Raw genomic sequence first — 57,671 nt, forward strand, 5'->3', positions numbered from 1 at the left:
GCGTGACAGTGGAGTCAGAAGTGTCAGAAAATAATATTAAACAACCTCAAGTTACAGATGGGATTAAACCCCAGCTACGCACGGTGGATCTTAATCTACTGACGGTGTTTGATGCTGTCATGCAGGAGCAGAATATCACCCGGGCGGCGCAAGCGTTGGGGATGTCACAACCTGCCGTGAGTAATGCCGTTGCCAGGCTTAAGGTGATGTTCAACGACGAATTATTCGTTCGCTACGGACGAGGGATTCAGCCTACTGCGCGGGCATTCCAGCTGTTCGGCTCTATTCGCCAGGCTCTGCAACTGGTGCAAAATGAGCTGCCGGGCTCGGGTTTTGAACCGCTAAGCAGTGAACGCGTATTCCATCTCTGCGTCTGCAGCCCGTTAGATAATTATCTGACATCTATTATTTATAATAAGGTTGAAGAGATTGCGCCAAATATTAATCTGGTGTTCAAATCATCCTTAAATCAAAATACAGAACACCAGTTACGTTACCAGGAAACCGAATTTGTCCTTGGATACGAAGAGTTCCGTCGCCCTGAATTTTCGTGCGTGCCGTTGTTTAAAGATGAAATGGTATTGGTTGCCAGTAAAAAACATCCACGATTGAATGCTCCGCTACGTGAAAGTGATGTTTATAGCGAACAACATGCCGTGGTTGCGCTCGACAGATATGCCTCATTTAGTCTGCCGTGGTACGACACAGCAGATAAACAGGCGAGCGTGGCATATCAAGGAATGGCTATGGTCAGCGTATTAAACGTCGTTTCCCAGACGCAGCTGGTGGCTATTGCACCGCGCTGGCTGGCGGAAGAGTTCTCTGACGCGTTAAATCTGCAAATTTTGCCTCTGCCGCTTAAGCTTAATAGCCGTACCTGTTATCTCTCCTGGCATGAAGCTGCGGGACGGGATAAAGGGCATCAGTGGATGGAAGAATTACTTATCAGCATCTGCCGCCGTTAATCAGGTCAGGATAAATTGCATCTTTGCATGTGGTTTATCCTGGTTTTGTTTTGTTAACTGCTATTTTATTCTGTTCTGAATCTTTTCTGGCGGTTGCCAGACCTGTAAAAATAGATGATTTCCTGAATCATCGCGCTTTTCAACGATGATTTATCATCTCCTCCTCTAATTTCAGATGAATTAACCATATCCTCTGGCAATGTCTGTTTTTTCTGCTTTCACTGCCTCTTCGCTCTCCGGGTTTGCTAATTGCCTGCCTCATAACGAGCGGTTAAGGTAAGTATCACTCAGCTAATAGAAGACGGGTTCATCCCGATCGCAAGACGGTGCAGAAATGAATTCGGCGGTCCGTCTAAAACAAAATGCCTGGAGGCAAAGCATGGAGATGTTGTCTGGCGCGGAAATGGTCGTCCGATCGCTTATCGATCAGGGCGTGAAACAAGTGTTCGGCTATCCTGGCGGCGCGGTCCTTGATATTTATGATGCACTGCATACGGTAGGCGGCATTGACCATATCCTTGTACGTCATGAACAGGCGGCGGTGCATATGGCTGATGGCCTGGCGCGTGCGACGGGGGAAGTGGGCGTGGTGTTAGTCACGTCGGGACCCGGTGCGACAAACGCTATTACCGGCATTGCGACCGCGTACATGGACTCTATTCCGCTGGTGGTCCTCTCCGGGCAGGTGGCAACCTCACTGATTGGCTACGACGCATTTCAGGAGTGCGACATGGTCGGGATATCGCGTCCCGTTGTGAAGCACAGCTTCCTGGTTAAGCAAACCGAAGACATTCCTGGCGTGCTGAAAAAAGCATTCTGGCTGGCGGCAAGCGGACGTCCGGGACCGGTGGTGGTCGATCTGCCTAAAGATATCCTGAATCCGGCAAACAAGCTGCCTTATGTCTGGCCGGAATCGGTAAGCATGCGTTCTTACAACCCCACCACGCAGGGCCACAAAGGCCAAATCAAACGTGCGCTGCAGACGCTGCTGGCCGCTAAAAAACCGGTGGTCTATGTCGGCGGTGGGGCAATCAATTCTGCGTGTGAGCCACAGCTTCGTGAACTGATCGAAAAGCTCAATCTTCCTGTTGCGTCGTCGCTGATGGGACTCGGGGCGTTTCCCGCCACCCACCGTCAGGCGCTGGGCATGCTGGGTATGCACGGTACCTATGAAGCCAACATGACGATGCATCATTCCGATGTGATCTTTGCCGTCGGCGTGCGCTTTGACGATCGTACGACCAACAATCTGGCGAAGTATTGCCCGAACGCCACGGTGCTGCACATTGATATCGACCCCACGTCGATTTCAAAAACGGTGTCAGCTGATGTGCCTATCGTCGGCGATGCCCGGCAGGTACTGGAGCAAATGCTGGATCTGCTGACCCAGGAGAGCACGACTCAACCGCTGGATGAGATCCGCGACTGGTGGCTGCAAATTGAGCAGTGGCGCGCGCGCCAGTGTCTGAAATATGACACTCAAAGTGAGCATATTAAGCCTCAGGCCGTGATTGAAGCGGTCTGGCGACTGACGAAAGGCGACGCTTATGTCACTTCAGACGTGGGTCAGCATCAAATGTTCGCCGCCCTCTATTATCCCTTTGATAAACCGCGTCACTGGATCAATTCGGGGGGGTTAGGAACGATGGGCTTTGGTTTGCCTGCCGCGCTGGGCGTGAAGCTGGCACTGCCAAATGAAACCGTCGTCTGCGTGACCGGGGACGGCAGTATCCAGATGAACATTCAGGAACTTTCCACCGCGCTGCAATATGAGTTGCCGGTACTGGTGCTTAACCTCAACAACGGCTATCTCGGTATGGTGAAGCAGTGGCAGGATATGATCTACTCTGGCCGTCACTCTCAGTCATACATGCAGTCGCTGCCGGATTTTGTTCGTCTTGCTGAAGCTTATGGCCACGTGGGGATGCGGGTGACCGATCCCGCTTTGCTGGAATCGTCGCTCGCACAAGCGCTTGAGCAGGTTAAAAACAACCGCCTCGTCTTTATGGATGTCATCGTTGATGGGACCGAGCACGTTTATCCGATGCATATTCGCGGCGGTGGGATGGATGAAATGTGGTTAAGCAAAACGGAGAGAACCTGATATGCGCCGGATATTATCTGTATTGCTGGAAAACGAGTCTGGCGCACTGTCGCGCGTCATTGGGCTTTTCGCGCAGCGCGGCTATAACATAGAAAGCCTGACCGTTGCCCCCACGGACGACCCGACGCTGTCGCGTATGACGATTCAGACCGTTGGTGATGCCAAAGTGCTTGAGCAGATTGAGAAGCAACTGCATAAACTGGTTGATGTCCTGCGCGTGAGCGAGCTGGGGCAGGGGGCTTACGTTGAGCGTGAGGTCATGCTGGTAAAAATTCAGGCCAGCGGCTACGGGCGTGAAGAGGTCAAACGCAATGCGGATATTTTCCGCGGGCAGATCATTGACGTCACGCCTTCTCTTTATACGGTTCAACTGGTCGGGACCAGTGACAAGCTGGACGCTTTTCTGGCGTCCGTGCGGGATGTAGCAAAAATTGTTGAAGTGGCCAGATCGGGCGTTGTGGGTCTGTCACGCGGCGAGAAAATCATGCGTTAGTTGTCAAAAAGGTTCGCCTCTTTCTGCCCGGTCACCAAAGCCGGGCTTTTTTTTGCGTAATCAGCCAATAACGCAGATAAAAGCGGTTGCCGCGAAGGCTTTTCTGCGTTTAGATGTTAAAAGATTTAACCATAACCTTGACAGGGCCATGGACTCTTTTCTTTTTTTAAGGGGCAATTGTGAAACTGGATGAAATCGCCCGGCTAGCCGGCGTGTCACGAACAACGGCCAGCTATGTGATTAACGGTAAAGCAAAGCAGTACCGTGTCAGCGATAAAACCGTTGAAAAAGTTATGGCGGTGGTTCGTGAGCATAACTACCATCCGAATGCTGTCGCTGCCGGCCTGCGCGCCGGGCGCACCCGATCGATTGGTCTGGTGATCCCCGATCTGGAAAATACCAGCTATACCCGTATCGCCAACTATCTTGAGCGTCAGGCTCGCCAGCGCGGCTACCAGTTGCTGATTGCCTGTTCTGAAGATCAGCCGGACAACGAGATGCGCTGCATTGAACATCTGCTCCAGCGCCAGGTGGATGCCATCATTGTATCGACCTCCTTACCGCCAGAGCATCCATTCTACCAGCGCTGGGCGAACGATCCTTTCCCTATCGTTGCGCTGGATCGTGCGCTCGATCGCGAGCATTTCACCAGCGTAGTGGGTGCCGACCAGGATGATGCGGAAATGCTTGCCGCGGAGCTGAGAACCTTCCCTGCTAAAACGGTACTCTATCTTGGCGCATTGCCTGAACTTTCAGTGAGCTTCCTGCGTGAACAGGGGTTCCGAACCGCCTGGAAAGACGATCCGCGTGAAGTTCACTATCTCTACGCCAATAGCTATGAACGTGAAGCCGCTGCGCAGCTCTTTGAGAAATGGCTGGAAACGCACCCGATGCCCCAGGCGCTGTTCACGACATCCTTTGCACTCTTGCAGGGGGTGATGGATGTGACCCTGCGCCGTGAAGGTAAGCTTCCCTCCGACCTGGCTATTGCCACTTTCGGGGATAACGAGCTGCTCGACTTCCTGCAGTGTCCTGTGCTGGCCGTGGCACAGCGTCACCGTGATGTGGCTGAACGCGTACTGGAGATTGTTCTGGCGAGCCTGGATGAGCCGAGAAAACCGAAGCCGGGTCTGACACGTATCAAACGTAATCTCTATCATCGCGGAATTCTTAGCCGCCATAAATGAAATGACGGGGCGGTGAAAACGGCCCCTTATTGCGGGAATAATTCGCTGAGTTAATTCCCGCAATGAAATTAGGATAATTCCTGCAGGATCATAATCTCCTCATTTTCTTAATTCATTTTGGCTTTTAAACTGCCCTTTAAGGAGCCTGAAAGCGATTTTAAACCGCTATCTTTGTATTATTTTGTTACAAACCGGCTTCGGTCGATGAATATTCAGACGTTTTTCCTGGACCCTGACCAGCCAGCGTGGCAACGGCCGCCTTAACCACGCGTCTGAATGAATCTGGCGCTGTTATCCCCTGAGAATCTGTCATAAAATGCTGCCCGCGTCGCAAACTGACACTTTATATTTATCTGCGATGATATTGAGTGAGCTTTAACGCTAGTGTGCATATTCGGTTTTTTTCTTACAAATATTCATAACGTTAATTTTGCCTCGCCAGTTGTTCAGTTATTAGTCAGGTCTGTTTATCTCTGTAAATAGAGGGCTTTCGGGTCCTTATAGGGAGAGTCCTGGCTTGACAAGCTTTTCCCTCGCTCCGTAAACTCCTTTAGGTGGGAATTTGTGGGTTAAAGTGGTGAGGAGGGGTGAGACTGGCATGTTCCGTGGAGCTACGTTAGTCAATCTCGACAGCAAAGGGCGTTTATCGGTGCCAACCCGATACCGCGACCAGCTGATTGAGAACGCTTCGGGTCAAATGGTTTGCACCATTGACATCAACTCCCCCTGCCTGCTGCTTTACCCCTTACCCGAATGGGAAATTATTGAGCAAAAGCTGTCGCGACTGTCGAGCATGAACCCGCAAGAGCGCCGCGTACAGCGGCTGTTATTGGGACATGCCAGTGAGTGTCAGATGGATAGCGCCGGGCGATTACTGATTGCGCCTGTGCTGCGGCAACATGCCGGTCTGACTAAAGAAGTGATGCTGGTCGGGCAGTTCAACAAGTTTGAACTGTGGGATGAAACGACCTGGTATCAACAGGTCAAGGAAGATATCGACGCTGAGCAGTCCGATTCCGCAACTTTATCGGAACGGCTGCAGGACTTGTCTCTATAAATATGATGGAAAATTATAAACACAAAACGGTGTTACTGGATGAGGCCGTGAACGGCCTGAATATTCGTCCGGATGGCATCTACATTGATGGTACGTTTGGTCGCGGTGGTCACTCGCGTTTGATTCTCTCCCAGCTTGGAGAGGAAGGACGTCTGCTGGCAATTGATCGCGATCCGCAGGCGATTGCCGTTGCACAGACCATCAATGACCCTCGCTTTTCCATCGTGCATGGACCTTTCTCTGCGCTCGCCGATTACGTTGCCGAGCGCGGCCTGACGGGCAAGATCGACGGGATTCTTCTCGATCTTGGCGTCTCTTCACCACAGCTTGATGATGCTGAACGCGGTTTCTCCTTTATGCGTGATGGTCCGCTGGATATGCGTATGGACCCGACGCGCGGCCAGTCTGCTGCCGAATGGCTGCAGACCGCTGACGAAGCGGATATTGCATGGGTGATCAAAACCTTTGGCGAAGAACGTTTTGGCAAGCGCATTGCGCGCGCCATCGTTGAGCGCAACCGCGTTGAGCCCATGACCCGTACCAAAGAGCTGGCCGAAGTGATCGCGGCGGCGACGCCGGTGAAGGATAAGCACAAACATCCCGCGACCCGTACCTTCCAGGCGGTGCGCATCTGGGTAAACAGTGAACTGGAGGAAATAGAGCTGGCGCTAAAAAGCTCGCTCGACGTACTGGCCCCGGGTGGGCGGTTATCCATCATCAGCTTCCATTCGCTGGAAGACCGCATTGTGAAGCGCTTTATGCGTGAGCAAAGCCGCGGTCCTCAGGTTCCTGCGGGGTTGCCGATGACGGAAGAACAACTCAGGAAGCTGGGTGGTCGTCAGTTGCGAGCATTAGGCAAGTTGATGCCGGGCGAAGAAGAGGTGGCAGAGAATCCACGCGCCCGTAGTTCAGTGCTGCGAGTTGCAGAGAGGACGAACGCATGATCAGCAGAGTGACAGAAACCCTAAGCAAAGTTAAGGGATCGTTAGGAAGCAACGAGCGCCATGCCTTGCCTGGCGTGATCGGCGACGATCTTTTGCGGTTCGGGAAACTGCCACTCTGCCTGTTCATTTGCATCATTGTTACGGCAGTCACGGTGGTCACCACAGCCCACCATACACGTTTATTGACTGCGCAACGCGAGCAGATGCTACTGGAACGCGATGCGCTGGATATTGAATGGCGAAATCTGATCCTTGAAGAAAACGCGCTCGGCGATCACAGCCGGGTTGAACGGATCGCAACGGAAAAGCTGCAACTGCAGCATGTTGATCCTTCCCAGGAAAATATCGTAGTACAAAAATAAGGGAAAACGCGACGCATGAAAGCAGCGGCAAAAACGCTAAAACCAAAACGTCAGGAAGAACAGGCCAACTTTGTCAGTTGGCGTTTTGCGTTGCTTTGCGGCTGCATTTTACTGGCGCTGGGTTTCCTGCTGGGACGTGTGGCGTGGTTGCAAATCATCGCCCCTGACATGCTGGTACGTCAGGGGGATATGCGCTCTCTGCGTGTGCAGGAAGTGTCAACATCACGTGGGATGATCACTGACCGTTCTGGTCGCCCGCTGGCCGTGAGTGTGCCGGTAAAAGCGATTTGGGCCGACCCGAAAGAGCTGCACGACGCCGGTGGCATTACGCTGGACAACCGCTGGAAAGCGCTGTCAGATGCCCTGAAAATGCCGCTGGATCAGCTGGCTTCCCGCGTTAACGCCAACCCGAAAGGGCGTTTTATCTATCTGGCGCGTCAGGTTAACCCTGACATGGCGGACTACATTCGTAAACTGAAGCTGCCGGGCATTCATCTGCGTGAGGAATCCCGTCGTTATTATCCGTCCGGCGAAGTAACCGCTCACCTCATCGGCTTCACTAACGTCGATAGCCAGGGGATTGAGGGCGTTGAAAAAAGCTTCGATAAGTGGCTCACCGGCCAGTCGGGCGAGCGCATTGTGCGTAAAGACCGCTATGGGCGCGTCATCGAAGATATTTCCTCTACGGACAGCCAGGCGGCACACAACCTGGCACTGAGTATCGACGAGCGCTTGCAGGCGCTGGTTTATCGCGAGCTGAACAACGCCGTAGCGTTCAACAAAGCGGAGTCTGGCAGTGCCGTGCTGGTTGATGTCAGCACCGGCGAAGTGCTGGCGATGGCTAACAGTCCGTCCTACAACCCGAATAACTTTACCGGTACCGCAAAAGATGCGATGCGTAACCGGGCAATTACCGACGTGTTCGAACCTGGCTCCACGGTGAAACCGATGGTGGTGATGACGGCGCTTCAGCGCGGCATCGTCAATGAAAACACGGTTCTGAACACGATCCCTTACCGTATCAACGGCCACGAGATTAAAGACGTGGCGCGCTACAGCGAATTGACCCTGACCGGGGTGTTACAGAAGTCGAGTAACGTCGGTGTTTCAAAGCTGGCGTTAGCGATGCCGTCCTCAGCGTTAGTAGAGACTTACTCACGTTTTGGACTGGGAAAGGCGACCAATTTGGGGTTGGTCGGAGAACGCAGTGGCTTATATCCTCAAAAACAACGGTGGTCTGACATAGAGAGGGCCACCTTCTCTTTCGGCTATGGGCTAATGGTAACTCCGTTACAGTTAGCGCGAGTCTACGCGACGATTGGCAGCTATGGCGTCTATCGCCCGCTGTCGATTACCAAAGTTGATCCACCGGTTCCGGGCGAGCGTATCTTCCCGGAATCCATCGTTCGTACCGTTGTGCACATGATGGAAAGCGTGGCGCTGCCCGGCGGCGGCGGCGTGAAGGCGGCGATCAAAGGCTATCGCATTGCCATTAAAACCGGTACAGCGAAAAAGGTGGGGCCAGACGGCCGCTACATCAACAAATACATTGCCTATACCGCAGGCGTAGCGCCTGCAAGCAATCCGCGTTTTGCGCTGGTGGTCGTCATAAACGATCCGCAGGCGGGTAAATACTACGGCGGCGCCGTCTCCGCGCCTGTGTTCGGAGCTATCATGGGCGGCGTGTTACGTACCATGAACATTGAACCGGATGCGCTGGCGACGGGCGAAAAAAGTGAATTTGTAATTAATCAAGGCGAGGGTACAGGTGGCAGATCGTAATTTGCGCGACCTTCTCGCTCCGTGGGTGCCAAATGCACCGGAGCGAGCACTGCGAGAGATGGTACTGGACAGCCGCGTTGCGGCTTCTGGCGATCTTTTTGTGGCGGTGGTCGGTCATCAGGCGGACGGGCGTCGTTATATCCCGCAGGCGATTGCGCAAGGTGTTGCTGCCATTATTGCTGAGGCCAAAGATGAGGCAACCGACGGTGAGATCCGTGAAATGCACGGTGTACCGGTTATCTATCTCAGTCAGTTGAATGAACGTCTTTCTGCTCTGGCAGGACGTTTTTATCACGAACCTTCCGACCAACTGCGTCTGGTTGGCGTGACGGGCACGAACGGAAAAACCACCACCACGCAGCTGATGGCGCAATGGGCCCAGTTGCTGGGTGAAACCGGCGCGGTAATGGGCACCGTGGGTAACGGCCTGCTGGGCAAAGTCAGCCCAACGGAAAACACCACCGGCTCGGCAGTTGACGTACAGCATGTTCTTGCCGGTCTGGCAGGGCAGGGGGCAACCTTTGCTGCGATGGAAGTTTCTTCGCACGGTCTGGTACAGCATCGCGTTGCGGCGCTGAAGTTTGCCGCCTCTGTGTTTACCAACCTGAGTCGCGATCATCTTGATTATCATGGTGATATGGAGCATTACGAGGCCGCGAAATGGCTGCTGTTCTCTACTCACCATTACGGACAAGCCATCATCAACGCCGATGATGAAGTCGGTCGCCGCTGGCTTGCGAAGCTGCCAGACGCGGTTGCGGTGTCGATGGAAGACCATATCAATCCCAACTGCCACGGCCGCTGGCTGAAGGCCGTTGACGTTAACTATCACGACAGCGGGGCGACGATCCGCTTTGCCTCTTCATGGGGCGAAGGTGAAATTGAAAGTCGCCTGATGGGCGCATTTAACGTCAGCAATCTGCTGCTGGCGCTGGCGACGCTGCTGGCGCTGGGCTACCCAATGGCTGAACTGCTGAAGACCTCGGCACGTCTGCAGCCTGTTTGCGGTCGTATGGAAGTGTTTAGCGCGCCGGGCAAACCGACCGTGGTTGTCGATTATGCCCACACGCCGGATGCGCTGGAAAAAGCGCTGGAAGCGGCCCGCCTGCACTGTACCGGTAAACTGTGGTGCGTCTTTGGCTGCGGCGGCGATCGCGATAAAGGCAAACGTCCACTGATGGGCGCCATTGCGGAACAGTTCGCGGATATTCCGGTAGTAACCGATGACAACCCGCGTACGGAAGAGCCGCGCGCCATCATCAACGACATTCTGGCGGGCATGCTGGACGCCGGTCGCGCCCGCGTGGTGGAGGGCCGTGCGGAAGCCGTGACCAACACCATCATGCAGGCCAAAGAAAATGATGTGGTTCTGCTGGCAGGTAAAGGCCACGAAGATTATCAGATTGTTGGCAATCGTCGTCTGGACTACTCCGACCGCGTAACGGCAGCGCGTCTGCTGGGAGTCGTCGCATGATTAGCATCACCTTAAGCCGGGCCGCTGCGGTACTGCACGGCGAACTGTTGGGTCCAGATCTGACCATTGACGCGGTAACCACCGACACCCGCAAAGTGACCGCGGGTTGTCTGTTTGTGGCGCTGAAAGGCGAGCGTTTTGACGCGCATGATTTTGCCGGGCAGGCTAAAGAAAACGGCGCAGGCGCGCTGCTGGTCAGCCGTAAACTCGATATCGAACTGCCGCAAATTGTAGTGAAAGATACGCGTCTCGCCTTCGGTGAACTGGCCGCCTGGGTTCGTCAGCAGGTGCCAGCTCGTGTTGTCGCGCTAACCGGATCATCAGGCAAAACGTCAGTGAAAGAGATGACGGCGGCGATCCTCAGCCAGTGCGGCAATACACTTTATACCGCGGGCAACCTCAATAATGACATCGGCGTGCCGATGACATTACTTCGCCTGACCAACGAGCACGAATTTGCGGTGATCGAGCTAGGGGCAAACCACCAGGGGGAAATCGCCTGGACCGTGAGCCTGACGCGCCCGGAAGCGGCGCTGGTGAATAACCTGGCGGCGGCACATCTGGAAGGCTTTGGCTCGCTGGAAGGCGTGGCGAAAGCGAAAGGCGAGATCTACACCGGTCTGCCCGCTGACGGTATTGCCATTCTCAATGCCGACAACAACGACTGGCTGAACTGGCAGAACATCATTGGCTCGCGTAAAACCTGGCGCTTCTCGCCGAATGCGGCCAACAGTGATTTTACCGCGACCAATATTCATGTGACGTCGCACGGTACAGAGTTCACGCTCACGACCCCAACGGGTGACGTAGACGTGCTGTTACCGCTGCCGGGTCGCCATAACATCGCCAATGCGCTTGCGGCTGCGGCGTTGTCGACGGCCGTGGGCGCGTCGCATGAGGCGATTAAAACCGGGCTGGCAACGTTAAAAGCCGTGCCGGGACGCCTGTTCCCGATCCCGCTTGCGGAAAACAAGCTGCTGCTGGATGACTCTTATAACGCGAACGTTGGCTCAATGACGGCGGCGGTGCAGGTGTTATCTGAAATGCCGGGCTACCGCGTCATGGTGGTTGGCGATATGGCCGAGCTGGGCGACGAAAGCGAAGCCTGTCATATCCAGGTCGGGGAAGCGGCGAAAGCGTCAGGGCTGGACTGTGTGCTGAGCGCAGGAAAACTGAGCGAGGCGATTAGCCGTGCCAGCGGCGTTGGCGAACATTTTGCCGATAAAGCTGCGTTGATTGAGCGCCTGAAGGCGTTGATTACAGAAAAACAAATTGTGACTGTGTTAGTGAAAGGTTCACGTAGTGCCGCCATGGAAGAGGTTGTGCACGCATTACAGGAGAACGGGACATGTTAGTTTGGCTGGCCGAACATTTGGTCAAATATTATTCAGGCTTTAACGTCTTTTCCTATCTGACGTTTCGTGCCATCGTCAGCCTGCTGACTGCGCTGTTCATCTCATTGTGGATGGGCCCGCGCATGATTGCCCGTCTGCAAAAACTCTCTTTCGGCCAGGTGGTGCGTAACGACGGTCCTGAGTCGCACTTCAGTAAACGCGGTACGCCGACCATGGGCGGGATTATGATCCTGACTGCAATCGTTGTCTCCGTGCTGCTGTGGGCGTATCCGTCTAACCCATACGTCTGGTGCGTGCTTACCGTGCTGGTGGGCTATGGGATCATTGGTTTTGTGGATGATTACCGCAAAGTCGTTCGCAAAGATACTAAAGGCCTGATTGCCCGCTGGAAGTACTTCTGGATGTCGGTGATCGCGCTTGGTGTGGCCTTCGCGCTCTATCTGGCAGGAAAAGACACGCCCGCGACCGAGCTGGTGGTGCCGTTCTTTAAAGACGTCATGCCGCAGCTGGGGCTGTTCTATATCCTGCTGGCCTACTTTGTGATCGTCGGCACCGGCAACGCCGTCAACCTGACCGATGGCCTGGATGGTCTGGCCATTATGCCAACCGTCTTTGTGGCGGCCGGTTTTGCACTGGTGGCGTGGGCGACCGGTAACATGAACTTTGCTAACTACCTGCACATCCCTTATCTGCGACACGCGGGTGAGCTGGTGATCGTCTGTACGGCGATTGTCGGCGCGGGGCTGGGCTTCCTGTGGTTCAACACCTATCCGGCGCAGGTCTTTATGGGCGACGTCGGTTCTCTGGCGCTGGGCGGCGCACTGGGCATCATCGCCGTGCTGCTGCGTCAGGAGTTCCTGCTGGTGATCATGGGCGGTGTGTTTGTGGTCGAGACCCTGTCGGTGATTTTGCAGGTCGGCTCCTTCAAGCTGCGCGGTCAGCGCATCTTCCGTATGGCGCCGATTCATCACCACTATGAACTGAAAGGCTGGCCGGAGCCGCGCGTGATTGTGCGCTTCTGGATTATTTCGCTGATGCTGGTGCTAATTGGCCTGGCAACGCTGAAGGTACGTTAATCATGGCAGATTACCAGGGCAAAAAAGTCGTTATCATCGGGTTGGGCCTTACCGGCCTTTCCTGCGTGGACTTTTTCCTTGCGCGTGGCGTGACGCCGCGCGTGATGGATACGCGTGTCTCTCCGCCGGGTCTGGACAAGCTGCCGGAACAGGTTGAACGCCACCTTGGTGGTCTGAATGATGACTGGCTGCTGGCCGCCGATCTGATTGTCGCCAGCCCGGGGATGGCGCTGGCGCACCCTTCACTCAGCGCTGCGGCTGATGCGGGGGTGGAGATTGTCGGTGATATCGAGCTGTTCTGCCGTGAAGTGCAGGCGCCCGTTATTGCGATTACCGGTTCTAATGGTAAAAGCACCGTCACCACTCTGGTGGGCGAAATGGCGAAAGCCGCAGGCATGAACGTCGGCGTGGGCGGTAATATCGGTCTGCCCGCACTGATGCTGCTGGACAAAGGCTGCGAGCTGTATGTCCTTGAGCTTTCCAGCTTCCAGCTGGAAACCACCTCCAGCCTGCGCGCAGCTGCCGCGACGATCCTTAACGTGACCGAAGATCATATGGACAGGTACCCATTTGGTCTTCAGCAGTACCGCGCCGCCAAGCTGCGCGTGTATGAAAATGCCAAAGTCTGCGTGGTTAACGCCGATGATGCGCTGACCATGCCGGTGCGCGGCGCGGACGATCGCTGCATTAGCTTCGGTATCACCATGGGGGATTATCATCTGAACCGTCAGTTGGGTGAAACCTGGCTGCGCGTGAAAGGTGAGAAAGTGCTGAACGTGAAAGAGATGAAGCTCTCCGGCCAGCATAACTACACAAATGCTCTGGCAGCACTGGCGCTGGCGGATGCTGTTGGCCTGCCGCGCTCTTCCAGCCTGAAAGCGTTAACCACGTTTTCCGGTCTGGCGCACCGTTTCCAGCTGGCGCTGGAGCACAACGGCGTGCGCTGGATTAACGACTCCAAAGCCACCAACGTGGGAAGTACGGAGGCCGCGCTGAACGGTCTGCATGTTGACGGTACCCTGCATCTGCTGTTGGGCGGTGACGGCAAATCCGCTGATTTCTCCACCCTGAAGCCGTATCTTTCAGGCGATAACATCCGCCTGTACTGTTTCGGTCGTGACGGCAGCGAGCTGGCTGAATTACGCCCGGAGATTGCCGAGCAAACTGAAACGATGGAACAGGCGATGCGGCTGATCGCCCCGCGCGTGAAGCCGGGGGATATGGTGCTGCTCTCTCCAGCGTGCGCGAGTCTCGATCAGTTTAAGAATTTCGAACAGCGTGGCGATATCTTTACTCGCCTGGCGAAGGAGTTAGGCTGATGCGTTTATCTCTCCCTCGCCTGAAAATGCCGCGCCTGCCAGGATTTGGAATTCTGGTGTGGCTGTTTGCGGCACTTAAAGGCTGGGTGATGGCTTCGCGGGAAAAAGACTCCGATAGCCTGATTATGTACGACCGCACCCTGTTCTGGCTTACGCTGGGGCTGGCGGCGATCGGCTTTATCATGGTGACCTCGGCCTCGATGCCCGTCGGACAGCGTCTGGCTAACGATCCTTTCCTGTTCGCCAAGCGTGACGGGCTGTACATCATTCTGGCGTTCTGTCTGGCGCTGGTGACGCTTCGTCTGCCGATGGCATTCTGGCAGCGGCACAGTACGGCGATGCTGATTGCGTCAATTATCATGCTGCTGATCGTACTGGTTGTCGGGAGCTCCGTTAACGGGGCATCGCGCTGGATTGCGTTTGGCCCGCTGCGTATTCAGCCGGCCGAATTCACCAAGCTTTCGCTGTTCTGCTACCTGGCGAACTACCTGGTGCGTAAGGTCGACGAAGTGCGTAATAACCTTCGCGGCTTCTTAAAACCGATGGGCGTAATTCTGGTGCTCGCGATCCTGCTGCTGGCGCAGCCTGACCTCGGTACCGTGGTGGTGCTGTTTGTCACGACGCTGGCGATGCTTTTCCTGGCAGGGGCCAAGCTGTGGCAGTTCATCGCCATCATCGGAATGGGGATTTCAGCGGTAGTGCTGCTGATCCTCGCCGAGCCTTACCGTATCCGCCGTGTGACCTCGTTCTGGAACCCATGGGAAGATCCGTTCGGCAGTGGTTATCAGCTGACGCAGTCGCTGATGGCGTTTGGTCGCGGTGAGGTTTGGGGGCAAGGGCTGGGTAACTCGGTACAGAAACTGGAGTATTTACCGGAAGCGCACACTGACTTCATCTTCTCCATTATTGGGGAAGAACTGGGTTATATCGGTGTGGTATTGGCGCTATTAATGGTATTCTTCGTCGCTTTCCGCGCCATGTCGATTGGCCGAAAAGCGCTGGAGATCGATCACCGCTTCTCAGGTTTCTTAGCCTGTTCAATTGGGATCTGGTTTAGCTTCCAGGCACTGGTTAACGTCGGCGCCGCAGCGGGTATGCTGCCGACCAAAGGTCTGACGTTGCCGTTGATCAGTTATGGTGGTTCGAGCCTGTTGATCATGTCGACGGCCATTATGTTTTTGTTACGCATAGATTATGAGACGCGTCTGGAGAAAGCCCAGGCGTTTACACGAGGTTCACGATGAATCAACCGAAGCGGTTAATGGTGATGGCAGGCGGTACCGGCGGACATGTGTTCCCGGGGCTGGCGGTTGCGCACCATTTAATGGAGCAGGGCTGGCAGGTACGCTGGCTGGGAACCGCAGACCGCATGGAAGCCGACCTGGTACCGAAGCACGGTATTGAGATCGACTTTATTCGTATTTCCGGCCTTCGTGGCAAAGGTCTTAAGGCGCTACTGTTGTCTCCGGTGCGTATTTTTAACGCCTGGCGTCAGGCACGCACCATCATGAAGCGTTTTAAGCCTGATGTGGTACTGGGCATGGGTGGCTACGTCTCTGGCCCAGGCGGGTTGGCTGCGTGGTCACTAGGTATTCCCGTCGTACTGCATGAGCAGAACGGTATTGCCGGTCTGACCAACAAGTGGCTGGCGAAAATCGCCACCAAAGTTATGCAGGCGTTTCCCGGTGCGTTCCCGAAAGCGGACGTGGTGGGTAACCCGGTGCGTGTGGATGTGCTGGCGCTGCCGCTGCCGGACACCCGCCTGACGGGGCGTGAAGGACCGGTACGCGTTCTGGTTGTGGGCGGCTCTCAAGGGGCACGCATTTTAAACCAGACGATGCCGCAGGTGGCTGCAAAGCTGGGTGATGCCGTGACCATTTGGCATCAAAGCGGGAAAGGCGCGCAACAGACCGTTGAGCAGGCTTACGCCGCTGAAGGCCAGCCGCAGCACAAAGTGACCGAATTTATTGACGATATGGCTGCAGCCTATGCCTGGGCCGATGTCGTGGTTTGCCGCTCTGGCGCACTGACGGTAAGCGAAATCGCTGCCGCCGGTTTGCCCGCGGTGTTTGTCCCGTTCCAGCACAAAGACCGACAGCAGTACTGGAACGCGCTGCCGCTTGAGAAAGCCGGTGCGGCGAAGATATTTGAACAGCCACAATTTACCGCCGACGCGGTCGCCACTACCCTGGCGGGCTGGAACAGAGATGCATTGCTGGAGATGGCACAACGCGCGCGCGCGGTGGCAATCCCGGATGCGACTGAACGGGTGGCAAAAGAAGTGAGCCTGGCAGCCCAGGCTTAACCCTCGCAGCGCGTGTTGCGCTGCACGAATTTTAAGTAGTCGATGGCGTTTAGAGAATGAATACACAACAACTGGCAAAACTGCGTTCAATCGTGCCCGAGATGCGTCGCGTCCGGCACATTCACTTTGTTGGCATCGGTGGTGCTGGCATGGGCGGTATTGCCGAAGTGTTAGCTAACGAAGGTTATCAGATCAGCGGGTCTGACCTGGCGCCAAACCCTGTTACGCAGCAACTGGCGTCGCTTGGGGCGACTATCTATTTCAACCATCGCCCTGAAAACGTGCGCGATGCAAGCGTGGTGGTGGTATCGAGCGCTATCTCCTCTGACAACCCGGAAATCGTTGCCGCGCATGAAGCGCGCATTCCGGTGATCCGCCGTGCTGAAATGTTGGCGGAACTGATGCGTTTTCGTCACGGCATCGCGATTGCCGGGACCCACGGTAAAACCACGACCACTGCGATGGTTTCCAGTATTTATGCCGAAGCGGGTCTCGACCCGACGTTCGTCAATGGCGGTCTGGTCAAAGCCGCAGGCGTGCACGCGCGTCTGGGTCACAGCCGTTACCTGATTGCGGAAGCAGATGAGAGCGATGCGTCGTTCCTGCATCTGCAGCCGATGGTGGCGATTGTCACCAATATCGAAGCCGACCATATGGATACCTACCAGGGCGACTTTGAGAATTTAAAGCAGACCTTTATCAACTTCCTTCACAACCTGCCGTTTTATGGCCGCGCGGTGATGTGTGTGGATGACCCGGTCATCCGCGAACTGCTGCCGCGAGTGGGGCGTCAAATCACCACTTACGGCTTCAGTGAGGATGCTGACGTTCGCGTGGAAGAGTACAAACAGGTTGGTGCGCAGGGGCACTTCACGCTGGCGCGTCAGGACAAAGAGCTGCTGCACGTTACGCTGAATGCGCCAGGGCGTCATAACGCCCTCAACGCCGCAGCGGCGGTGGCGGTGGCGACAGAAGAAGGCATCGATGATGAAGCGATCCTGCGCGCCCTGGAAAGCTTCCAGGGCACTGGACGTCGTTTCGATTTCCTCGGTGAATTCCCGCTGGAGGCAGTAAACGGTAAAGCCGGCACCGCTATGCTGGTGGATGACTACGGCCACCATCCAACCGAAGTGGACGCGACCATCAAAGCTGCACGCGCTGGCTGGCCTGAAAAAAATCTTGTCATGATCTTCCAGCCGCACCGCTATACGCGCACCCGCGATCTGTATGACGATTTCGCCAGCGTACTGTCACAGGTGGATACGCTGCTGATGCTGGATGTTTATGCAGCAGGCGAAACTCCGATTCCGGGGGCTGACAGTCGTTCTTTGTGTCGCACGATTCGCGGACGCGGTAAAGTTGACCCTATTTTGGTTTCTGACCCGGTACAGGTGGCGGAAATTCTGGCACCTGTGCTGACCGGTAACGATCTGATTCTGATCCAGGGTGCGGGAAATATCGGCAAAATCGCCCGTACCTTAGCTGAAATCAAACTGAAGCCGCAAACTCAGGAGGATGAGCATCATGGCTGATAAGATTGCTGTCCTGTCTGGCGGCACGTCCGCCGAGCGCGAGGTTTCTCTGAATTCCGGCGCTGCCGTACTGGCGGGTCTGCGTGAAGGGGGCGTCAATGCGCACCTGGTCGATCCAAAAGAGGTCGACGTGACGCAGTTAAAAGCAATGGGCTTCGATAAAGTCTTTATCGCATTACATGGCCGTGGCGGAGAAGACGGAACCCTGCAGGGGCTTCTGGAGTTGATCGACATGCCGTACACCGGCAGCGGCGTGATGGCGTCTGCCATCTCTATGGATAAACTGCGCAGTAAGTTACTGTGGCAGGGCGCGGGGCTACCGGTTGCACCGTGGGTGGCGCTGACGCGTCGCGAATTTGAATTGGGCCTGTCTGACAGCGTTAATACACGCATTGCGGCACTGGGCTTACCGGTTATTGTAAAGCCGAGCCGGGAAGGGTCGAGCGTAGGAATGTCAAAAGTCGATAAAGCTGAAGATTTAGCGTCGGCTTTAGCTTTGGCATTTCAACACGATGAAGAAGTTCTGATTGAAAAATGGCTCAGCGGGCCGGAATTTACCGTCGCCATGCTTGGTGAAGAAATTTTACCGTCAATTCGCATCCAACCCGCCGGAGTCTTCTATGATTATGAGGCGAAGTATCTCTCTGATGAGACGCAATATTTCTGCCCTTGTGGTCTGGAAGCTGAGCGTGAAGCGGATTTACAGTCCCTGGTGCTTAAAGCCTGGAATATTCTCGGGTGTCGCGGCTGGGGACGCATTGATGTGATGCAGGACAGTGACGGGCAATTTTACCTGCTGGAAGCCAATACCTCTCCGGGAATGACCAGCCATAGCCTTGTGCCGATGGCTGCGCGTCAGGCAGGAATGAGCTTCTCTCAGTTAGTCGTACGTATTCTGGACCAGGCGGGCTGATATGTCTCAGGCTGCATTGAACACGCGCAACCGCGATGACGAAGAAGAATATGCTTCTTCACGCCGGAGTAATGGAACGCGTCTTGCAGGGATTATTTTCTTGCTCGGGGTGCTGTGCACCGTGTTTATCAGCGGCTGGATGGTGCTGGGCTGGATGGAAGATGCGCAGCGGTTGCCGCTGTCAAAGCTGGTGGTGACCGGCGAGCGTCACTACACGCGTAACGATGATATTCGCCAGTCAATTCTGGCGCTGGGATCGCCCGGCACCTTTATGACTCAGGACGTCAATATTATTCAGAGTCAGATTGAACGTCTGCCCTGGATAAAACAGGCGAGTGTCAGAAAGCAATGGCCTGATGAATTGAAGATTCATCTGGTTGAATATGTGCCCATTGCGCGTTGGAATGATCAGCACATGGTTGACGTAGACGGAAATTCCTTCAGCGTCCCATCCGATCGTGTCAACAAGCAAAATTTACCGATGTTGTATGGCCCTGAAGGTAGCGAAAACGAAGTCTTGCAGGGTTTTCGTGAAATGGGTCAGGTGCTGGCGAAGGACAGGTTTACGTTAAAAGATGCTGCAATGACGGCGCGCCGCTCCTGGCAGCTGACGTTGACGAACGGCATTAAGCTCAACCTGGGGCGCGGCGACACAATGAAACGTCTGGCGCGTTTTGTAGAACTTTACCCGGTTTTACAGCAGCAGGCGCAGACGGACGGCAAACGGATAAGCTACGTTGATTTGCGCTATGACTCAGGCGCAGCAGTCGGTTGGGAGCCGGCTCCGGTCGAGGAACCTAATCAGCAACAGAATCAGGCACAGGTACAGGCAGAACAACAATGATCAAGGCGACGGACAGAAAACTGGTAGTTGGACTGGAGATTGGCACCGCTAAGGTTGCCGCTTTAGTAGGGGAAGTTCTGCCCGACGGTATGGTCAATATCATTGGCGTGGGCAGTTGCCCGTCCCGTGGTATGGATAAAGGTGGGGTAAATGACCTTGAGTCGGTGGTGAAATGCGTGCAGCGCGCCATCGATCAGGCTGAATTAATGGCGGATTGCCAGATTTCTTCTGTCTATCTGGCCCTTTCTGGCAAGCACATCAGCTGCCAGAACGAAATCGGTATGGTGCCGATTTCCGAAGAAGAAGTGACGCAGGAAGACGTTGAAAACGTGGTGCATACGGCGAAGTCCGTGCGCGTGCGCGATGAACATCGTGTACTGCACGTGATCCCGCAGGAATATGCGATTGACTATCAGGAAGGGATCAAAAACCCGGTCGGTCTGTCTGGCGTGCGTATGCAGGCAAAAGTGCACCTGATCACATGTCACAACGATATGGCGAAGAACATTGTAAAAGCCGTTGAACGTTGTGGCCTGAAAGTTGACCAACTTATTTTCGCCGGTCTGGCGGCAAGTTATTCCGTGCTGACTGAAGACGAACGTGAACTCGGTGTCTGTGTGGTCGATATTGGTGGTGGTACAATGGACATGGCTGTCTATACAGGCGGTGCGCTGCGCCACACCAAAGTGATCCCTTATGCCGGGAACGTTGTGACCAGCGATATCGCATACGCTTTTGGTACGCCACCGAGCGATGCAGAAGCGATTAAAGTGCGCCACGGCTGTGCGCTGGGTTCAATTGTTGGCAAAGATGAGAGCGTTGAAGTGCCGAGCGTGGGCGGTCGTCCGCCGCGTAGCCTGCAACGTCAGACGCTGGCAGAGGTGATTGAGCCGCGTTATACCGAGCTGCTCAACCTAGTCAACGAAGAGATTTTACAGTTACAGGAACAGCTTCGTCAGCAAGGTGTGAAACATCATCTCGCGGCGGGGATTGTATTAACCGGCGGGGCAGCGCAAATTGAAGGTCTTGCGGCCTGCGCTCAGCGCGTGTTCCATACGCAGGTGCGTATTGGTGCGCCGCTGAATATTACCGGTTTAACGGATTATGCTCAGGAGCCGTACTATTCGACGGCTGTGGGCCTGCTCCACTACGGGAAGGAATCTCATCTCAGTGGTGAAGCAGAAGTGGAAAAACGCGTTTCAGTGGGGTCGTGGGTCAAACGACTGAACAACTGGCTGCGAAAAGAGTTTTAATTTTTTTAAGAGACCGGAGAGAATTAACGGTCTCGGGCGACAGGCACAACGGAGAGAGAAATTATGTTTGAACCTATGGAACTGACCAACGACGCGGTGATTAAAGTCATCGGCGTCGGTGGTGGCGGCGGTAACGCCGTAGAGCATATGGTGCGTGAACGCATTGAAGGTGTTGAATTCTTTGCAGTTAACACCGATGCGCAGGCACTGCGTAAAACAGCAGTTGGCCAGACTATCCAGATCGGCGGTGGCATCACCAAAGGGCTGGGCGCTGGGGCAAACCCGGAAGTCGGTCGCAACGCGGCTGAAGAAGATCGTGAAGCCCTGCGTGCTGCACTGGAAGGTGCGGACATGGTCTTCATCGCAGCAGGTATGGGCGGCGGTACGGGTACCGGTGCAGCACCTGTTGTCGCAGAAGTCGCTAAAGATTTAGGTATCCTGACCGTTGCTGTCGTGACCAAGCCTTTCAACTTTGAAGGCAAGAAGCGTATGGCTTTCGCGGAGCAGGGTATTACCGAACTGTCCAAGCATGTGGACTCACTGATCACCATCCCGAACGACAAACTGTTGAAAGTTCTGGGTCGCGGTATCTCCCTGCTGGACGCCTTCGGCGCGGCAAACGACGTACTGAAAGGCGCGGTTCAGGGTATCGCCGAACTGATTACCCGTCCTGGCCTGATGAACGTTGACTTTGCAGACGTTCGTACCGTGATGTCCGAAATGGGCTATGCGATGATGGGCTCTGGCGTGGCAAGCGGTGAAGACCGTGCAGAAGAAGCGGCTGAAATGGCTATCTCTTCTCCACTGCTGGAAGATATCGACCTGTCTGGTGCGCGCGGCGTGCTGGTCAACATTACCGCTGGCTTTGACCTGCGTCTGGATGAGTTCGAAACCGTGGGTAACACTATCCGTGCGTTCGCCTCTGACAATGCCACCGTGGTAATTGGTACGTCTCTCGACCCGGAAATGAACGACGAGCTGCGTGTAACTGTTGTTGCCACCGGTATCGGTATGGACAAGCGTCCTGAGATCACCCTGGTGACCAACAAACAGACTCAGCAACCGGTAATGGATCGTTACCAGCAGCACGGTATGTCTCCTCTGACTCAAGAGCAGAAACCGGCCGCAAAAGTGGTGAACGACCCTACGCCGCAAACGGCGAAAGAGCCAGATTATCTGGATATCCCGGCGTTCCTGCGTAAGCAAGCTGACTAAGAATTGGCTGGAATTTGGGGATTTGCGCTCTTTGTGCTAAACTGGCCCACCGTTAGTGATATACACTTTCGGTTGGATAGTTAATTTGGCGAGATTATACGATGATCAAACAAAGGACACTTAAACGTATCGTTCAGGCGACGGGTGTCGGTTTACATACCGGCAAGAAAGTCACACTGACGTTACGCCCTGCGCCGGCCAATACCGGGGTCATCTATCGTCGCACCGACTTGAATCCACCGGTAGATTTTCCGGCCGATGCCAAATCTGTGCGTGATACTATGCTCTGTACTTGTCTGGTGAACGAGCATGACGTGCGGATTTCTACCGTAGAGCACTTGAACGCCGCCCTGGCGGGTCTGGGTATCGACAATATTATGGTTGAAGTCGATGCGCCAGAAATCCCGATTATGGATGGCAGTGCTGCTCCGTTCGTTTATCTGTTGCTGGATGCCGGCATCGAAGAACTGAACTGCGCGAAGAAATTTGTTCGCATCAAAGAGACCGTTCGTGTCGAAGATGGCGACAAGTGGGCTGAATTCAAACCGTACAATGGTTTCTCGCTGGACTTTACCATCGACTTTAACCATCCGGCGATTGATGCCAGCACCCAACGCTATGCGATGAACTTCTCTGCTGATGCGTTTATGCGCCAGATTAGCCGCGCACGTACGTTTGGCTTCATGCGTGATATCGAATATCTGCAGTCCCGCGGCTTGTGCCTGGGCGGCAGCTTCGATTGTGCCATCGTTGTTGACGATTATCGCGTACTGAACGAAGACGGCCTGCGTTTTGAAGACGAATTCGTGCGTCACAAAATGCTGGATGCGATCGGCGACCTGTTTATGTGTGGTCATAACATCATTGGTGCATTCACCGCGTTTAAATCCGGTCATGCACTGAACAACAAACTGTTGCAGGCAGTCCTGGCAAAACAGGAAGCCTGGGAATATGTGACCTTTGAAGACGAAGCGGAACTGCCGCTGGCCTTCAAAGCACCAAGCACGGTTCTGGCTTAACGGTTCACACCGTTTCGTAAAAAATCGACTGGTTAACCTGGTACTCTCTCCGACCAGGAAGACCAGTCGTTTTTATTTTTACCCGTCTTCGTTTGCCTCAGCATTCTCTCTTGTTTGTCTTGCGCAGAAAATGTGTGCGTTAGCTGCATTCTTGACCGTTTTTCCCTGCAACGATGCCTCATTCCTGCTGTTGTGTTGCGGCATTAGTGGTAATATCTGGGCGCTTAAAAAAAATAACTGAATTTAGCCTGTAACTGGCGGGCTTATGTGGTGGAGCAAGTGAGCGGAATACTGACGCGCTGGCGACAATTTGGCAGACGATACTTCTGGCCGCATCTCTTATTGGGGATGGTCGCGGCGAGTTTCGGCTTGCCTGCGCTCAGCAACAGTGCCGAAGCCGCGACGCCAGCGAAAACCTCCACAACCAAGCACGATCTCAACACGCGGGTTAACTTTACTAACCTCGCGTGGCTTGAAGCCAGTCGTCGCCCGAATTTCTCCGTTGATTACTGGCACCAGCACGCTATCCGCACGGTCATTCGTCATCTGTCATTTGCGATGGCGCCGCAGACAATGCCTGTTGCCGAAGAGACGTTGCCGGTACAGGCACAGCACCTTGCCCTGCTGGATACGCTCAACGCGTTGCTCACGCAGGACGGCCAGCCGCCGGTCATGGTTCGCCAGACGGCGCAAACTGTGCTCACTCCGCCAGTCTCATTCTCTGTATCAACCTGGATTAGCCAGGCCCACGGCATCCGCGCCGGGCCGCAACGCCTCAGCTAAATTAACTTTTTCAATACCTTAATTTATCTGCCCATGATGGGGCGTTTGAGAATTTATTATGCTAATCAAATTATTAACTAAAGTTTTTGGTAGTCGTAACGATCGTACACTGCGCCGTATGCGCAAAGCTGTCGCTGTCATCAACGGTATGGAACCGGCGATGGAGAAGCTCTCCGATGACGAGCTGAAAGCAAAAACCGTGGAATTCCGCGCGCGTCTGGAAAAAGGGGAAACCTTAGAAAGCCTGATCCCGGAAGCCTTCGCCGTAGTGCGTGAAGCGAGTAAACGTGTGTTTGGCATGCGTCACTTCGACGTTCAGCTGCTGGGGGGTATGGTGCTTAACGAGCGCTGCATCGCGGAAATGCGTACTGGTGAAGGTAAAACCCTGACCGCAACGCTGCCGGCTTACCTGAACGCGCTGACCGGTAAAGGCGTTCACGTGGTTACCGTCAACGACTATCTGGCCCAGCGTGACGCCGAAAACAACCGTCCACTGTTCGAATTCCTCGGCATGACGGTCGGCATCAACATGTCCGGCCTGCCTGCGCCAGCCAAGCGTGAAGCGTATAACGCGGACATCACCTACGGCACCAACAACGAATACGGCTTCGACTACCTGCGTGACAACATGGCCTTCAGCCCTGAAGAGCGCGTCCAGCGTAAACTGCACTACGCGCTGGTGGATGAGGTGGACTCCATCCTGATCGATGAAGCGCGTACCCCGCTGATCATCTCCGGCCCTGCCGAAGACAGCTCTGAGATGTACCGCAAAGTCGACAAAATCATTCCGCACCTGCTGCGTCAGGAGAAAGAAGACTCCGACACCTTCCAGGGTGAAGGTCACTTCTCCGTTGATGAAAAAGCGCGCCAGGTGAACCTGACCGAGCGCGGTCTGGTGAAAATTGAAGAGCTGCTGGTCGCTGAAGGCATTATGGAAGAGGGGGAGTCCCTGTACTCTCCGAGCAACATCATGCTGATGCACCACGTAACGGCTGCACTGCGCGCCCACGCGCTGTTCACCCGTGACGTCGACTACATTGTGAAAGACGGCGAAGTCATCATCGTCGATGAACACACCGGCCGTACCATGCAGGGACGTCGCTGGTCTGACGGTCTGCACCAGGCTGTGGAAGCCAAAGAAGGTGTGGATATTCAGAATGAAAACCAGACCCTGGCGTCCATCACCTTCCAGAACTACTTCCGTCTGTACGAGAAGCTGGCGGGCATGACCGGTACTGCTGATACCGAAGCGTTTGAATTCAGCTCCATCTACAAGCTGGATACCGTTGTCGTTCCAACCAACCGTCCAATGATCCGTAAGGATATGCCGGACCTGGTGTACATGACCGAAGCGGAAAAAATTCAGGCAATCATCGAAGATATTCGCGACCGTACTGCCAATGGGCAGCCGGTTCTGGTGGGGACCATCTCCATCGAGAAATCCGAAGTGGTTTCCAATGAGCTGACGAAAGCAGGCATTAAACACAACGTTCTGAACGCCAAGTTCCATGCTAAAGAAGCGGATATCGTTGCTCAGGCGGGTTATCCGGCTGCCGTGACCATCGCTACCAACATGGCGGGTCGTGGTACCGATATTATGCTGGGCGGTAGCTGGCAGGCTGAGGTTGCTGAGCTGGAAAACCCAACGCCAGAACAGATTGCACAAATCAAAGCAGACTGGCAGGTACGTCACGACGCGGTTCTGGCTTCCGGTGGTTTACACATTATTGGTACCGAGCGTCACGAATCTCGTCGTATCGACAACCAGCTGCGTGGCCGTGCGGGCCGTCAGGGGGATGCCGGTTCTTCTCGCTTCTACCTGTCTATGGAAGATGCGCTGATGCGTATTTTCGCCTCCGACCGCGTGTCCGGCATGATGCGTAAACTGGGCATGAAACCAGGCGAAGCCATCGAGCACCCGTGGGTCACTAAAGCGATTGCCAACGCGCAGCGTAAAGTGGAAAGCCGCAACTTTGATATTCGTAAGCAGCTGCTGGAGTATGATGACGTTGCGAACGATCAGCGTCGTGCGATCTACACCCAGCGTAACGAACTGCTGGACGTGTCCGACGTGAGCGAAACCATCAACAGCATTCGTGAAGATGTGTTCAAAGCGACCATTGACGGGCATATTCCACCGCAGTCTCTGGAAGAGATGTGGGATATCGAAGGCCTGCAGGAACGTCTGAAGAACGACTTTGACCTCGATCTGCCTATCAAAGAGTGGCTGGACAAAGAGCCTGAGCTGCACGAAGAGACGCTGCGCGAACGTATCTTTGAAACCGCGCTGGACGTTTATAAGCGTAAGGAAGAAGTGGTTGGCGCTGAGATGATGCGTCACTTCGAAAAAGGTGTGATGCTGCAGACGCTGGACTCCCTGTGGAAAGAGCACCTGGCGGCAATGGACTACCTGCGTCAGGGTATTCACCTGCGTGGCTATGCGCAGAAAGATCCGAAGCAGGAGTACAAGCGTGAATCCTTCTCCATGTTTGCGTCTATGCTGGAGTCGCTGAAGTATGAAGTGATCAGCACCCTGAGCAAAGTTCAGGTACGTATGCCGGAAGAAGTGGAAGCGATGGAACAACAGCGTCGTGAAGAAGCTGAGCGTCTGGCGCAGATGCAACAGCTGAGCCACCAGACTGACGAGAGCGAAGCTGCAGCGGCGATCGCCGCGCAGACTGGCGATCGTAAAGTGGGTCGTAACGATCCGTGCCCGTGTGGTTCCGGTAAAAAATATAAGGCCTGCCACGGCCGTCTGAGCTAAGTTCATAAGACAATGAAAAGGCGCAGATATCTGCGCCTTTTTTATGGAAGTGACAATATGAAAATACTGCAAATTGCCGTCGGGATTATTCGCAACCCGCAAAACCAGATCTTCATTACCCAGCGCGCTGCCGATGCCCATATGGCGAACAAATGGGAGTTTCCCGGTGGAAAAATCGAATCAGGGGAGACGCCGGAAGAGGCGCTGGTGCGTGAGCTTCAGGAAGAAGTAGGAATTACGCCAGTTGGCGCAACGCTGTTCGATAAGCTCGAATACCAGTTTCCGGACAGGCACATCACGCTTTGGTTCTGGCTGGTCGAAAACTGGGAAGGCGACCCCTGGGGAAAAGAGGGGCAACCCGGTAACTGGGTGGAGCTTCAGGCCAGTGATGCCGATAAATTCCCACCGGCAAATGCGGCCGTCATATCCCGACTGACGGACGACCTGTAGGCCTGCTAAGCGAAGCGCCAGCAGGCTTTAAAGCTATTGCTGCTCTTCACTCCAGTCATCGCTGTCCGAGAGATCGCCTTTGCTCGGAATGCGTTTCTCTTCCGCCGCCCATTCTCCAAGGTCAATTAACTGACAGCGCTTGCAGCAGAATGGACGGAACGGACTCATTTCGCCCCATACAACGGTTTTACCGCAGGTGGGGCAGTTTACGGTGGTCACTTCAGACATCGGCACTCCTTAACAACAGGCCAGTTCAAAATCGAGGCGTTCCGGCACGGTGCCATTCTCGCTGTCCAGAGGCATAAAGCGGATCGCAAAACGACTCTTATGCCCGGAAATCTGTGGGTAAAGCTGCTCGCCGAGCGATAAATTCAGACGCAGAAGATCGGCATCATCGCCGTTATCCTGATAGAAACCGTTCAGGCTGGTTTGCTTGCGGAACGGCGCCGAGTTACGGATGAGGTCGAGAATTAGCGACAGCGTCTGGTGCATGGGGGCGAGACTTTCCAGCCAGCTGTTCACCTGCGCATCACGCTGTGCTTGCGGCATATGCAGCCACATATGCAGCGTTGGCAGGTCGAAACTACAGCAGCCACCAGGAATACTCAGGCGCTGGCGCACCAGGCCGATCAGGCGATCTTCTCGCAAAAATTGCCCGACACGAGGTGCGGCCATCAGCGTACTGCTGCTGTTTTTAAGCTGCTGACGAAGTGAATCAATGCGGCTCTGATCCACGCCCGGCACTTCGGCCCAGGCCTGTAATTTACGCTGCTGGCGCTCCAGTTCTTTCAGAAGCTCTGTGCGGACGTCGCCCCGCTCAATGACATCCAGCAGATCCCCCACGTTGCGGAAGAAGTGCAACGCAGTGGCATGATCGCTGACGGGCAAATGTTGTGAAAGTTGTTGAATCAGAAATTCGATACGCAGCCAGGTACGCATTTTTTCGTTGAGCGGATGCTCAAAAAGGATGTGGGTCGACATTATGGTTTTTCCTGTGCAACGGCCTGCGCGGCGAACGCCAAATACTGCGCATGCAGGCGGGCAACATCCGATGCAATGGCATCTGGTGCGCCGTTATTATCAATAACATCATCCGCAACGGCAAGGCGCTGAGCGCGCGTGGCCTGAGCGGCAAGAATTTGTTTAGCCTGTTCGCGCGAGACACGATCGCGCGTCACGGTGCGCTGGATTTGCGTTTCAGGCGAGACATCAATGACCAGCACCCGATCGGCTTTATTCTGCAGCTGATTCTCTACCAGCAGCGGAACCACCCACAGAACATACGGCGAGCGGGCTGCGGCAATTTGACGCTGTGTTTCCTGGTGGATAATGGGGTGGAGCAGGGCATTAAGCCAGCGTTTTTCCGCAGAATCGGAAAAAATGCATTCACGTAGCTTGCGGCGATTTAGCGTGCCATTTGCACTGATAATTGCCGGACCAAAATGGTTTTCGATGGCTTTTAGCGCGGGTGTATTGGGCTCTACCACCTGACGGGCAATGATATCGGCATCAATAATCGTGATACCCAGACGAGAAAATGCGTCCGCAACGGTACTTTTGCCACTACCGATGCCGCCGGTTAATGCGACGATATACCCCATTAAATCAAATCCTGGGAATTATTCATTATTAAAATCAGTTGGTTAAATTTCAAACGTGCTTCAGCCACTGTTTAGCCCTGTTTACCGGCTTTTTACCAGGTAAATTTATAGGATTGTAGCGTAAAAAAAGAGAATTTCGCAGTCTTGCGGAGCAGGTATTAGTGCGTATGATAGCGTCACTGGAGTTGTGCTTTTAACATATTTGCCTCTAACCCCAGGAATCCGCACATGCGTATCGAAGAAGATCTGAAGTTAGGTTTCAAAGACGTTCTTATCCGCCCTAAACGCTCTACACTGAAAAGTCGCTCAGACGTTGAACTCGAACGTCAATTCACCTTTAAACATTCCGGTCAGACCTGGTCTGGCGTGCCGATTATCGCCGCCAATATGGATACGGTGGGCACCTTCGGGATGGCAACCGCCCTGGCGCAGTTCGATATTCTCACCGCAGTGCACAAACACTACAGCCCGGAAGAGTGGAATGCGTTTGTTGCATCCGCCTCTGAGGATGTGGTGAAGCATGTGATGGTCTCCACCGGCACCTCTGATGCCGATTTCGAGAAGACCAAACAGATCCTGAATGCGAACCCGGCGCTCAATTTTGTGTGTATTGATGTGGCGAACGGTTACTCCGAGCATTTCGTGCAGTTCGTCAGCAAGGCGCGTGAGGCCTGGCCAACGAAAACCATCATCGCGGGCAACGTGGTGACCGGTGAAATGTGTGAAGAGCTGATCCTCTCCGGTGCCGACATCGTGAAAGTGGGCATTGGCCCGGGCTCCGTATGCACCACGCGCGTCAAAACCGGCGTTGGGTATCCGCAGCTGTCCGCCGTTATCGAATGTGCCGATGCGGCGCATGGCCTGGGCGGCCAGATCATCAGTGACGGCGGTTGCACCATGCCGGGCGATGTGGCGAAGGCGTTTGGCGGCGGCGCAGACTTCGTGATGCTCGGCGGTATGCTGGCCGGTCATGAAGAGAGCGGCGGCACCGTGGTGGAAGAAAACGGTGAGAAATTCATGCTGTTCTACGGTATGAGCTCTGAGTCTGCAATGACCCGTCACGTTGGTGGTGTGGCAAAATACCGTGCGGCAGAAGGCAAAACCGTGAAGCTGCCTCTGCGTGGCCCGGTTGAAAACACCGCGCGCGACATCCTGGGCGGCCTGCGCTCAGCCTGTACCTACGTGGGTGCCTCCCGTCTGAAAGAGCTGACGAAACGTACGACGTTTATTCGCGTTCAGGAGCAGGAAAACCGCGTTTTCAATAGCCTGTAATGGCTTTCGCTGGCGCATGTCCGTGCGCCAGCACTATTGGCTATCCCGCGCTCATCGCATCCCCCAAATGGAAAATGGGCAAATACATTGCCACCACTAGCGTGCCGATGATGATCCCCGTGACAACCAGTAGTAACGGCTCCAGGAGTGCTGCCAGATTGTCGGCCAACTGAAAAGTTTGCTCCGTATGATGACGAGCAAGGTTTGCCAGCATGATGTCCAGTGAACCTGACATTTCGCCCGTTCGTAAAAGCTGAATACAGAGCGGGGTAAACATTGCCGCTTTCTGAAAGGATGACCAGACGGGAAGCCCTTTTTCAATATCTTCGCGTATTCTGCGAAGGATCCCTTGCCAGTAGCGGCTTTCGACGGTCTCTTCTGCGCTCTCAAGCCCCTGTAAAAAGGCAATGCCTGCCTGCTGTGTGAGCGACAGTACGGTGAAGATCTGCCCCAGCTTTTGCCCTTTCGCCAGCGCCCCCATTACAGGTAGATGCAGAAGAAATCGCTGCCAGCGAGGCGTGTGACGCAGAGTCCAGGCTGCGGTTAACGGAACAAGCAGCACCGCGAACAGTGCGAGAGCGTAGGACTGCATAAACGCGGATATACCCATCACCATCCGCGTCAGCGCCGGAAGGGGAGTGTTAAACGTTTTGTAGATTGCGGCGAACTCGGGCAACACCAGGGTGACCATGGCGAGTACGACGAGTACCGCCAGCGTCAGGATGATCGCCGGGTAGCGCAGCGCTTTTTTCACTTTCTGACCGAGCTGCTGCTGCGCTTTTTGTTGCTGGGCGAGCTGGCGACAGCACTCTTCCAGCTTCCCTGTCAGCTCACCCGTTTTTACCATTGAGATATGCAATGGGGTAAAGACCGTGGGCCACCGCCTGAGCGCCTCAGAAAAAGGGCACCCTTCACTGAGTTCATCGGCAACGCTTTGCAGCAGTGCCCGCCACGGTTCTGATGGATGCTGGTCAGCCAGCATTTGCAGGCTATGCGCAAGCGTTAGTCCGGCCTGCAGCAGCGTGGCGAGCTGGCGAAACATCTCGTAGCAGTGATGAGGACGCCAGCGGTGTCTCTGAGGGCATCGGGAGAGGGCCAGAGGATGCAGGTCGTTCCGCATTAGTCTGGTGAAGGCCGCGTTGCGGTCTGTGGCCCAGAGTGTCCCGCTTCGGGGTTCTCCTTCTGTGGAGAGGGCTCGCCAGCGCCAGAGGTGATTAGTGGCCATCGGGCATCCCCAAAACACGCAATAACTCTTCGAGCGTGGTTAGCCCTTGCTCAATGGCCATACAGCCGTGTTCAAACAGCGAGATTAACCCTGCCTGCCGGGCACTGGCTTCTATGACCTCGGTGCCTGCCCCGCTGGCAATTGCCTGACGCAGAGGGTTGTCGATTGCCAGTACTTCAAAAATCGCCACCCGGCCGTAAAAACCGTGATAGCAACGATCGCAGCCTGTGGGTTGCCAGCGGGGAAGTGGTCGCGGCCAAACCGGGCGGGGTAAGCCCGAATGCTCCCCGTTTTGCTGTCGGCAATGTGGACAAAGACGCCGAACCAGCCGTTGGGCAATCACCATAGAGAGTGCGGAAGATATCATCCAGCGCGCGACGCCCATCTGCTCCAGGCGAATCAGGGTTTCCGTTGTCGAGTTGGTATGCAGCGTCGACAATACCAGGTGCCCGGTCTGCGCGGCATTAATAGCGATCTCTGCCGTTTCGCCATCACGAATTTCGCCGACCATAATGATATCCGGATCCTGACGCAGCAGCGCCCTTAGCACGCTCTGAAATGTCAGGCCCGCTCGCGGGTTAATCTGCGTCTGATTCAATCCCGCAAGCGGGATTTCAATGGGATCCTCTACGCTGCAGATGTTGACGTCAGGGGTGTTAAGCGCCTGTAACGCGCTATAGAGGGTGACGGTTTTGCCGCTGCCTGTGGGGCCGGTAACCAGAATCAGCCCCTGAGGCTGGTGCAGTGAAGCAGTAAAACAGGCCAGCTGCTCAGCGCTCATGCCGAGTGCTTTCGGTTCAAGAGCCTGCTGAACCTGATGCAGCAGTCGCAGCACAATTTTCTCACCGCCGTTGCAGGGAAGCGTGGCGATACGAAACGAGACCGGCTCGTTTGTCAGCTCAATGGTAAACTGACCATCCTGCGGTAAGCGGCGTTCAGCAATATCCAGATTACCCAGCACTTTTAACCGGGCGCTGAGCATCGTTGCCAGCGCGGCGGAAAGCGGAGGTTGCGGGCAAAGTACGCCATCGATACGTAAGCGAATCTGGCACGCGTGCTCCATCGGTTCAATATGGATGTCGGAGGCGCGCTGGTTTATCGCCTGTTGCAGCGTGTGGTTGAGGATATCCACCGCGGAATGTGCCTGCGAAACGATAGGCAGATGCGATTGCGCGCTTAACTGCCGATGCTTTTCCATGCGTTCAGCGCTCCAGCACTCGATATCAATCCGTTTCTGCGTTGCGAAGCGAAGGGCTTCCATAAGTTCAGGTGCGGGGCTTCCCACGACGGCGATGCTGACCATGTCACTGTCGCTGGTGAGCAGCAGAGCATGATGGCGAAGGCAAAGTGCCACGAGTTGATCTGTGTTCATTGTCCGCCCCTCAGTTATTGTCGAAGCGGAAGACGTCTTCACAGGCCTGCTTAAGCTCGCTGTCAGCACTGATGTTGCAGTCACGCGTCCAGCCTGTCATACCGTTGCCGTTATTCCACTGTGGCGTCATGGTCACCGTCAGTCCGTTGAGACTCTCCTGACCCGTCAAGGTCACGATCCCTTTTGCCACGTTCATTGCTGAGACGTAACGCGTCGTCGTCGGGGAAGGGATGCCGTTACTGCCTGCGTCACAGCTCTCCACGCCACCGTGATCGAGCGCGCAAAGCTCAATGGCAGTGCGATAGGGAATGAAGGTTTGCAGCATATCGGTGAGGGCGGCTTTACGCAGGTAGTTCTGATAGGCGGGAACGCCGATGGCGCTCAGAATCGCAATAATGCCAATGACCACCATCAGCTCAATGAGTGTGAATCCTTGTTGTCTGTCCATATCTGCTCCTTATGCAAAGTGGCGCTACTCTGGCAGCGCGAAAGGAGAGAAACGAGGGGCAAAAAAGGGAACGGGAAAGGGGCTTCAGAGAATTCATGCAGTGTTGCAGGGAAGAACAACGGATTTGCGAGCAGGACTGAAATTCCCCTCTCCGGGCGGAGAGGGGAAGCGTGTTATTTGAAGCGCATGGAGAGGTCAAGGGCGCGAACGTGTTTGGTCAGCGCGCCGACGGAGATGTAGTCCACACCGGTTTCGGCGAATTCACGGATCGTGTCGAACGTGACGTTCCCGGAAACTTCAAGCTGGGCGCGGCCGTTAGTCAGTTTTACTGCCTCGCGCATCTGCTCAGTTTCGAAATTGTCGAGCATGATGATATCGGCTCCGGCCTTAACGGCCTGCTCCAGCTCTTCCAGGCTTTCGACTTCCACTTCAACAGGGACGTCCGGATGCAGCCAGAAGGCTTTCTCAACGGCCTGGCGCACGGAACCCGACGCAATAATGTGGTTCTCTTTGATCAGGAAGGCATCGGATAAGCCCAGTCGATGGTTGGCGCCGCCGCCACAGAGCACCGCGTATTTCAGCGCAGTGCGCAGGCCTGGCAGCGTTTTGCGGGTATCCAGCAGCTGAGTGTGGGTGCCGGCCAGGAGGTCAACATAGCGACGCACTTCGCTGGCGACGCCAGAGAGCGTTTGTACAAAATTGAGCGCGGTGCGTTCGCCGGTCAGCAAGACGCGCGAGGGACCGTCCAGCTCGAACAGCGGCTGATTGGCTGTAATCGCATCACCATCTTCAACGTGCCAGGTCACCTGCACATCATCGCCCGCCAGTTGAGTAAATACCTCTTCAACCCAACGCTTGCCGCAAAAAACGCCCTCTTCACGGGTAATAATGACCGCGTGGGAACGTGTCTCTTTTGGCAATAATTGTGCGGTAATGTCTTTATCGGCATTCACGTCACCCCCAAGGTCTTCTTTTAACGCATGGGCAACGCTTGCCGGAATATCCATATTAATACGTTCCAGAAGTGCTTCACGTCGGTGGTCGGGGTTGTAGCGGCGAGGCGGCATGATAAAACTCCAAATTGGTAACGAATCATAATATTGAAACATGCTACTCTGAACCGAGTCATTGCACCATACAGAAGGAGTTCCAGCATGTTGTTAGAAAACGGATGGCTGGTGGATGCGCGGCGTGTACCCTCGCCGCACCACGATTGCCGCCCGGAGGATGAAAAGCCCACACTGCTGGTGGTTCATAATATTAGTCTCCCGCCGGGTGAATTTGGCGGCCCGTGGATCGATGCGTTATTCACGGGAACGATAGATCCCAATGCCCATCCTTTCTTCGCTGAGATTGCGCATTTGCGCGTGTCGGCTCACTGTCTGATTCGTCGTGATGGTGAGGTGGTTCAGTATGTTCCTTTTGATAAGCGCGCCTGGCATGCCGGGGTGTCGATGTATCACGGGCGCGAACGGTGCAACGATTTCTCCATTGGGATCGAGCTGGAAGGCACGGATACTACGCCCTACACCGACTCACAGTATCAAAAGTTAGCGGCTGTGACCCGTACGCTTATCGGACTCTACCCGGCAATCGCCGACAACATTACCGGACACAGTGATATCGCTCCGGCGAGAAAAACCGATCCTGGCCCGGCATTTGACTGGCCCCGCTTTCGCGCCATGCTCACCGCGTCGTCAGAATAAGGAGATACCATGACGTTGTTTACCATGCTGCTGGTTATCATCGCTGAACGTCTGTTCAAGCTCGGTGAGCACTGGCATCTGGATCACCGGCTGGAGGTGTTATTCCGCCGCATCAGGCACTTTTCCATGCTGCGCACGCTGCTGATGATGGCGGGTGTGATGGTGATTACCTTCCTGCTGCTGCGCGCGCTGTACGGACTCTTTTTCAATGTGCCGCTGCTGGTGGTGTGGATCCTGCTTGGCGTGCTGTGCATTGGTGCGGGCAAGGTGCGTTTGCACTACCACGCATATCTTAAAGCGGCCTCCCGCGATGATGCCCACGCGCGCGGTGCCATGGCGAGCGAACTGACGATGATCCACGGCGTGCCGCCGGATTGCGACGAGCGCGAGTTCCTGCGCGAGCTGCAAAATGCGCTGCTGTGGATTAACTTCCGTTACTACCTCGCGCCGCTGTTCTGGTTTGTGGTGGGCGGCCCGGTGGGACCCGTCTTGCTGATGGGGTACGCGTTCCTGCGTGCCTGGCAGACCTGGCTTGCCCGTTATCTGACACCGCATGAACGTTTGCTCTCCGGCATTGATGCCATCCTGCATGTGCTCGACTGGCTGCCGGTGCGTCTGGTGGGTGTGGTGTACGCGCTCATTGGCCACGGTGAAAAAGCATTGCCAGCGTGGTTTGCGTCTCTGGGCGACCGGCACACCTCGCAGTATCAGGTGTTAACCCGTCTGGCGCAGTTTTCCCTGGCGCGAGAGCCGCATACCGACAAGATTGAAACGCCAAAAGCGGCGGTTTCAATGGCAAAGAAAACGTCGTTTGTGGTGGTGGTGGTTGTGGCGCTGCTGACCATTTACGGCACGCTGGTGTAGGCCAGCGTGCCGCAAACGCTATAGCGTATCCGCAGGCGGGATGCCGAAATCAGGCATCCCGCTTTCGTCCCAACGAACACGCTTCAGTCGGGTATGGCGATTCGGATCGTACAGCGGGTCGCCCTCAATTTCGGTGTAATTCCGCGCGTGATACACCAGCACATCTTCCCCTTCCGGCGTTTGCGTAAAGCTGTTGTGACCCGGGCCGTACTGACGATTTTCGTAGCTGGTAACGAACACCGGACGCGCAGATTTGTGCCAGTTCGCCGGCTGTTGCGGATCGGCATTCAGGTCTATCCACAATAACCCCATGCAGTAGTTCTCATCGGTGGCGCTAGCGGAGTAGCTGATAAACAGCTTGTCGCCGTGAACCAGCACCGCCGGACCTTCATTAACCAGAAATCCGCGGCATTCCCAGTCATATTCAGGTTTACTGAGCATCACCGGCTCGCCTTTCAGCGTCCACGGATTTTCCATTTCACACAGATAAAGGTTGGAGTTTCCGGCGATATCCGGCGCTTTTTGCGCCCACAGATACCAGCGTTTCCCCTGATGGACAAAGGTGGTGGCATCGAGGGCGAAAGTGTCGAATGGCGTTTTTATTTGCCCCTTCTCGACCCACGTACCGGCGAGCGGATCGCTGTCGGTACACTCCAGCGCAAACATTCGGTGCTGGAACATGCCGAGGCTATCAAGCGCCTGGGTGTGCGTCGCGGCAAAATAGATATACCACTTCCCGTCGATGTGATGCAGTTCTGGGGCCCAAATCAACTGGCTCATTGGACCGGTGTCGGGTTTGCGCCAGACCACTATCTCTTCGGCGCTGTGCAAGCCCTCCAGCGAGTCAGCACGGCGGATAGCCAGCCTGTCGTACTCCGGCACGGAGGCAATAAAATAGTATTGCCCCTCATGATGTAAAATGTATGGGTCGGCGCGTTGTTCAATAAACGGGTTTGGCCAGGTTTGCATGCAACTTTCCTTATTTTGTCTCTGCGGCTTTGAGTTCCTGATAAGCGTTCAGCTCGCGGTAGTTGGCGCGGCGCTTTTCCAGATCGGACTGGATCATCTTCATGGTTTCGCGGTCCACTTTCAGCAGGCGTACAACGCCCGCGGTAATTAAGTATCCAACGCCAGGAATAACGGTAAACAGCAGTACGATACCGTTAATGGCCTCCGCGCTTTGCGCTTTTGCGCCTGCGTCGTAACCGTACCAGGAGAGCAGAAAACCGACCATTGCCCCGGCAATCGCCAGACCCAGCTTCAGGAAGAAAATGTTGCCGGAGAAGCTGATCCCGGTGATGCGTTTCCCGGTTTTCCACTCGCCGTAGTCATCCACGTCAGCCATCAGCGACCAGTGCAGCGGAGACGGGATCTGGTGCAGGATGTTCAGCAGAACGTAGAGCACCACGATGGTGACGGTGGCTTTCGGGTCGAAGAAATAGAAGGCGCAGGAAAATATCGCCAGCACGATATTGGTCCAGAAGAAGACCTTCAGTTTACACCAGCGGTCGGTCAGCACTTTTGCCAGCACGCTGCCAAGCATCATGCCGATAACCCCCAGGCTGATAAACACGGTGGCGAAGTGGGTGCTCTGGCCCATCACCCAGGTGACGTAATACATGGTTGCCGCCATGCGGATAAAGCCCGGGCAGACGTTGCACAGGGTCAGGAGCAAAATTCGCACCCACTGGTCGTTTTTCCACACGTCTTTCAGGTCATTTTTCAGCTCGTCGTGGGTCTGCACCGCCGGGCGCACGCGCTCGCGCACGGTGGCGAAGCAGAACAGGAACATGCAGGTGCCAATCAGCGCCAGTACGGTCATTGCCATCTGGTAGCCTTTGGCTTTGTTATCCCCGCCAAACCAGTCGGCCATCGGCAGCAGCGTCAATGACAGCAGCAACGTGGCGATGCCGACCAGCACGAAGCGGTAGGACTGGCAGGCCACACGCTCTTTCGGATCGTTGGTGATCACCCCTCCTAACGAGCAGTAAGGGATGTTGATGGCCGTATAGGTTAATGAGAGCAGGAAGTAGGTGACAAACGCATAGATAACTTTGCTGTTATAGCTCCACTCCGGTGTGGTGAACATCAGAATACTGAACAGCGCGTAGGGGAAGGCAATCCACAGCAGCCATGGACGAAAACGGCCATATTTACTGCGGGTGCGGTCGGCAATTGCCCCCATGATAGGGTCGGTGACGGCGTCAATCACACGGACCGACAGCAGTAAGACCCCCACCAGCGCAGGCGCGAGGCCAAATATGTCGGTATAAAAATAGTTAACAAACAGCATGATGGCGCCAAAGATGATGTTGCAACCTGCATCGCCCATCCCATAGCCGATCTTTTCTTTTACTGACAGTTTAGCGTTATCCATAGACTGCTCTCCGGGTTTCGGTATGGAGAGAATTATTTGCTGGCAAACGAATATATGCGTTGCAGTATCAGGGCGGTGATATGGATAAAAACGCTGTAGGGATGAAAGTGTGAGGGAGGTAACAACGCGCGGTACCCGCAAAAGCAGGTACCGCGGAGGAGACTTAGTGGGCCTTCATGGCCTTGCGGCTTTTCTGGCTGAAGAGATAGCCAACGCCCAGCACGGCAATCCAGACCGGGATCAGGTAGACGGAGATTGCCATACCCGGCGTGATCAGCATGATCACCAGCACGGCCGCCATAAACAGCAGGCAGATCCAGTTACCCAGCGGATAGAGCAGGGCAGGGAAGCGCGTCGTCACGCCCTGCTGCTGTTTCGCGCGGCGGAACTTGATGTGCGCCAGGCTGATCATCGCCCAGTTGATGACCAGTGCAGAGACCACCAGCGCCATTAGCAGGCCAAATGCGGATTCCGGCGCCATGTAGTTAATCAGCACGCACAGCGCCGTCACAATGGCTGAAACAATGATGGTGTTGACCGGCACGCCGCGTTTATCAACGTTGAGCAGCATCTTCGGCGCATTGCCCTGCTGGGCCAGGCCGAACAGCATACGGCTGTTGCAGTATACGCAGCTGTTGTACACGGAAAGCGCCGCGGTCAGCACCACGACATTGAGCGCGTTCGCCACGACGGTATCACCCAGTTCGTGGAAAATCAGCACAAACGGACTGGTGTCGGCAGTGACGCGCGTCCACGGCAGCAGGGAGAGCAGGACCGCCAGCGAGCCCACATAGAAGATCAGAATTCGGTAGATAACCTGATTCGTCGCTTTCGGGATGCTCTGCTCAGGGTTGTCGGCTTCTGCGGCGGTGATACCCACCAGTTCCAGACCGCCGAAAGAGAACATAATGATGGCCATCATCATCACCAGACCGGTCATGCCGTGAGGCAGGAAGCCGCCCTGTTCCCAGAGGTTACGCACGGTTGCCTGTGGGCCACCGTTGCCGCTGAACAGCAGCCAGCCGCCAAAGATAATCATCGCCACGACGGCGATCACTTTGATGATGGCAAACCAGAACTCCATCTCGCCGAACACTTTTACGTTGGTGAGGTTAATGGCGTTGATAATGACGAAGAAGGCTGCAGCGGAAGCCCAGGTTGGGATGTCGGGATACCAGAACTGAATATACTTCCCGACGGCAGTCAGCTCGGCCATGGCAACCAGAACGTACAGTACCCAGTAGTTCCAGCCGGAGGCGAAACCGGCAAAGCTGCCCCAGTACTTATAGGCAAAGTGGCTGAAGGAGCCAGCGACCGGCTCCTCGACAACCATTTCACCTAACTGGCGCATGATCAGAAAAGCAATGAAACCCGCAATCGCGTAACCCAAAATAATGCCCGGACCGGCAGACTGGATAACGGATGCGCTGCCCAGAAACAGGCCGGTACCAATAGCACCGCCCAGTGCGATGAGCTGAATATGGCGGTTTTTTAGCCCGCGCTTTAGCTGATCGCCGTGCTGTTGAGCTTCCATTTGAAACCTCGTGTGTGGTTGTTATGTCACGCTGTGCGTGTGTAATTATGAAAATCCATATTCTGTATTTATTTCTTTACGGTTAAACGAACCGAAAAAAGCGGAGATGACTTCCGTAAGCGCCAGAATAGTGGTAAGTGCCTGTGAATGCACCTGCTTTATGAAGGGCTGATGACGAGTTGAATAAAAAGAAAGCATTTGTAAATCACTCCGCTCTCGCTTCTTACCCCAACCTATAGAATAGAAATGCGCCTTAAGTGGGCGAATTTTCATAATTTGCCTTGTTGAATCGCTTCAGATTGCAAAAACCCTCGTTTCATTATGGTTAAAACTCCCACTTTGGGAGTAATCAACTCATTTGTGCAAAGTTACATTTCTGAAACGTTATTTCTGTAAGGTTGTTAAAATGTGCAGGGTTTACTGATTTCAATCAAAACCAATATGGACAGAAGGTGAATACTTTGTTACTTTAGCGATACGAAATATAAATTGGTAAGACCAATTGACTCCGGGCAAAAAGGCGTAAGACAGGGAATATGGCCTACAGCAAAATTCGCCAACCAAAACTATCTGATGTGATTGAGCAGCAGCTGGAGTTTTTAATCCTCGAAGGGACTCTGCGCCCGGGTGAGAAACTTCCGCCAGAACGCGAACTGGCAAAACAGTTCGACGTTTCACGTCCCTCTCTGCGTGAGGCGATTCAACGCCTCGAAGCAAAGGGCTTGCTGCTTCGTCGCCAGGGCGGCGGAACCTTTGTGCAAAACAGCCTGTGGCAGAGCTTCAGCGATCCGCTGGTAGAACTTCTCTCTGACCACCCAGAATCCCAGTTTGACCTGCTTGAGACCCGTCACGCGCTGGAAGGTATTGCGGCCTATTACGCCGCCCTTCGCAGCACTGATGAAGATCGCGTGCGTATCCGCGAGCTGCATCAGGCCATTGAACGGGCACAGCAGTCCGGCGATTTAGACGCCGAGTCCAGCGCCGTCGTCCAGTATCAAATCGCCGTCACCGAAGCAGCACACAATGTGGTGCTCCTCCATCTGCTACGCTGCATGGAGCCGATGCTGGCCCAGAACGTTCGTCAGAATTTTGAATTGTTGTATGCCCGTCGGGAGATGCTCCCACTGGTAAGCAACCATCGCACCCGAATATTCGAGGCGATAATGGCCGGGGAACCGGAGCAGGCGCGCGAAGCGTCGCACCGTCACCTGGCTTTCATTGAGGAAATCTTGCTGGACCGCAGCCGTGAACAATCGCGTCGCGAACGTTCATTACGCCGCATACAGCAACGAAAGGATTAAGCGCCAGGTACTTTTAGAGCGCGGCAACTAAACGCAGAACCTGTCTTATTGTGTTCTTGCTGAAGAGCACAATGGGACAGGTTCCAGACAAATCAACGTATTAGATAGATAAGGAATACCCCCATGTCAGAACGTCTCCAAAATGACGTGGATCCGATCGAAACTCGCGACTGGCTACAGGCGATCGAATCGGTCATCCGTGAAGAAGGTGTTGAGCGCGCTCAGTATCTGATTGATCAGCTGCTTTCTGAAGCCCGCAAAGGCGGCGTGAAGGTTGCTTCAGGTGCAGGGGCTAGCAACTACGTAAACACGATTGCCGTTGAAGACGAACCGGAATACCCGGGCAATCTGGATCTGGAACGTCGTATCCGTTCAGCTATCCGCTGGAACGCCATCATGACTGTTCTGCGCGCGTCCAAGAAAGATCTGGAGCTGGGTGGCCACATGGCGTCCTTCCAGTCTTCTGCGACCGTTTACGAAGTGTGCTTTAACCACTTCTTCCGTGCAGCGAACGAGAAAGACGGCGGCGATCTGGTGTACTTCCAGGGCCACATCTCTCCGGGCATCTATGCACGTGCATTCCTGGAAGGTCGTCTGACTGAAGAGCAGATGAACAACTTCCGTCAGGAAGTTCACGGTAAAGGCCTGTCTTCTTACCCGCACCCTAAACTGATGCCTGAATTCTGGCAGTTCCCGACCGTATCCATGGGTCTGGGTCCAATCGGTGCGATCTATCAGGCTAAATTCCTGAAATATCTGGAACACCGTGGTCTGAAAGACACCTCTGAGCAGACCGTTTACGCCTTCCTGGGCGACGGCGAAATGGATGAACCAGAATCTAAAGGTGCGATCACCATCGCAACCCGTGAGAAGCTGGACAACCTGTGCTTCATCATCAACTGTAACCTGCAGCGTCTGGATGGTCCGGTAACCGGTAACGGCAAGATCATCAACGAACTGGAAGGCATCTTCGCGGGTGCTGGCTGGAACGTAATCAAAGTCATGTGGGGTTCCCGTTGGGACGAACTGCTGCGTAAAGACACCAGCGGTAAACTGATCCAGCTGATGAACGAAACCGTTGACGGTGACTACCAGACCTTCAAATCCAAAGACGGTGCCTACGTGCGTGAGCACTTCTTCGGTAAATATCCTGAAACCGCCGCACTGGTTGCAGACTGGACTGATGAGCAGATCTGGGCGCTGAACCGTGGTGGTCACGATCCGAAGAAAATCTACGCGGCACTGAAAAAAGCGCGTGAGACCAAAGGTAAAGCGACTGTTATCCTGGCCCATACCATCAAAGGTTACGGCATGGGTGATACCGCAGAAGGTAAAAACATCGCTCACCAGGTTAAGAAAATGAACATGGACGGCGTGCGTTATATCCGCGACCGTTTCAACGTTCCAGTGACCGATGAGCAGGTAGAAAACCTGTCTTACATCACCTTCCCGGAAGGTTCTGAAGAGCACAAGTACCTGCACGAACGTCGTCAGGCGCTGAAAGGCTACCTGCCAGCTCGTCAGCCTAACTTCACCGAGAAGCTGGAACTGCCAGCGCTGGAAGACTTCTCTCAGCTGCTCGAAGAGCAGAACAAAGAGATCTCTACCACTATCGCTTTCGTTCGTGCCCTGAACGTGATGCTGAAGAACAAGTCGATCAAAGATCGTCTGGTGCCAATCATCGCCGACGAAGCGCGTACTTTCGGTATGGAAGGTCTGTTCCGTCAGATCGGTATCTACAGCCCGAACGGCCAGCAGTACACCCCGCAGGACCGTGAGCAGGTTGCTTACTATAAAGAAGACGAGAAAGGTCAGATCCTGCAGGAAGGTATCAACGAGCTGGGTGCAGGCGCATCCTGGCTGGCTGCTGCGACCTCGTACAGCACCAACAACCTGCCGATGATCCCGTTCTACATTTACTACTCCATGTTCGGGTTCCAGCGTATCGGTGACCTGTGCTGGCAGGCAGGCGACCAGCAGGCTCGCGGCTTCCTGATCGGTGGTACTTCTGGTCGTACGACCCTGAACGGTGAAGGTCTGCAGCACGAAGATGGTCACAGCCACATTCAGTCTCTGACTATCCCTAACTGTATCTCTTACGACCCGTCTTACGCGTACGAAGTGGCAGTCATCATGCATGACGGTCTGCAGCGCATGTACGGTGAAGCGCAAGAGAACATTTACTACTACATCACCACCCTGAACGAAAACTACCACATGCCGGCAATGCCAGCAGGTGCCGAGGAAGGTATCCGTAAAGGTATCTACAAACTCGAAACTGTTGAAGGTAGCAAAGGTAAAGTTCAGCTGCTGGGCTCCGGCTCTATCCTGCGTCACGTGCGTGAAGCCGCACAGATCCTGGCGAAGGACTACGGTGTCGGTTCCGACGTGTACAGCGTGACCTCCTTCACTGAACTGGCTCGTGATGGCCAGGATTGTGAGCGCTGGAACATGCTGCACCCAATGGAAACTCCACGCGTTCCGTACATCGCTCAGGTGATGAATGACGCGCCAGCGGTGGCGTCTACTGACTATATGAAACTGTTCGCTGAGCAGGTTCGTACTTACGTTCCAGCTGATGATTATCGCGTACTGGGTACTGACGGCTTCGGTCGTTCAGACAGCCGCGAAAACCTGCGTCACCACTTCGAAGTTGATGCTTCTTACGTGGTTGTAGCAGCACTGGGCGAACTGGCTAAACATGGCGAAATCGATAAGAAAGTGGTTGCGGACGCAATTACCAAATTCAACATCGATGCAGATAAAGTTAACCCGCGTCTGGCGTAAGAGGTAAAAGAATAATGGCTATCGAAATCAATGTACCGGACATCGGGGCTGATGAAGTTGAAATCACCGAGATCCTGGTCAAAGTGGGCGACAAAGTTGAAGCTGAACAGTCGCTGATCACCGTAGAAGGCGACAAAGCCTCTATGGAAGTCCCGTCTCCTCAGGCTGGCATCGTTAAAGAGATTAAAGTCTCTGTTGGCGATAAAACCGAGACCGGCAAACTGATCATGATTTTCGATTCCGCCGACGGTGCAGCAGCTGCTGCACCTGCGCAGGAAGAGAAGAAAGAAGCCGCTCCGGCTGCTGCTCCAGCAGCTGCCGCCGCAGCAAAAGAAGTGAACGTGCCTGACATCGGCGGTGACGAAGTTGAAGTCACCGAAATCCTGGTGAAAGTGGGCGACACCGTTGCGGCTGAGCAATCACTGATCACCGTAGAAGGTGACAAAGCCTCTATGGAAGTCCCTGCGCCGTTCGCGGGTACCGTTAAAGAGATCAAGATCAACACCGGTGACAAAGTGTCTACTGGCTCCCTGATCATGGTCTTCGAAGTGGCGGGTGCTGCACCTGCTTCCGCGCCTGCTCAGGCTGCTGCTCCGGCTCCGGCCGCTGCACCGGCTGCTGCTGGCGGCGCGAAAGACGTTAACGTACCGGACATCGGCGGTGACGAAGTTGAAGTGACGGAAGTGATGGTGAAAGTGGGCGACAAAGTTGCCGCTGAACAGTCACTGATCACCGTTGAAGGCGACAAAGCTTCCATGGAAGTTCCTGCGCCGTTCGCGGGTACCGTTAAAGAGATCAAAATCAGCACTGGCGACAAAGTGTCTACTGGCTCTCTGATCATGGTCTTCGAAGTGGAAGGCGCTGCGCCTGCCGCCGCTCCGGCTGCCGCTGCTGCTCCAGCACCGGCTGCTGCACCGGCTCAGGCTGCTAAACCTGCTGCTGCACCTGCTGCGAAAGCAGAAAAATCTGAGTTCGCTGAAAACGACGCGTATGTCCACGCCACCCCGCTGATTCGTCGCCTGGCGCGCGAGTTCGGTGTGAACCTGGCGAAAGTGAAAGGGACTGGCCGTAAGGGTCGTATCCTGCGCGAAGACGTTCAGACCTACGTGAAAGACGCGGTGAAACGTGCTGAAGCTGCACCTGCTGCAGCCGCTGGCGGCGGTATCCCGGGCATGCTGCCATGGCCGAAAGTGGACTTCAGCAAGTTCGGCGAAATCGAAGAAGTGGAACTGGGCCGTATCCAGAAAATCTCTGGTGCTAACCTGAGCCGTAACTGGGTGATGATCCCGCACGTTACGCACTTCGACAAAACCGATATCACCGATCTGGAAGCGTTCCGTAAACAGCAGAACGCCGAAGCTGAGAAGCGTAAACTGGACGTGAAATTCACCCCAGTGGTCTTCATCATGAAAGCCGTTGCCGCTGCACTTGAGCAGATGCCACGCTTCAACAGCTCCCTGTCTGAAGACGGCCAGAAGCTGACGCTGAAGAAATACATCAACATCGGTGTTGCGGTTGATACGCCAAATGGTCTGGTTGTTCCGGTCTTCAAGGACGTGAACAAGAAGAGCATCACTGAGTTGTCCCGTGAACTGACCACCATCTCCAAAAAAGCGCGTGATGGTAAGCTGACTGCCGGCGAAATGCAGGGCGGCTGCTTCACTATCTCCAGCATCGGCGGCCTGGGCACTACCCACTTCGCGCCGATTGTGAACGCGCCGGAAGTGGCTATCCTCGGTGTATCCAAGTCCGCGATGGAGCCGGTGTGGAATGGTAAAGAGTTTGTGCCGCGTCTTATGATGCCAATCTCTCTGTCCTTCGACCACCGCGTGATCGACGGTGCTGATGGTGCGCGTTTCATCACCATCATCAACAACATGCTGAGCGACATTCGCCGCCTGGTGATGTAATCGAAAAGCCGGCCAGTCGGCCGGCTTTTTTCTGGTAATCTCATGCTGTTTTTGAGGTTACTGGCGTAAGCAAAAATTCATGAGCCGTTTGTTGTTTCAAAATTGTTAACAATTTTGTAAAATGCGGGCGGATAGAACGACCCGGTGGACGACGGGTATAAATTAAGAGGTCATGATGAGCACAGAAATCAAAACTCAGGTCGTAGTACTTGGGGCAGGCCCGGCAGGTTATTCCGCAGCATTCCGCGCCGCGGATTTAGGTCTGGAAACCGTCATCGTAGAACGTTACAGCACCCTCGGTGGTGTTTGTCTGAACGTCGGCTGTATCCCTTCTAAAGCGCTGCTGCACGTCGCGAAAGTGATCGAAGAAGCCAAAGCGCTGGCTGAACACGGTATCGTCTTCGGCGAGCCGAAAACCGATATCGACAAAATTCGTACCTGGAAAGAGAAAGTTATCACTCAGCTGACCGGCGGTCTGGCGGGTATGGCCAAAGGCCGTAAAGTGAAAGTGGTAAACGGTCTGGGTAAATTCACCGGTGCGAACACCCTGGAAGTGGAAGGCGAAAACGGCAAAACCGTGATCAACTTCGACAACGCGATCATCGCGGCAGGTTCTCGCCCAATCGAACTGCCATTCATTCCACATGAAGATCCGCGCGTGTGGGATTCCACCGATGCACTGGAGCTGAAAACTGTTCCTAAGCGCCTGCTGGTTATGGGCGGCGGTATCATCGGTCTGGAAATGGGTACCGTGTACCATGCGCTGGGTTCAGACATTGACGTGGTTGAAATGTTCGACCAGGTTATCCCGGCTGCAGACAAAGACATCGTTAAAGTCTTCACCAAACGTATCAGCAAGAAATTCAACCTGATGCTCGAAACCAAAGTGACTGCCGTTGAAGCCAAAGAAGACGGTATTTACGTTTCCATGGAAGGCAAAAAAGCCCCATCCGAACCACAGCGTTACGACGCCGTGCTGGTGGCTATCGGCCGTGTGCCGAACGGTAAAAACCTCGACGCGGGCAAAGCTGGCGTGGAAGTGGACGACCGTGGTTTTATCCGCGTTGACAAACAGCTGCGCACTAACGTGCCGCACATCTTTGCTATCGGCGATATCGTCGGTCAGCCAATGCTGGCGCACAAAGGTGTTCACGAAGGTCACGTTGCCGCTGAAGTTATCGCTGGCATGAAACACTACTTCGATCCGAAAGTGATCCCATCTATCGCGTACACCGAGCCAGAAGTGGCATGGGTGGGTCTGACTGAGAAAGAAGCGAAAGAGAAAGGCATCAGCTACGAAACCGCCACCTTCCCGTGGGCTGCTTCTGGCCGTGCTATCGCTTCCGACTGCGCAGACGGTATGACCAAACTGATCTTCGACAAAGAGACTCACCGCGTGATCGGTGGTGCGATTGTCGGGACCAACGGCGGCGAGCTGCTGGGTGAAATCGGTCTGGCGATCGAAATGGGTTGCGACGCGGAAGACATCGCGCTGACCATCCACGCTCACCCGACTCTGCACGAGTCCGTGGGCCTGGCGGCAGAAGTGTTTGAAGGTAGCATCACCGACCTGCCAAACGCGAAAGCGAAGAAGAAATAAGTTTCTTTTGATTGCTAAACGCCTCTCCGGAGGCGTTTTTTTTGCCCTGAAACTACCCAAATTGGTAGTCATCTCGTTGATATTTCCGCTAAAAATTCCTCTTCATCTGCCGATACTTTTTTCACCGTTGTGTGGCTACTGGCTGCGCTGTTCAGGGGTTCTGGACTTTTAATTACACGAAAAAAGGAAAACGCATGTCTTTAAAGAAAGTTGTGGGAATTGGCTTACTGGCGTCAGTCATGACGCTGACCGGATGTGGCGCGATGACGACAGCCGTGAAAAAACGCAACCTGGAAGTGAAAACCCAGATGAGTGAGACCATCTGGCTTGAGCCTTCCAGTGAAAAAACGGTCTACATCCAGGTTAAAAACACCTCCGATAAAGACATGAGCAACCTTCAGACGCTGCTGGCAAACGATCTGAGCGCTAAAGGGTATAAGGTAACGTCCTCACCTGACAGCGCATACTACTGGGTGCAGGCTAACGTCCTTAAAGCAGACAAAATGGACCTGCGCGAGTCTCAGGGCTACCTGAAAACCGGCTATGAAGGCGCCGCCGTGGGGGCCGCTCTGGGTGCCGGTATTACCGCCTACAACAGCAACTCCTCTGGCGCCGCGCTGGGCGTGGGTCTGGCGGCTGGGCTAATTGGCATGGCGGCAGATGCGATGGTAGAAGATGTGAACTACACCATGGTTACCGACCTGCAGATCTCTGAGCGTAGCAAAGCGAAAGTCACCACCGATAACATTGCGGCGCTGCGTCAGGGTACGTCCGGCGTGAAGCTGCAAACCAGCAGCGAGCAGGGCGATCGCGCGAAGTATCAGACCCGCGTGGTATCGAATGCTAACAAGGTCAATTTGAAATTCGAAGAAGCGAAACCAGTTCTGGAAGCGCAGTTGGCGAAATCGGTGGCAAATATTCTGTAAGTAAAACAGCCGGGTGGCGGCTTCGCCTTACCCGGCCTACAAAACGTGGTCCGTTGACGTTACTCAGGGTTCGACAGGCTGCCAGGTTTTATCCGGGCTATACGCGGTCATCGCCCGGACTTTCTGCTCAGAATCGCGGCCGAGATCGGACTGGTAAACCCTGTCGCTCTGGTTTATCACGAAGCTCATCACGCCGGTTTGACCATAGCTGACCGGCCAGGCCACCATCGCGAAACCGTTATTATCCGGCAGGATGCGGAAGCGATAGCCGTGGTATCCCGCCCCAGGCTCTTTCGGACTGAACGCCGGACCAAGCGGGCTTGGCGTTTCGCCTGGCGAGACGGGCCAGTACAAACCATCCTTTTTCCCGTCCGCGCTGACAATTTTCTGCGCGTATTTCTGGTTCAGCGCAAAATAGCTCTGCTGGGCATCCACATAGGCATGTAAGGCTTCAATGGCGGCAAGCTCGTTACGCCCAATCTCGCGGGTCAGGATCTCCTCGGCCCCTTCTTTCATGTCAAATTGCCAGCCGGAAGCGGTTTTAACCACCGGGATGGGAAGCTGCCAGCCGCTGTCTCCGACAGCAAGATGTGCTGTGTTACCCTCGACAACCGTGTTGTGCCGGACTTTCCAGTCGCGCAGGAAGCGAGCAACGGCATCAGGATCTACCCCTTCAGGCGGCAGAAAGTCGCGCCAGTTTTCACCGAGCAGATTGCTCATCGCACTTTCGTTTTGCTCGCTGATGGCGCTGGCCAGCGCATCTGTTGCCTGTTCTGGCGTGCTGAAAGATTGCTGCGCCATCGCGGACGCCGACATCATGAACACCACCATTCCACAGAGAAGTTTATTTTTCATGTTTGCTCCCTTAACGATGACGGAATTCACGGTGTTCAACACGTCCGGCAGATGCCTGACGCGGCGGCTGATGACGGGCAGCCAGTTGTCTGCTTTGCGAACCACGCTGCTGCTGGGCTTGCCAGTTGGCGGAGCGACTGTCGTTACCGCTCAGCGCATTCGCCCGGGGCTGACTGGTTCGCTGCTGTAGCGCGTGTTGCTGCGCAGGTTGTGAGATTCGTTTCTCCTGTCGCTGCGTTGCGGTCTGGCGGTTTTCGCGCTGCTGTGTGGTTGTCCGCTTCGCCGTCTGAGGTTTGGTGTCATAGCCACGGTAGTTACTGCGCTGAGAAATCTGCTTGAGCTGTTCGCTTGAGGCCTGCCGCTGTGCATCTTTAATCCCCGGGTGCGCTGTCTGTGGGAAGGTTTTGCCTGTCGATTTCTCCATCTGGCTGAGGGCGGCCTGACGCTGGCTATCGCGGCTAACCGGTTTTTGCTGTGTTGCGCTGAGCCCCGTAGCCGTGTTGGTGGAGTGGAAGCGCGTGTTGAGCTGGTTTGTCGGGTAGGGCACACCTTCCCGATAGGCCGGGTTGTGCTGCCAGGTGCGGCTGGCGTCCGTCAGACGCTGACCACTGATTTTATTAAAGTTCTGAACGTTAATATTGATGTTGTTATCACCGTTGCGATTATAGCCGCCGTGATCCCAGTCATCGTCATGATGGTGATGATCCCAGTCATCATCGTCATCCCAGTCGATATTGCTGAAAATGGCGTAGGTTGTCGCCACGCCCAGGCTAAAGCCTAAGCCTTTCACCAGGCTGTCGGTAAATTGCTCGCCAGGCGAGGGCGGGAGATAGGTTGGCGGATACGCGGTGTTTGGCCAGGTACCGTAAACCGTATTGGGGTTATAGGTAGGGACATAAACAACCTGCGGATCGGCAGATTCAATTTTGATTACCGTTGGGGCGGGCGCGGAAGTCGTGGCTGTCGTTGTCTCAGTGGTGCTGGTTTTCGCTGCCGCCGGTTTTGTCACGGTGGTGACCGTCTGCTGAGGCGTGGATTGTAAAGCGCCGGTCTTCTGCGCCAGCGCGCGCAGGCGCTGAACGGAATCCATCACGTCCTTCGGCTGCGCTAGAAACGCATCGCCGAGGTTTTGTACCCACGGCGGATTTCCGCCCATCAGCGACATTAACTGAGGAAACGCCACCAGCGATTTCACGCTGGGATCCCACGGCTGGCTCGCCCCCGCCTGAATCGCGGCATCGCCCTGCATGTTGGGGTTATCTTTTGACCACTGCGCGGCCTGGATAACGTTGGCCGGATAGGTCGATGCCATTAAAATTTGAGACAGCAGCGCGTCCGGATAGAGCGCAATCGGGGCGACCCACTGATCGATTTGCGCGGCCGTGTAAGCTGGTGCGACAACGGGGGCGGGTTGGGCCGCAGGTGTTGCCACCTGTTGTTGGGCGACAGGCGCGGGAGCGACAGGCTCTGATGCACGGCTTTTGACAAACATCACGCCAGAGGCGGCAAACAGCCCGGTACTGCACAGAAGGACGAGCAGATGTGGCTTAAAGGGCAACTTCATATAGTGACTCCAACGAGACAAGCGCTGTGCCGTGAGGCGTTACGGTTGGCGTGAGTATTATTCACCCGTCTTTTACGGTTTTGACTTTTCTTGGGAAGCGTCGATTTTGTCCGGACAAAGAGTGTGAATATTTATTACACAATTATATCGGAGGGTTGAAAAACCGCCGGGGTTTCAGAAGGCCGCTCTTGCGAGCGGCCAGCAGCTAGTTGCCGAGGTTGACGACGAACAGCACCGTGATGTCGGATATGTTCCAGCCACCGTGTAGTGCGGTAAGCAGTAAACCGATCGCAACGATCAGCGCAGTGATTCGCATCTCCATTGCATGCGTTCCTGTACAGGCTACGCGGGTTCATTCTTCACCGGGAAAGGCAGAACCAGGCAAGTTGGGATTGCCGCGTAGGTTACGGAACTGCTCCCGGGCCCGGTGACTGGTTGCTACGCCAGCGAAGCAGGCCGGGGAGAAGAGTAATCGACTCAGCGGTCTTTCAGAAGACGAAAAATGAAGTTGAAAGGATTTTTATTCGAAGCAGGAAGGCGCTACGCAAAATCGACATAATGGCTTGCAAGCCAGCGTGGCGTGATGCAAAATTCATCGCGTTGGGATTGCCGCAAATCTGCCAACCCGGTGTGCTACCACCGCAAGGCAACAAATTAACCGCTGTGAGGCGGTTTTTTTGTACCCCGAATTCGTCTCGTTTCCCCGATACACCATGCTTAACGATTCAGCAAATATTTTAATGTTGCTTTTTTGTAAACAGATTAACACTGTGCAGAAATCCTGCTATGCTGCCCGACGCGGTATCGGGCATTTACCCTACAACTGCTGTCTCACAGGAGCGTGAAGAGAACGCCCGCCGCATATGACAATGAGAGCGAGGAGAACCGTCGTGCTAGAAGAATACCGTAAGCACGTAGCAGAACGTGCCGCCGAGGGAATTGTACCCAAACCGTTAGATGCAACCCAAATGGCCGCGCTCGTCGAGCTGCTGAAGAACCCGCCTAAGGGCGAAGAAGAATTCCTGTTAGATCTGCTGATCAACCGCGTACCGCCTGGCGTAGATGAAGCTGCCTACGTAAAAGCCGGATTCCTTGCTGCTATCGCCAAAGGCGAAGCCACCTCCCCACTGGTTACTCCTGAAAAAGCCATTGAACTGCTCGGCACTATGCAGGGTGGTTACAACATTCATCCGCTGATTGACGCGCTGGATAACGACACGCTGGCACCGATTGCCGCGAAAGCGCTTTCTTCAACGCTGCTGATGTTCGATAACTTCTACGATGTCGAAGAAAAAGCCAAAGCGGGCAATGTCTATGCGAAGCAGGTGATGCAGTCCTGGGCGGACGCCGAATGGTTCCTCAACCGTCCGGCCCTGGCTGAAAAAATTACCGTGACCGTCTTCAAAGTGACCGGTGAAACCAACACCGATGACCTCTCTCCGGCGCCGGATGCGTGGTCTCGTCCTGATATCCCTCTGCACGCCCTGGCGATGCTGAAGAACGCCCGTGAAGGCATTGAGCCGGATCAGCCGGGTAGCGTCGGCCCGATCAAACAGATCGAAGCGCTTCAGGAGAAAGGTTTCCCGCTGGCCTATGTGGGTGATGTTGTGGGTACCGGTTCTTCCCGTAAGTCCGCGACCAACTCCGTGCTGTGGTTCATGGGTGACGACATTCCGCACGTGCCTAACAAGCGCGGCGGCGGCCTGTGCCTCGGCGGCAAAATTGCCCCTATCTTCTTTAACACCATGGAAGATGCAGGTGCGCTGCCAATTGAAGTGGATGTCAGTAACCTGAACATGGGCGACGTGATTGACGTCTACCCGTATAAAGGCGAAGTGCGTAACCACGACACTAACGAACTGCTGGCAAGCTTCGAGCTGAAAACCGACGTGCTGATCGACGAAGTGCGTGCCGGTGGCCGTATCCCGCTGATCATCGGTCGTGGCCTGACCACCAAAGCGCGTGAAGCGCTGGGCCTGCCGCACTCAGACGTGTTCCGTCACGCGAAAGATGTTGCGGAAAGCAACCGTGGTTATTCGCTGGCGCAGAAAATGGTGGGTCGCGCGTGCGGCGTTGCGGGTATTCGCCCTGGCGCATACTGCGAGCCGAAAATGACTTCCGTGGGGTCTCAGGACACCACCGGCCCAATGACCCGTGACGAACTGAAAGACCTGGCGTGCCTGGGCTTCTCTTCTGATCTGGTGATGCAGTCCTTCTGTCACACAGCGGCGTACCCGAAGCCGGTTGACGTGACCACGCACCACACGCTGCCAGACTTCATCATGAACCGTGGCGGTGTCTCCCTGCGTCCAGGTGACGGTGTTATCCACTCCTGGCTGAACCGCATGCTGCTGCCGGATACCGTGGGTACCGGTGGTGACTCCCACACCCGTTTCCCTATCGGTATCTCCTTCCCGGCGGGCTCCGGTCTGGTGGCATTTGCGGCTGCGACCGGCGTGATGCCGCTGGATATGCCGGAATCAGTGCTGGTGCGCTTCAAAGGTAAAATGCAGCCGGGTATCACCCTGCGCGACCTGGTTCACGCGATCCCGCTGTATGCGATTAAACAGGGCCTGCTGACCGTTGAGAAGAAAGGGAAGAAAAACATCTTCTCTGGCCGCATTCTGGAAATCGAAGGTCTGCCGGATCTGAAAGTGGAGCAGGCGTTCGAGCTGACCGATGCCTCCGCTGAGCGTTCTGCGGCGGGCTGTACCATCAAGCTGAACAAAGAGCCGATTATTGAGTATCTGACCTCCAACATCGTGCTGCTGAAGTGGATGATTGCAGAAGGCTACGGCGATCGTCGTACGCTGGAGCGTCGTATCCAGGGCATGGAGAAATGGCTGGCGGATCCGCAGCTGCTGGAAGCGGACGCTGACGCAGAGTATGCGGCAGTGATCGACATCGATCTGGCGGATATCAAAGAGCCAATCCTGTGTGCACCGAACGATCCTGACGATGCGCGTCTGCTCTCTGATGTGCAGGGCGATAAGATCGACGAAGTGTTCATCGGCTCCTGCATGACCAACATCGGTCACTTCCGTGCTGCCGGTAAGCTGCTGGATACCCATAAAGGCCAGCTGCCGACCCGCCTGTGGGTGGCACCGCCAACCCGTATGGATGCCGCACAGCTGACGGAAGAAGGTTACTACAGCGTGTTTGGTAAGAGTGGTGCGCGTATCGAAATCCCAGGTTGTTCCCTGTGTATGGGTAACCAGGCGCGCGTGGCGGACGGTGCGACGGTGGTCTCCACCTCTACCCGTAACTTCCCGAACCGTTTAGGTACCGGTGCGAACGTTTACCTGGCTTCTGCGGAGCTGGCTGCGGTTGCGGCGCTGATTGGCAAGCTGCCAACGCCGGAAGAGTACCAGACCTTTGTGGCTCAGGTAGATAAGACGGCGGTGGACACCTATCGCTATCTGAACTTCGACCAGCTCTCTCAGTACACCGAGAAGGCTGACGGGGTTATCTTCCAGACCGCGGTATAAACGGCAAAACCGTCTCTGTTGAGACGGTTTTTAGTGTTTGCACCCTCTCCCGTGGGAGAGGGACGGGGTGAGGGCATCAGGCCGCTGGGTCTTGCTCTCACTTTTTATTTTCATTCCTCCCGCCTCTCCCGCTTTTTTTCTTCCTCTCTGCTGCGATAATTACCCTAATGGCTTTGCAGAGGAAAATACTATGGATTACGAATTTCTGCGCGACATCACCGGAGTGGTGAAAGTGCGTATGTCGATGGGGCACGAAGCCGTTGGCCACTGGTTTAACGAAGAGGTGAAAGAGGATCTCGCGCTGCTGGATGAAGTTGAACAGGCGGCGAAGACGGTAAAAGGCAGTGAACGCTCCTGGCAACGTGCCGGACATGAATACACGCTGTGGATGGATGGCGAAGAGGTGATGGTGCGCGCCAACCAGCTGGAGTTTTCGGGTGATGAGATGGAAGAGGGGATGAGCTACTACGATGAAGAGAGCCTGTCGCTGTGCGGCGTCGAGGACTTTTTGCAGGTGGTAGCTGCGTACCGGGCGTTTATGAAACAGAAGTAACGGAAATTCCCTCCGGAGAGTACCGGAGGGAATCTGCGGGTTTTACGCTACAGTAAAAATCTCACAAAATTAGCGGTAGGGTTGGTCGCTGCAACGGGCGTTGCCCTCCCGGCGCTGAACGACCACGCCTGGCATTGAGACGCGACTGGCATACCGTCGTTACGTACAAGGAATTTCACCCCACCCGGGTTTTGCGGCGGATCGCTGACCGGCATTCCGCAGGCGATCAGAAAATCAATGTCGCTGTTTTTGCTCTGCAGCTCCGCTATCCGTTGCTCCCAGCCCGCCGGGCGAACATTCCCCTGCGTGAAGTAATCCAGACAGATATCAATGCTGAACGGCTTATCGCCCGCATAAGTATTGGTGAAGTAATCGGTGACAACGATCCCATGCAATGATTCTGCCGACACTTCGCTGCTGTCGCCGATATGAATGATCTGACCATCCGGCAATTGGGCAGAAATATGCCCCGGGATCGCGTGGCCGTCCGTCTGAGGAAAGAAATCAATCGTGGAAACGTAGCGTTTCGGCCACATCGTCAGGGATTTATCGCTACGGGTATTTTGCCCGCACAGCAGCCAGTTCACGGCGTGAAAAACGGCGTCGTGGCAGGGCGTCTCCTCACTCTCGTCATCGTCTCGATACAGGATGGCACAGGTTCCCGCCAGAAAGGTGATGGCAGAGGAGGGATCCCCGGAACGGGCAGGGAAGGCATCAATCAGTCTGTTAACGTAGTCGCTGACATTGCTCATGTAGAAATCACCGAGCTTCATGATGTCATCTTCACTGTGCACATTACTCCAGCGGGTATTCCAGAAGAATTCTGGAAGCGTGACAAAGGTATGGTCCCAGCTGCCGGAGTCGGTTTCCAGTACCGTTTTGAGCTGAGCACTGACCTGACTCAGGCGGAATTCCATCCGCTCTTTGGCGTGTGCCAGCAGATCTTCATCCGCACCTCGCAGGTCGTCTGCCTCATGCGTAAAGGAGTCAGCACACCAGGAAAGAATTCGAATTGTCATGTTACACCTCGTGATTGATCAGGATAAAAACAGGTTTTTTTCAGCGTTCCGACGTGCAGTCAGGCCCGCCAGAACCTGGCCACCGGCATGGTTCCATTTCGGAAATTCCTCAGCTGCGCCGTTGAAGTCTCCGCTGTTCACTTTGCGCAACAGGGTTGAACTCTTCAGATTGGCTGGCCCCAGGTTAAAGGCGAAGCTCACCAGGGCATCGAACTGGTTCTGGGTGACTTCCACCGTCAGCATGTTGTTGACGTCATGCTCAAAACGCTGCAAGTCCTCACGTAGGATCTGCTCCGCGTCTTCAGCGGTGATGGTTCGCGTGCCGCCTGGTGGGATCGGGTTTTCGACATGGCCATAACCGATGGTTGGAATGCCGACGGCATCTTTGTAGGTGGTTAAACGCAGGCCTTCATACTGTTTGATAAGGGCAATGCCGCCATTGCCCGTTGTTTTCAAAGCATCACTCATGGTTTTTCTCCTTTACGGGGACGGGAGTCATACGGTGGATGAATTCATCAAGCAGGCGCAGCACCGCTTCTGGCGGCTCCTGAGCGACAAAATCAATTTCAATATCAATGTTTTGGGTGTCCGTTTTACCTTCATGGGGCTGGGGCGCCATGGTGACGAGGAAGTGGCCACGCTCTCCCTGTCCTGTTAGCGTGCTTATGGATTCGGTTGCATCACCGCGAACGGTCAGGCGCATCTTCATTCTCTCCATCGAGAGATTGCGCGGTGGTGCAAGCGTTACCAGCGGCACGTTCAAACGATGCTCATCATCCAGCTGAAGCTCGGCGTAGTCGGGTTTGTAGCTACCGTCCGGAGCCTGCTCAAACAACTGGGAGAGCACGGCGATGTACTGATGGGTCATATACTGGTTGGCACTGAAAGCCGCGTGCTGGAGCCCTTGTACCAGGGTATCTAAGCCCATAGCGTGGTTGCCCTTGTTGCCGGCAGGAGGCGGCGGCGTACCGTTATCGCCTCCACCGGCACCGCCGTTATTTCCCCCGTCATTGCCTCCGGTGTTGCCGTTTTCGCCGGAGGGAGCATGGGACGGCGTTATGTCCGGTGGATCTTCTGATGACAGCGTTGTCGGTTTATCCGCCGGGGTTTCGGGACTGGTTTCAGGCGTTACAGCGTCGGGCGATTTACGGCTGAACCAGAATCGACGTGAATCAGGCATGCTTTTTCTCCTTCAGGCAGGTGTCCGTAAGCCGGGCACCTGCCAGGGGTATTAAATGCGTTTGAATGTGTGGTGTGGGTTAACCGTTACCCCCTTGAGGCGGCGCGACCGGGGCAGGGGCCGGTGCTGGGGTAATCAGACCTGAACTGTTGGTGGCAGGCAGTGTGGCAGGCTGATCTTCTGCGCGTTGTGCCGGTTTGGTGGCAGCATTTGTCAGATAATCGACCACGCGGCTGAGCGCCTCCGGCATCGGCTGACGTTTTACAGAGGTGTGGATGGAGTATTTGGCTCGGGTATCGGTCGAGCGGGTCTGTTCTGACTTATGGCTAACACTCCCCTTCACGCTGACGGAGAATGGACCCCAGCCGATTTTGCCCTCAAGGGAGCCTTCCTGGCTGCTGCTTTCGTTGCTGGCTGCGCTCTGGTGGATCTCAAGCTCGAAGTCGATAGTCCCTTCTTCGATACAGATGATGGGATGCACGACTGCCGCGAGCAGAGGAATACGCATGACTTTGGTCTGTGTACCGGTCGTCACGCCTTTCTCATCGACGAGCGTTTCCTCATAATCAAACTGTACCGAAACGGCCTTGCCGTCCTTAATACAGACACTTAATAAGAAATCGGTATAACTTTTTGCTGCCTGGGTTTGGGCTTTAATCATTGCCTGTAGTGGCGCAGAAATCATACTGTCTAGCGGCAATGAACTAATAACTGAACCTATAAATCCGGCATCAACATTTGCATCTGGCATAATTCATTCCTCGATATTTTGGTGGTTGCAGAATATGTCTGCCCCTTAATCATGGATATCGATGAATAAAGCATCTATGAGCGTAAAGTTATGTTTTCAGAAATCATTCCGTCTGTATGGAATGGCCTGTATCGAAAGTTAC

Annotated in this window: 50 protein-coding genes; 33 read left to right on the forward strand and 17 right to left on the reverse strand. The window is 54.9% G+C overall.

Annotated elements, in window-relative coordinates; genetic code table 11:
* Positions 1 to 20 precede the first annotated feature (20 nt).
* The 23 genes from leuO (at position 21) to mutT (ending at position 27,196) form a co-directional block, all read left to right on the forward strand.
* On the forward strand, positions 21 to 965 hold the full coding sequence (gene leuO / locus AAER43_RS03525; RefSeq protein WP_032629721.1) for a transcriptional regulator LeuO: 945 nt from the start codon (positions 21 to 23) through the stop codon (positions 963 to 965).
* Between the two features lie 379 nt (positions 966 to 1,344).
* A complete protein-coding gene (gene ilvI, locus AAER43_RS03530) occupies positions 1,345 to 3,069 on the forward strand; it encodes an acetolactate synthase 3 large subunit (protein WP_050862971.1) in 1,725 nt (574 codons plus the stop codon).
* A gap of 1 nt (position 3,070) precedes the next feature.
* The gene (gene ilvN, locus AAER43_RS03535) at positions 3,071 to 3,562 is read left to right on the forward strand and encodes an acetolactate synthase small subunit (protein WP_014882536.1); all 492 of its coding nucleotides are present in this window, start codon (positions 3,071 to 3,073) and stop codon (positions 3,560 to 3,562) included.
* Positions 3,563 to 3,741: 179 nt separating this feature from the next.
* Entirely contained in the window at positions 3,742 to 4,749 is a 1,008-nt protein-coding gene (cra, locus tag AAER43_RS03540; RefSeq protein WP_050862972.1) for a catabolite repressor/activator, read from the forward strand.
* A gap of 598 nt (positions 4,750 to 5,347) precedes the next feature.
* Entirely contained in the window at positions 5,348 to 5,806 is a 459-nt protein-coding gene (mraZ, locus tag AAER43_RS03545; RefSeq protein WP_014882537.1) for a division/cell wall cluster transcriptional repressor MraZ, read from the forward strand.
* 2 nt (positions 5,807 to 5,808) lie between these two features.
* Positions 5,809 to 6,750, forward strand: coding sequence for a 16S rRNA (cytosine(1402)-N(4))-methyltransferase RsmH (gene rsmH, locus AAER43_RS03550; protein ID WP_014882538.1), 942 nt, complete (start codon positions 5,809 to 5,811; stop codon positions 6,748 to 6,750).
* Positions 6,747 to 7,112, forward strand: coding sequence for a cell division protein FtsL (ftsL, locus tag AAER43_RS03555; protein WP_057057763.1), 366 nt, complete (start codon positions 6,747 to 6,749; stop codon positions 7,110 to 7,112). Before rsmH ends, ftsL begins: the two co-directional genes overlap by 4 nt.
* A gap of 15 nt (positions 7,113 to 7,127) precedes the next feature.
* On the forward strand, positions 7,128 to 8,894 hold the full coding sequence (locus AAER43_RS03560; RefSeq protein WP_057057762.1) for a peptidoglycan glycosyltransferase FtsI: 1,767 nt from the start codon (positions 7,128 to 7,130) through the stop codon (positions 8,892 to 8,894).
* On the forward strand, positions 8,881 to 10,368 hold the full coding sequence (gene murE, locus AAER43_RS03565; protein ID WP_014882540.1) for a UDP-N-acetylmuramoyl-L-alanyl-D-glutamate--2,6-diaminopimelate ligase: 1,488 nt from the start codon (positions 8,881 to 8,883) through the stop codon (positions 10,366 to 10,368). Before AAER43_RS03560 ends, murE begins: the two co-directional genes overlap by 14 nt.
* Positions 10,365 to 11,723, forward strand: coding sequence for a UDP-N-acetylmuramoyl-tripeptide--D-alanyl-D-alanine ligase (gene murF / locus AAER43_RS03570; RefSeq protein WP_045134570.1), 1,359 nt, complete (start codon positions 10,365 to 10,367; stop codon positions 11,721 to 11,723). The genes murE and murF overlap by 4 nt, the downstream gene beginning before the upstream one ends.
* Positions 11,717 to 12,799 carry a phospho-N-acetylmuramoyl-pentapeptide-transferase gene (gene mraY, locus AAER43_RS03575; protein ID WP_008501985.1) on the forward strand — a complete coding sequence of 361 codons (1,083 nt, stop codon included), beginning with the start codon at positions 11,717 to 11,719 and terminating at the stop codon, positions 12,797 to 12,799. Before murF ends, mraY begins: the two co-directional genes overlap by 7 nt.
* A gap of 2 nt (positions 12,800 to 12,801) precedes the next feature.
* A complete protein-coding gene (gene murD, locus AAER43_RS03580; RefSeq protein ID WP_045134571.1) occupies positions 12,802 to 14,118 on the forward strand; it encodes a UDP-N-acetylmuramoyl-L-alanine--D-glutamate ligase in 1,317 nt (438 codons plus the stop codon).
* Positions 14,118 to 15,362, forward strand: coding sequence for a cell division protein FtsW (gene ftsW / locus AAER43_RS03585; RefSeq protein WP_014882543.1), 1,245 nt, complete (start codon positions 14,118 to 14,120; stop codon positions 15,360 to 15,362). The genes murD and ftsW overlap by 1 nt, the downstream gene beginning before the upstream one ends.
* Positions 15,359 to 16,423 carry an undecaprenyldiphospho-muramoylpentapeptide beta-N-acetylglucosaminyltransferase gene (gene murG, locus AAER43_RS03590; protein ID WP_014882544.1) on the forward strand — a complete coding sequence of 355 codons (1,065 nt, stop codon included), beginning with the start codon at positions 15,359 to 15,361 and terminating at the stop codon, positions 16,421 to 16,423. The genes ftsW and murG overlap by 4 nt, the downstream gene beginning before the upstream one ends.
* Positions 16,424 to 16,479: 56 nt before the next feature.
* Positions 16,480 to 17,955, forward strand: a complete 1,476-nt coding sequence (gene murC / locus AAER43_RS03595) for a UDP-N-acetylmuramate--L-alanine ligase (RefSeq protein ID WP_014882545.1) — start codon at positions 16,480 to 16,482, stop codon at positions 17,953 to 17,955.
* Positions 17,948 to 18,868, forward strand: a complete 921-nt coding sequence (locus AAER43_RS03600; RefSeq protein ID WP_049010314.1) for a D-alanine--D-alanine ligase — start codon at positions 17,948 to 17,950, stop codon at positions 18,866 to 18,868. Before murC ends, AAER43_RS03600 begins: the two co-directional genes overlap by 8 nt.
* Position 18,869: 1 nt before the next feature.
* Complete coding sequence (gene ftsQ, locus AAER43_RS03605) at positions 18,870 to 19,712, forward strand: cell division protein FtsQ (RefSeq protein ID WP_014882547.1); 843 nt, start codon at positions 18,870 to 18,872, stop codon at positions 19,710 to 19,712.
* The gene (gene ftsA, locus AAER43_RS03610; protein WP_006173845.1) at positions 19,709 to 20,965 is read left to right on the forward strand and encodes a cell division protein FtsA; all 1,257 of its coding nucleotides are present in this window, start codon (positions 19,709 to 19,711) and stop codon (positions 20,963 to 20,965) included. Before ftsQ ends, ftsA begins: the two co-directional genes overlap by 4 nt.
* A gap of 63 nt (positions 20,966 to 21,028) precedes the next feature.
* Positions 21,029 to 22,180 (forward strand): cell division protein FtsZ, encoded by a 1,152-nt coding sequence (ftsZ, locus tag AAER43_RS03615; protein ID WP_008501978.1) that lies wholly within the window; start codon positions 21,029 to 21,031, stop codon positions 22,178 to 22,180.
* A gap of 101 nt (positions 22,181 to 22,281) precedes the next feature.
* The gene (lpxC, locus tag AAER43_RS03620; protein ID WP_014882548.1) at positions 22,282 to 23,199 is read left to right on the forward strand and encodes a UDP-3-O-acyl-N-acetylglucosamine deacetylase; all 918 of its coding nucleotides are present in this window, start codon (positions 22,282 to 22,284) and stop codon (positions 23,197 to 23,199) included.
* Between the two features lie 279 nt (positions 23,200 to 23,478).
* The gene (secM, locus tag AAER43_RS03625; protein WP_072093779.1) at positions 23,479 to 23,982 is read left to right on the forward strand and encodes a secA translation cis-regulator SecM; all 504 of its coding nucleotides are present in this window, start codon (positions 23,479 to 23,481) and stop codon (positions 23,980 to 23,982) included.
* Positions 23,983 to 24,040: 58 nt separating this feature from the next.
* A complete protein-coding gene (secA, locus tag AAER43_RS03630) occupies positions 24,041 to 26,746 on the forward strand; it encodes a preprotein translocase subunit SecA (protein ID WP_014882550.1) in 2,706 nt (901 codons plus the stop codon).
* 57 nt (positions 26,747 to 26,803) lie between these two features.
* Entirely contained in the window at positions 26,804 to 27,196 is a 393-nt protein-coding gene (gene mutT / locus AAER43_RS03635) for an 8-oxo-dGTP diphosphatase MutT (RefSeq protein WP_023336758.1), read from the forward strand.
* Positions 27,197 to 27,229: 33 nt separating this feature from the next.
* On the opposite strand, the gene yacG is transcribed toward mutT, so the two are convergent.
* From yacG to coaE, 3 genes are read right to left on the reverse strand one after another with little or no spacing between them, the layout of a single operon-like run.
* Complete coding sequence (yacG, locus tag AAER43_RS03640; RefSeq protein WP_014882552.1) at positions 27,230 to 27,424, reverse strand: DNA gyrase inhibitor YacG; 195 nt, start codon at positions 27,422 to 27,424, stop codon at positions 27,230 to 27,232.
* Positions 27,425 to 27,433: 9 nt separating this feature from the next.
* Positions 27,434 to 28,177 (reverse strand): cell division protein ZapD, encoded by a 744-nt coding sequence (gene zapD, locus AAER43_RS03645; protein WP_014882553.1) that lies wholly within the window; start codon positions 28,175 to 28,177, stop codon positions 27,434 to 27,436.
* The gene (coaE, locus tag AAER43_RS03650; RefSeq protein ID WP_050862973.1) at positions 28,177 to 28,797 is read right to left on the reverse strand and encodes a dephospho-CoA kinase; all 621 of its coding nucleotides are present in this window, start codon (positions 28,795 to 28,797) and stop codon (positions 28,177 to 28,179) included. Before coaE ends, zapD begins: the two co-directional genes overlap by 1 nt.
* A gap of 228 nt (positions 28,798 to 29,025) precedes the next feature.
* On the opposite strand from coaE, the gene AAER43_RS03655 reads away from it, so the two are divergent.
* Complete coding sequence (locus tag AAER43_RS03655) at positions 29,026 to 30,069, forward strand: GMP reductase (protein WP_045134574.1); 1,044 nt, start codon at positions 29,026 to 29,028, stop codon at positions 30,067 to 30,069.
* Positions 30,070 to 30,109: 40 nt separating this feature from the next.
* Here the strand turns inward: AAER43_RS03655 and hofC are convergent, their stop codons facing one another.
* The 4 genes from hofC to nadC all read right to left on the reverse strand — a co-directional run bounded on the left by hofC (position 30,110) and on the right by nadC (position 34,181).
* Entirely contained in the window at positions 30,110 to 31,294 is a 1,185-nt protein-coding gene (hofC, locus tag AAER43_RS03660) for a protein transport protein HofC (RefSeq protein ID WP_023336759.1), read from the reverse strand.
* Positions 31,284 to 32,666 (reverse strand): type II secretion system protein GspE, encoded by a 1,383-nt coding sequence (gene gspE, locus AAER43_RS03665; protein ID WP_050862974.1) that lies wholly within the window; start codon positions 32,664 to 32,666, stop codon positions 31,284 to 31,286. The genes hofC and gspE overlap by 11 nt, the downstream gene beginning before the upstream one ends.
* Positions 32,667 to 32,676: 10 nt before the next feature.
* Positions 32,677 to 33,114, reverse strand: a complete 438-nt coding sequence (ppdD, locus tag AAER43_RS03670) for a prepilin peptidase-dependent pilin (protein ID WP_014882558.1) — start codon at positions 33,112 to 33,114, stop codon at positions 32,677 to 32,679.
* 173 nt (positions 33,115 to 33,287) lie between these two features.
* On the reverse strand, positions 33,288 to 34,181 hold the full coding sequence (nadC, locus tag AAER43_RS03675) for a carboxylating nicotinate-nucleotide diphosphorylase (RefSeq protein ID WP_014882559.1): 894 nt from the start codon (positions 34,179 to 34,181) through the stop codon (positions 33,288 to 33,290).
* An 87-nt stretch (positions 34,182 to 34,268) separates the two neighbouring features.
* Here nadC and ampD point away from each other — a divergent pair, with 87 nt between their 5' ends.
* On the forward strand, positions 34,269 to 34,820 hold the full coding sequence (gene ampD / locus AAER43_RS03680; protein ID WP_014882560.1) for a 1,6-anhydro-N-acetylmuramyl-L-alanine amidase AmpD: 552 nt from the start codon (positions 34,269 to 34,271) through the stop codon (positions 34,818 to 34,820).
* A 9-nt stretch (positions 34,821 to 34,829) separates the two neighbouring features.
* On the forward strand, positions 34,830 to 35,684 hold the full coding sequence (ampE, locus tag AAER43_RS03685) for a beta-lactamase regulator AmpE (protein ID WP_023332090.1): 855 nt from the start codon (positions 34,830 to 34,832) through the stop codon (positions 35,682 to 35,684).
* 18 nt (positions 35,685 to 35,702) lie between these two features.
* Here ampE and AAER43_RS03690 read toward each other — a convergent pair whose 3' ends face one another.
* The 4 genes from AAER43_RS03690 to AAER43_RS03705 form a co-directional block, all read right to left on the reverse strand.
* On the reverse strand, positions 35,703 to 36,653 hold the full coding sequence (locus tag AAER43_RS03690; protein WP_050862975.1) for a family 43 glycosylhydrolase: 951 nt from the start codon (positions 36,651 to 36,653) through the stop codon (positions 35,703 to 35,705).
* Between the two features lie 10 nt (positions 36,654 to 36,663).
* Positions 36,664 to 38,061, reverse strand: a complete 1,398-nt coding sequence (locus AAER43_RS03695; protein WP_014882563.1) for an MFS transporter — start codon at positions 38,059 to 38,061, stop codon at positions 36,664 to 36,666.
* A 163-nt stretch (positions 38,062 to 38,224) separates the two neighbouring features.
* On the reverse strand, positions 38,225 to 39,595 hold the full coding sequence (gene aroP, locus AAER43_RS03700; protein WP_047625524.1) for an aromatic amino acid transporter AroP: 1,371 nt from the start codon (positions 39,593 to 39,595) through the stop codon (positions 38,225 to 38,227).
* Positions 39,596 to 39,640: 45 nt separating this feature from the next.
* Complete coding sequence (locus tag AAER43_RS03705) at positions 39,641 to 39,868, reverse strand: hypothetical protein (RefSeq protein WP_078309342.1); 228 nt, start codon at positions 39,866 to 39,868, stop codon at positions 39,641 to 39,643.
* 263 nt (positions 39,869 to 40,131) lie between these two features.
* Here AAER43_RS03705 and pdhR point away from each other — a divergent pair, with 263 nt between their 5' ends.
* The 5 genes from pdhR (at position 40,132) to traT (ending at position 48,119) form a co-directional block, all read left to right on the forward strand.
* Positions 40,132 to 40,896 (forward strand): pyruvate dehydrogenase complex transcriptional repressor PdhR, encoded by a 765-nt coding sequence (pdhR, locus tag AAER43_RS03710; protein WP_014882565.1) that lies wholly within the window; start codon positions 40,132 to 40,134, stop codon positions 40,894 to 40,896.
* Between the two features lie 123 nt (positions 40,897 to 41,019).
* Complete coding sequence (gene aceE / locus AAER43_RS03715; RefSeq protein ID WP_057057761.1) at positions 41,020 to 43,683, forward strand: pyruvate dehydrogenase (acetyl-transferring), homodimeric type; 2,664 nt, start codon at positions 41,020 to 41,022, stop codon at positions 43,681 to 43,683.
* A 14-nt stretch (positions 43,684 to 43,697) separates the two neighbouring features.
* Positions 43,698 to 45,593, forward strand: coding sequence for a pyruvate dehydrogenase complex dihydrolipoyllysine-residue acetyltransferase (aceF, locus tag AAER43_RS03720; protein WP_014882567.1), 1,896 nt, complete (start codon positions 43,698 to 43,700; stop codon positions 45,591 to 45,593).
* A 175-nt stretch (positions 45,594 to 45,768) separates the two neighbouring features.
* On the forward strand, positions 45,769 to 47,193 hold the full coding sequence (lpdA, locus tag AAER43_RS03725) for a dihydrolipoyl dehydrogenase (RefSeq protein WP_023332094.1): 1,425 nt from the start codon (positions 45,769 to 45,771) through the stop codon (positions 47,191 to 47,193).
* Positions 47,194 to 47,387: 194 nt separating this feature from the next.
* The gene (gene traT / locus AAER43_RS03730; protein ID WP_014882569.1) at positions 47,388 to 48,119 is read left to right on the forward strand and encodes a conjugal transfer complement resistance protein TraT; all 732 of its coding nucleotides are present in this window, start codon (positions 47,388 to 47,390) and stop codon (positions 48,117 to 48,119) included.
* A 63-nt stretch (positions 48,120 to 48,182) separates the two neighbouring features.
* Here traT and AAER43_RS03735 read toward each other — a convergent pair whose 3' ends face one another.
* Complete coding sequence (locus AAER43_RS03735; RefSeq protein WP_045281044.1) at positions 48,183 to 48,974, reverse strand: DUF2950 family protein; 792 nt, start codon at positions 48,972 to 48,974, stop codon at positions 48,183 to 48,185.
* Positions 48,975 to 48,984: 10 nt separating this feature from the next.
* Positions 48,985 to 50,538 carry a DUF3300 domain-containing protein gene (locus AAER43_RS03740; RefSeq protein WP_050862976.1) on the reverse strand — a complete coding sequence of 518 codons (1,554 nt, stop codon included), beginning with the start codon at positions 50,536 to 50,538 and terminating at the stop codon, positions 48,985 to 48,987.
* 890 nt (positions 50,539 to 51,428) lie between these two features.
* On the opposite strand from AAER43_RS03740, the gene acnB reads away from it, so the two are divergent.
* Entirely contained in the window at positions 51,429 to 54,026 is a 2,598-nt protein-coding gene (gene acnB / locus AAER43_RS03745; protein WP_023332097.1) for a bifunctional aconitate hydratase 2/2-methylisocitrate dehydratase, read from the forward strand.
* Between the two features lie 190 nt (positions 54,027 to 54,216).
* Positions 54,217 to 54,579 carry a protein YacL gene (yacL, locus tag AAER43_RS03750; RefSeq protein WP_014882574.1) on the forward strand — a complete coding sequence of 121 codons (363 nt, stop codon included), beginning with the start codon at positions 54,217 to 54,219 and terminating at the stop codon, positions 54,577 to 54,579.
* Between the two features lie 47 nt (positions 54,580 to 54,626).
* Here yacL and AAER43_RS03755 read toward each other — a convergent pair whose 3' ends face one another.
* From AAER43_RS03755 to AAER43_RS03770, 4 genes are all read right to left on the reverse strand, one after another.
* Positions 54,627 to 55,598 carry a hypothetical protein gene (locus AAER43_RS03755; RefSeq protein WP_050862977.1) on the reverse strand — a complete coding sequence of 324 codons (972 nt, stop codon included), beginning with the start codon at positions 55,596 to 55,598 and terminating at the stop codon, positions 54,627 to 54,629.
* Between the two features lie 18 nt (positions 55,599 to 55,616).
* Positions 55,617 to 56,066 (reverse strand): lysozyme, encoded by a 450-nt coding sequence (locus tag AAER43_RS03760; RefSeq protein WP_023332099.1) that lies wholly within the window; start codon positions 56,064 to 56,066, stop codon positions 55,617 to 55,619.
* Positions 56,059 to 56,778 (reverse strand): DUF2589 domain-containing protein, encoded by a 720-nt coding sequence (locus AAER43_RS03765; protein WP_023339019.1) that lies wholly within the window; start codon positions 56,776 to 56,778, stop codon positions 56,059 to 56,061. The genes AAER43_RS03760 and AAER43_RS03765 overlap by 8 nt, the downstream gene beginning before the upstream one ends.
* A 79-nt stretch (positions 56,779 to 56,857) precedes the next feature.
* Positions 56,858 to 57,529 (reverse strand): DUF2589 domain-containing protein, encoded by a 672-nt coding sequence (locus AAER43_RS03770; protein WP_023332101.1) that lies wholly within the window; start codon positions 57,527 to 57,529, stop codon positions 56,858 to 56,860.
* Positions 57,530 to 57,671: the final 142 nt, after the last annotated feature.

It is taken from the genome of Enterobacter sp. FUJ80071, from assembly GCF_038739915.1.
In the GTDB taxonomy this organism is placed as follows: Bacteria; Pseudomonadota; Gammaproteobacteria; order Enterobacterales; family Enterobacteriaceae; genus Enterobacter; species Enterobacter kobei.

Excerpts from the sequence above, each read along its gene's own strand:
- ilvI (WP_050862971.1), top strand. The coding sequence starts at position 1,345 with ATGGAGATGTTGTCTGGCGCGGAAATGGTCGTCCGATCGCTTATCGAT.
- ilvN (WP_014882536.1), top strand. The coding sequence starts at position 3,071 with ATGCGCCGGATATTATCTGTATTGCTGGAAAACGAGTCTGGCGCACTG.
- mraZ (WP_014882537.1), top strand. The coding sequence starts at position 5,348 with ATGTTCCGTGGAGCTACGTTAGTCAATCTCGACAGCAAAGGGCGTTTA.
- rsmH (WP_014882538.1), top strand. The coding sequence starts at position 5,809 with ATGATGGAAAATTATAAACACAAAACGGTGTTACTGGATGAGGCCGTG.
- ftsL (WP_057057763.1), top strand. The coding sequence starts at position 6,747 with ATGATCAGCAGAGTGACAGAAACCCTAAGCAAAGTTAAGGGATCGTTA.
- AAER43_RS03560 (WP_057057762.1), top strand. The coding sequence starts at position 7,128 with ATGAAAGCAGCGGCAAAAACGCTAAAACCAAAACGTCAGGAAGAACAG.
- murF (WP_045134570.1), top strand. The coding sequence starts at position 10,365 with ATGATTAGCATCACCTTAAGCCGGGCCGCTGCGGTACTGCACGGCGAA.
- mraY (WP_008501985.1), top strand. The coding sequence starts at position 11,717 with ATGTTAGTTTGGCTGGCCGAACATTTGGTCAAATATTATTCAGGCTTT.
- murD (WP_045134571.1), top strand. The coding sequence starts at position 12,802 with ATGGCAGATTACCAGGGCAAAAAAGTCGTTATCATCGGGTTGGGCCTT.
- ftsW (WP_014882543.1), top strand. The coding sequence starts at position 14,118 with ATGCGTTTATCTCTCCCTCGCCTGAAAATGCCGCGCCTGCCAGGATTT.
- murG (WP_014882544.1), top strand. The coding sequence starts at position 15,359 with ATGAATCAACCGAAGCGGTTAATGGTGATGGCAGGCGGTACCGGCGGA.
- murC (WP_014882545.1), top strand. The coding sequence starts at position 16,480 with ATGAATACACAACAACTGGCAAAACTGCGTTCAATCGTGCCCGAGATG.
- AAER43_RS03600 (WP_049010314.1), top strand. The coding sequence starts at position 17,948 with ATGGCTGATAAGATTGCTGTCCTGTCTGGCGGCACGTCCGCCGAGCGC.
- ftsQ (WP_014882547.1), top strand. The coding sequence starts at position 18,870 with ATGTCTCAGGCTGCATTGAACACGCGCAACCGCGATGACGAAGAAGAA.
- ftsA (WP_006173845.1), top strand. The coding sequence starts at position 19,709 with ATGATCAAGGCGACGGACAGAAAACTGGTAGTTGGACTGGAGATTGGC.
- ftsZ (WP_008501978.1), top strand. The coding sequence starts at position 21,029 with ATGTTTGAACCTATGGAACTGACCAACGACGCGGTGATTAAAGTCATC.
- lpxC (WP_014882548.1), top strand. The coding sequence starts at position 22,282 with ATGATCAAACAAAGGACACTTAAACGTATCGTTCAGGCGACGGGTGTC.
- secA (WP_014882550.1), top strand. The coding sequence starts at position 24,041 with ATGCTAATCAAATTATTAACTAAAGTTTTTGGTAGTCGTAACGATCGT.
- mutT (WP_023336758.1), top strand. The coding sequence starts at position 26,804 with ATGAAAATACTGCAAATTGCCGTCGGGATTATTCGCAACCCGCAAAAC.
- yacG (WP_014882552.1), bottom strand. The coding sequence starts at position 27,424 with ATGTCTGAAGTGACCACCGTAAACTGCCCCACCTGCGGTAAAACCGTT.
- zapD (WP_014882553.1), bottom strand. The coding sequence starts at position 28,177 with ATGTCGACCCACATCCTTTTTGAGCATCCGCTCAACGAAAAAATGCGT.
- coaE (WP_050862973.1), bottom strand. The coding sequence starts at position 28,797 with ATGGGGTATATCGTCGCATTAACCGGCGGCATCGGTAGTGGCAAAAGT.
- AAER43_RS03655 (WP_045134574.1), top strand. The coding sequence starts at position 29,026 with ATGCGTATCGAAGAAGATCTGAAGTTAGGTTTCAAAGACGTTCTTATC.
- hofC (WP_023336759.1), bottom strand. The coding sequence starts at position 31,294 with ATGGCCACTAATCACCTCTGGCGCTGGCGAGCCCTCTCCACAGAAGGA.
- gspE (WP_050862974.1), bottom strand. The coding sequence starts at position 32,666 with ATGAACACAGATCAACTCGTGGCACTTTGCCTTCGCCATCATGCTCTG.
- ppdD (WP_014882558.1), bottom strand. The coding sequence starts at position 33,114 with ATGGACAGACAACAAGGATTCACACTCATTGAGCTGATGGTGGTCATT.
- nadC (WP_014882559.1), bottom strand. The coding sequence starts at position 34,181 with ATGCCGCCTCGCCGCTACAACCCCGACCACCGACGTGAAGCACTTCTG.
- ampD (WP_014882560.1), top strand. The coding sequence starts at position 34,269 with ATGTTGTTAGAAAACGGATGGCTGGTGGATGCGCGGCGTGTACCCTCG.
- ampE (WP_023332090.1), top strand. The coding sequence starts at position 34,830 with ATGACGTTGTTTACCATGCTGCTGGTTATCATCGCTGAACGTCTGTTC.
- AAER43_RS03690 (WP_050862975.1), bottom strand. The coding sequence starts at position 36,653 with ATGCAAACCTGGCCAAACCCGTTTATTGAACAACGCGCCGACCCATAC.
- AAER43_RS03695 (WP_014882563.1), bottom strand. The coding sequence starts at position 38,061 with ATGGATAACGCTAAACTGTCAGTAAAAGAAAAGATCGGCTATGGGATG.
- aroP (WP_047625524.1), bottom strand. The coding sequence starts at position 39,595 with ATGGAAGCTCAACAGCACGGCGATCAGCTAAAGCGCGGGCTAAAAAAC.
- AAER43_RS03705 (WP_078309342.1), bottom strand. The coding sequence starts at position 39,868 with ATGAAAATTCGCCCACTTAAGGCGCATTTCTATTCTATAGGTTGGGGT.
- pdhR (WP_014882565.1), top strand. The coding sequence starts at position 40,132 with ATGGCCTACAGCAAAATTCGCCAACCAAAACTATCTGATGTGATTGAG.
- aceE (WP_057057761.1), top strand. The coding sequence starts at position 41,020 with ATGTCAGAACGTCTCCAAAATGACGTGGATCCGATCGAAACTCGCGAC.
- aceF (WP_014882567.1), top strand. The coding sequence starts at position 43,698 with ATGGCTATCGAAATCAATGTACCGGACATCGGGGCTGATGAAGTTGAA.
- lpdA (WP_023332094.1), top strand. The coding sequence starts at position 45,769 with ATGAGCACAGAAATCAAAACTCAGGTCGTAGTACTTGGGGCAGGCCCG.
- traT (WP_014882569.1), top strand. The coding sequence starts at position 47,388 with ATGTCTTTAAAGAAAGTTGTGGGAATTGGCTTACTGGCGTCAGTCATG.
- AAER43_RS03735 (WP_045281044.1), bottom strand. The coding sequence starts at position 48,974 with ATGAAAAATAAACTTCTCTGTGGAATGGTGGTGTTCATGATGTCGGCG.
- AAER43_RS03740 (WP_050862976.1), bottom strand. The coding sequence starts at position 50,538 with ATGAAGTTGCCCTTTAAGCCACATCTGCTCGTCCTTCTGTGCAGTACC.
- yacL (WP_014882574.1), top strand. The coding sequence starts at position 54,217 with ATGGATTACGAATTTCTGCGCGACATCACCGGAGTGGTGAAAGTGCGT.
- AAER43_RS03755 (WP_050862977.1), bottom strand. The coding sequence starts at position 55,598 with ATGACAATTCGAATTCTTTCCTGGTGTGCTGACTCCTTTACGCATGAG.
- AAER43_RS03760 (WP_023332099.1), bottom strand. The coding sequence starts at position 56,066 with ATGAGTGATGCTTTGAAAACAACGGGCAATGGCGGCATTGCCCTTATC.
- AAER43_RS03765 (WP_023339019.1), bottom strand. The coding sequence starts at position 56,778 with ATGCCTGATTCACGTCGATTCTGGTTCAGCCGTAAATCGCCCGACGCT.
- AAER43_RS03770 (WP_023332101.1), bottom strand. The coding sequence starts at position 57,529 with ATGCCAGATGCAAATGTTGATGCCGGATTTATAGGTTCAGTTATTAGT.